The sequence below is a fragment of the Bacillus sp. PSXD-155 genome (assembly GCF_049310765.1).
GTDB classification, from domain to species: domain Bacteria; phylum Bacillota; class Bacilli; order Bacillales; family Bacillaceae_G; genus Bacillus_A; species Bacillus_A cereus.
In genome coordinates this window covers 1-57,671 of sequence record NZ_JBMOWC010000003.1, presented here as the reverse complement: position 1 = coordinate 57,671, position 57,671 = coordinate 1, and the positions used below count along the sequence as shown (strand labels likewise).

The following is a 57,671-nucleotide window of genomic DNA, read 5'->3' as shown; positions in this document are numbered from 1 at the left end:
CTTGACGTTTTAATCCAATGTAACCGAATAATTTCGTTACGCGGAATTGTTTTACACTTCCGTCAACTTTCATTAAAGCAACTTGTTGTCCAACCTTCATTGTACCGCGGAATACGCGTCCAACTCCAATACGTCCAACGTAGTCGTTGTAATCAAGAAGTGCTACTTGGAATTGAAGTGGCTCTTCGCTGTTATCAACTGGTGCTGGAATATGTTCGATAATTGTATCGAATAATGATTTCATATTCTCTTCTTGATTTGCCGGATTTGAATCCAAGCTTGCTGTTCCGTTCATTGCTGATGCAAATACAACTGGGAACTCTAATTGATCTTCGTTTGCACCAAGTTCGATGAATAAGTCAACTACTTCATCAACTACTTCATCAGGGCGAGCGAAGTCACGGTCAATTTTGTTTACAACAACGATTGGAGTTAAGTTTTGCTCAAGAGCTTTCTTTAAAACAAATCGTGTTTGTGGCATACAACCTTCATATGCATCAACAACAAGTAGAACACCATCAACCATTTTCATGATACGTTCTACTTCTCCACCGAAGTCAGCGTGACCTGGTGTATCTAAAATGTTAATTCTTTTATCTTCATAGTGAATCGCTGTATTCTTCGCTAAAATTGTAATACCGCGTTCTCTTTCTAGATCATTTGAATCCATTGCGCGTTCTTCAATATGTTCATTCGCACGGAATGTCCCCGCTTGACGTAATAACTGGTCAACAAGTGTTGTTTTACCATGGTCAACGTGGGCAATAATTGCTATATTACGTAAATCTTGTCGTTTTTTCAACATGTCCAACTCCTAATGTCTTTTTAATCCTTCTCTATTATAAGAGCGAAGGGGATACAATAGCAATTAAAATAAAAGCAAGAATGAAAATATAGTTGTATTCTCACTTTTGTGAAAGTAAAATGAGATTGGAGGGTGAAGAAATGGAACACATTCAATATCGCTTTTTATTAACCGCAATTATCGGTGTTATTTTCTTAATCGGTATCGGCATTATGATTGCTGAAAATAGTCCAATCGGTATTATTATTTGCATTATCGGTACATTTGTTGCAGTTGGATACGGTTTTGTAACAAAAAGAAAAATGCGCAAATCACAATAACGCTAAAAAGTAAGAAGCTTATACATAGCCTCTTACTTTTTTTGTGGCTCTGATATAAAAGATAACACTTCTTCATACACTCCTGGTTTTGCAACTAGCACACTGCTCTTCTCTATGATAGAAAGTGGCGCTCCAGAGAATGTCGTTACCTTCCCTCCAACTTCTTCTACAATTATCTGTCCTCCGCCAAAATCCCATGGTGATAATCTCGGCGTTACATATGCATCTATTCTTCCTGTTGCAACGTACACCATCTCTAACGCTGCACAGCCATACGATCTCGTGCCCCTTGCTTTCTTAACAAGTGCCATCATACTTTCCATATTAAGCAATGGATTATCTGTAAGCCATATCGCATTTAAAGCTACAATACCTTGCTCTACAGTTCCTTTTTCCAATGGAGGAATTGATATATCATTACAAAAAGCTCCAGATCCCTTGACTGCATGATATAGTTCATCATGTACTGGATCATAAATAAGTCCAATCTTTCCGATACCGTTCTCATAAATCCCAATTGAAATTGCAAAATTTCTTTTTTGATGAACAAAGTTCATCGTGCCGTCAATTGGATCAATTAACCAAACAACCCCGTCAGAAGACGTTATCTCGTCTCCATAACCTTCTTCTCCTAAAATATTATGATTCGGGAATGTTTCTTTAATTTTCCCAATTAAAAACTGTTCTATCTCTCGGTCCATATTTGTAACTAAGTCAGCTGCATTGGATTTTGTTTCTATAATAAGTGCTTTTTTCATGGATGCCATTAAATGCTCTCCTGCATCCCGAATCCACCGTTTGGCGTGTGCATCGATGTCTTTCCATACTTCTTGCATGTTTAAACACTCCGATCTTTACTGTTCACAGAAAAAACGAACCCTTTATAAGGTTCGCACCAACTAATTTTTTATACATATACTATTATTACGCTTCTAAACGAATCATTTCAAGTCTTAACACTTCTAACTTTTGTACACACTCTTCTTTTTTCTGTTTATCATCTTCCATCATCGCATCATATAAAGTTGCTAATTCATAATCTAGCTCCAAACGTAGCACCGGTATTCTCTTTTCGGCATCTGTTCTCTTTAACGCATTAATCACCTGTCTCATATTATTTGCCTCCTCCCAATATTCGTCTGCCCTCGGACTAGAATTAATTAAATTTTCTGATTTTTTGTTTTATACTATACTATGTTGGATAAATCATCTATGCAACAAAATTATATTTTTTTATTTAAATTTTTTTGTGCTGTTTTTTTTATGAATAGTACAAGCTATGCTAAAATAAAAGCAAAATAGGAGTTGGAGGAACAATCATGACAATACAAACATTCAAGTCAACTGATTTTGATGTCTTTACAGTTGATGGTCTCGAAGAACGAATGAGTGCAATTAAAACGAACATTCATCCTAAGCTAGAAGCTTTAGGGGAACAATTTGCAGAATACTTATCCCAACACACTGATGAGAACTTTTTTTATCATGTTGCAAAACACGCACGTCGCAAAGTCAATCCACCAAACGATACTTGGGTTGCTTTTTCAACAAATAAACGAGGATATAAAATGCTACCGCATTTCCAAATCGGCTTATGGGGTACTCATGCCTTCATATACTTTGGTTTAATCTATGAGTGTCCACAAAAAGTTGAGACGGCTCATGCCTTCTTAGAACATTTAAATGATTTAAAAACAAATATTCCAAATGACTTCGTTTGGTCCATTGACCATACTAAACCAAGTGTGAAATTACATAAAACACTTGAAACCGAAGACTTACAAAAGATGATTGAACGACTAGCTACTGTAAAAAAAGCAGAATTATTAGTTGGTATTCATATATCACCAGAGGAGTTTTCAGCAATGACCAACGAACAATTCCTTGCTAAGATTGAATCTACGATGCAATCACTCCTTCCTTTATATGCACTTTGTAATCGATAGTAGAAAACGGACAATTTATATTGTCCGTTTTTAGTTGTTATCACATTATATCACTTCAGTTTTTATTTTTCAAAATATTTTTTACATTTTTACAAGCTTTTGTTCTTCGACTTCCTTTGCTCTTTGAATAGCACGATATATAGAGTATCCACTTACTTCTTGAAACTCTTTATCAATTTTCTTTTCTTCTGCTTTCGATGGAACAATCTCTTTAAAACGACGATATAAACCCATTAATTCTTCTCTTATAATTCCTTTTTCATAAGCTTTCTCAATTGCTTCATAAAACTTCACAATTATAACCATTTCCTCATTTGACCAATCATAATCTAACGGATATTGATATTCCATTTCGCACCTCATTTATCATTTCTTCTTGTTTCATTATGCTATCTTAAAGAGAATGTTTTATTCTTCATTATAGCCACTCTGCATTATACACTATTTATTCATTTTAATGGAATTGTCTTCCTCCATTCATTAGTTGAGGCTAACTATTAAACATACTCACCTTAAAAATATTTTTTTCTATACATCTATAATTATTGGTGATATAATGCTTTTGTTTTATAGAAAATAAAGTGAAGCTACCATCTCAAAACCGATTTTTTGAATGGCAGAAAAACAAGCCTCATTCTAAAAAAAGGACTTACCTTTTTTAGAGCAGGATTATATAAAACAAATTAAATATTATGAAGAAGAAGGGGTGTATAGATTGTCCCAATACGAAACACCATTGTTTACCGCTTTAGTTGAGCACAGTAAGCGAAATCCAATTCAATTCCATATTCCTGGTCATAAAAAAGGGCAAGGCATGGATCCTACATTTCGCGAATTTATTGGGCATAATGCATTAGCAATTGATTTAATTAATATTGCGCCACTCGATGATTTACATCATCCAAAAGGTATGATTAAAGAAGCACAGGATTTAGCAGCCGCTGCATTCGGTGCAGATCATACTTTCTTTTCTATTCAAGGTACAAGTGGCGCTATTATGACAATGGTGATGAGCGTTTGCGGTCCTGGTGACAAAATCCTAGTACCACGAAACGTGCATAAATCAGTAATGTCAGCTATTATTTTCTCAGGTGCAAAACCGATTTTCATGCATCCTGAAATCGATCCGAAACTCGGTATTTCTCATGGAATCACAATTCAATCTGTCAAAAAAGCACTTGAAGAGCACTCAGATGCAAAGGGCTTACTTGTTATTAATCCAACGTACTTTGGATTTGCTGCAGACTTAGAACAGATTGTACAATTAGCACATTCTTATGACATCCCTGTACTAGTCGACGAGGCTCATGGTGTTCATATTCATTTTCACGATGAATTGCCAATGTCAGCGATGCAAGCTGGTGCAGACATGGCAGCAACAAGTGTTCACAAATTAGGAGGCTCTTTAACTCAAAGTTCTATTCTTAATGTGAAAGAAGGCTTGGTGAATGTAAAACATGTCCAATCTATTATTAGCATGCTTACAACTACATCAACTTCTTACATCTTGTTAGCATCACTTGATGTTGCGAGAAAACGTCTTGCTACAGAAGGAACAGCACTCATAGAACAAACAATACAATTAGCTGAACATGTTCGTGATGCTATAAATTCTATTGAGCATCTTTACTGTCCTGGAAAAGAAATGTTAGGTACAGATGCTACCTTTAACTATGATCCTACAAAGATAATTGTATCTGTAAAAGATTTAGGTATTACCGGCCACCAAGCTGAAGTATGGCTTAGAGAGCAATATAACATTGAAGTAGAACTCTCAGATCTATACAACATACTATGTCTTATCACTTTAGGAGACACAGAAAGTGATACAAATACACTTATTGCAGCATTACAAGATTTAGCAGCAACATTTAGAAATAGGGCAGATAAAGGTGTTCAAGTACAAGTAGAGATTCCAGAAATTCCAGTGCTAGCACTTTCTCCTCGAGATGCTTTTTATTCGGAAACAGAAGTCATTCCATTTGAAAATGCAGCGGGTCGTATTATAGCTGATTTTGTTATGGTTTATCCGCCAGGGATTCCAATCTTTACTCCGGGGGAAATTATTACACAAGAAAACTTAGAGTATATTCGTAAAAACTTAGAAGCAGGTTTACCTGTACAAGGTCCTGAAGATATGACATTACAAACATTACGTGTTATTAAAGAGTACAAGCCTATCAGTTGATAGGCTTTTTTTCACCTTTTTTCCTTTTCTTCATACGATACTAAAGAATGTAACGTATAGGTGGGGATACTATTATGATTGTAATAGGCCGTTCTATTGTACATCCTTATATTACAAATGAATATGAGCCATTTGCAGCAGAGAAACAACAAATTTTATCAATAATGGCAGGAAATCAAGAAGTTTATTCCTTCCGAACAGCTGATGAACTCAGCTTTGATCTCAATTTACGAGTTAATATTATTATCTCTGCACTAGAACTTTTTCAAAGTGGATTTCAGTTTCGCACATTTCAACAATCCTTTTGCAACCCCCAGTATTGGAAAAGAACATCCCTTGGAGGATTCGAGCTTCTTCCAAACATACCACCTTCCATTGCCATACAAGATATTTTCAAAAACGGAAAACTATATGGAACTGAATGCGCAACCGCTATGATCATTATTTTTTATAAAGCTTTATTATCATTGTATGAGGAAGAAACTTTCAATCGTCTATTTGCAAACCTTTTACTTTATACATGGGACTACGATCAAGATCTAAGGCTCATAACAAAAAACGGTGGCGATCTTGTTCCAGGTGACCTCGTTTACTTTAAAAACCCACAAGTGAATCCAGCTACGATTGAGTGGCAAGGAGAAAACACAATCTATTTAGGAAATTTCTTTTTTTACGGACATGGCGTAGGTGTAAAAACAAAAGAAGAAATTATTTATTCATTAAATGAACGACGAGTCCCTTACGCTTTTATTTCAGCTTTCTTGACCGATACTATTACCCGTATAGATAGCCGTATAATGAGCCAATACGCTTCTTCTAGTACACCACAGACATCCATAAGCTTTATTCCAATTAGAGATGATGCAATCGTTGCAACAGTTGGCCATACAACTACAATTTATTAAAAAAGCGCCTACACATGTAGGCGCTTTTTCTTATTATTAAGCTTTTGTATGTTCTTTATGGTCACATTCGCAATGAGATCCACATTTCCCGTATAGTACTGTTGATTTTTCATCTTCAAAATGTCCAATTGTTCCTTCACATACTTGGCATACGATTGTTCCCATTTTCATTTCCCCCTGAGTTTTAATAGTAATCTATTTATCTATCATTAAGCTTTCGCATTATCTTTTCTAGCACAGTCACAATTTGTTCCACATTTTCCGTAAAGTACTGTCGTTTTCTCATCTTCAAAATGTCCGATTGTTCCTTCACATACTTGGCATACGATTGTTCCCATTTTTCATTTCCCCCTAAGTTTATGGTCCTAAAAACTTTTAGCTGTCCATTTCCTATCAATTATTGGGCTTTTGTATGCTCTGTGTGATCACATCCGCAAGATCCACATTTCCCGTAAAGTACCGTTACTTTCTCATCTTCGAAGTGTGCAATTGTACCTTCACAATCTTGACATACGATTGTTCCCATTTTTCATTTCCCCCTAAGTTTATAATCCCAAAAACTTTTTGTAACCGCTTAACTTTCTGTCTTTATTTTAATATGTTATACTTTTTACGTCAATAGGTTTTTAGTATAACACATTAAATATTTTAAATTTTAATTAGTATGCGATATTCAAATAAAAAACAGCCATATTTATAAGTACGACTGTTTCACATTAATTATTCTTCATATTCCGCATGTAAAGAAGTTGACGGAACTAGAAATTTGAAAAACTGAGCTAACTCCTTCGCTTCCTCTTCTGATCCTAATTTAAAAATCTCCTGTATATATTGAACATTCTCTACATCATCTCTTCCGAGTAAAGTAGACCTTCCTGTTTGCATACAAACAATGAGCGGTTTTCCAAAAAACATATTTGTATAAATAACACCAAAATCATAACGTGTATCATGTGTCATAAACCCTAAAAATCGTACCTTCACACTTTCATGCTCATCATACAATTTTTCAAACATTGGTTTCCACCTTTCTACATCACGTTTCATTAATAGTATATTAAACAAAACATGTAATACTCCTTTTAATTGTCAAAAAATTCAGCAGGATGTAGAATGATAGTATTCTACTAAGTTAGGGGGAACTTATATGCAACACGCCTTTATTACGCTTGTACCTAAATCCAACCAACAATCTGTTTCAATAGATGATATAAAACAACTTTTTCATTATTATAAAACAGTTACTTCTAAAACTGGGGCCCAAATTAATTACACGTATACAAATACCGCTTTTCCTTATGAAATTTTAGATACATCTACAACGACATTAAAACTTCAATCCAATCATGACCGGTATGACTCAATTTATATTGGTGTTGGTATAGAAAATGAACAATTTTTCATCCAAGTTTCTTTACCACCTAATGCAACATATGGTGACAAAGGGAAAGCAAATGAATTTTGCCGTTTTTTAGCGAAGAAATTAGAAGGAGAGTTACAATTATTTAATGGAAGAACAATGTATTTTTATAAACGTTAATTTAAAAAATAAATAATACGATTAAAAATAGTATACAATTCGAACATGTAAGAAATAACGCTTGCTTTCTTACGTGTAATACAAAATACGCTATTACATAGGCTAAATACAGGAATACGAAAAAAAGAATAACTTTATAATGAAACTTATCACCATTCGATAATGTTAATACAGTGGAAAAGCCACTCCATAGTAGTAAATGATAAAATATAACATGTAATATTTTCATGTAACCTTCTCCTTTGACATGCTCTATTTTATTAATATATGGGGTTAAGTTTGAATCAATTACATATTATAGGATGATATATATTACCTTTGAAGTAAGTTACGCCTAAATCATTTGTTAAAGTATTATATATTCATTCGACAAGTACGTTTAAAGACCTTGCAAGTCATTTGATGAAAATAAAAATAGCCCCTCTCTTACAATAAGAGAGGGGCTATTTTTATTACTTAAATTATTTTACAATGTGAATTGGCATTCCAAGAGCAACTTCAGCTGCTTCCATTGTGATTTCACCTAATGTTGGGTGAGCATGGATTGTTTGAGCGATATCTTCAGCTGTCATTCCAGCTTCGATAGCTAAACCAATCTCAGAGATAATATCAGAAGCACCTGCACCTGCAACTTGAGCACCTACAAGAAGACCATCTTCTTTACGTGTTACAAGTTGTAGGAAACCGTCAGTGCTGTTTAATGATAATGCACGACCGTTAGCAGCGAATGGGAACTTAGATACAGTTACAGTCATTCCAGCTTCTTCAGCTTGTTTTTTAGTGTAACCAACAGATGCTAATTCTGGATCAGTGAAGCATACTGCAGGAATTCCGATGTAATCGATAGCTGATGCATGGCCACTAATTGCTTCTACAGCTACTTTACCTTCGTAAGAAGCTTTGTGAGCTAATGGTGGTCCAGGAACGATATCACCGATTGCATAGATGTTTGGTACATTTGTACGACATTGCTCATCGATTTCGATGATGCCGCGGTCAGTCATTTTAACTCCAACTTGCTCAAGACCGATTTCTTGAGTGTTTGGACGACGACCTACAGTTACTAATACGTAATCTGCTTCTACAGTTTGGATTTCACCTTTAACTTCAAAGCTAACTTTTACGCCAGTTTCTGTTTCTTCAACGCCTTTAGCCATAGCTTTTGTATGGATATTTACGTTACCTTTTTTCTGTAGAGCACGTTTAACAACAGAGCTCATAGCTTTTTCGAAACCAGCTAAGATTTCGTCGCCAGCTTCTACTACAGTAACTTCTGTACCGAAGTTAGCATATGCAGTACCTAATTCCATACCGATGTAACCGCCGCCGATTACAACAAGTTTTTTAGGAATTTCAGGTAAGCTTAAAGCACCTGTAGAGTTGATAACACGTTTAGAGTATTTGAATCCTGGAATTTCGATTGGTGTAGAACCAGTTGCAAGAACAGCATTTTTAAACGTATAAGTTTGAGCTGCATCTTCAGTCATAACGCGTAATGTATTAGCATCTACGAAGTAAGCTTCACCGCGAATGATTTCAACTTTGTTACCTTTAAGAAGGCCTTCAACACCGCCAGTTAATTTCTTAACTACGCCGTTTTTCCATTCTTGAACTTTTGTAAAGTCAACTTTTACGTTCTCTGCAGTGATACCCATGTCATCAGAATGCATTGCATTCTCATAACGATGACCTGCATTGATTAACGCTTTTGAAGGAATACATCCAACGTTTAAGCATACGCCACCAAGGTTAGCTTTTTCAATGATTGCTACCTTTTGACCTAATTGTGCTGCACGAATTGCCGCAACGTATCCACCAGGACCTGCACCAACAACGACTGTATCTAATTCAATTGGGAAATCTCCTACTACCATTGTTATTACGCCTCCATTACTAATAATTGTGGGTCATTCAATAGACGTTTAATTTGGTTTAACGCTTTTTGAGCAGTTGCGCCGTCAATTAAACGATGGTCAAAGCTTAGAGATAATGCTAATACTGGAGCTGCAACGATCTCACCATTTTTCACAACTGGTTTTTCAGCGATACGGCCGATACCAAGGATTGCTACTTCTGGGTGATTGATAACTGGAGTGAACCATTGTCCACCTGCAGAACCAATGTTTGTAATTGTGCAAGAAGCACCTTTCATTTCAGTTGGAGCTAGACGACCTTCACGTGCTTTACCAGCAAGATCATTGATCTCGTTAGAAATAGTGAAGATAGACTTGCGATCTGTATCTTTAACAACTGGTACTAATAGACCTTTGTCTGTATCAGCTGCGATACCAATGTTGAAGTAATGTTTATGAACTACTTCTTGAGATGCATCGTCTAAAGAAGTGTTTAACATTGGGTATTCACGTAATGCAGATGTTAAAGCTTTAACAACGTATGGAAGGTAAGTTAATTTAATACCTTTGTCAGCTGCTACTGCTTTGAACTTCTTACGGTGAGCAACAAGCTCAGTTACATCAACTTCATCCATTAATGTTACGTGAGGAGCTGTATGCTTAGAGTTAACCATTGCTTTCGCAATCGCTTTACGGATACCACTCATTTTCTCACGAGTTTCTGGATATTCACCAGCTGGAATTGGTTGTGCTTTTGGTGCTTCTTCTTTCGCTGCTGCTGGAGTAGCTTCTACTGCTGCTGGAGCCTCAGTTGCTGCTACAGTTTGTCCACCATTTGCAAATGCATCGATGTCAGCTTTTACGATACGGCCGTTCTTACCAGTACCAGCTACTTTATGAATGTCTACACCTTTTTCACGAGCGTATTTACGAACAGATGGCATAGCGATTACGCGCTCATTTACTACTTCTGCAGTTGCTGCTGGAGTAGCTTCCGCTGCTGGAGCTTCTACTGCTGCTTCTTCAGCTTTTGGAGCTTCATCATGATCGTCACCTTTAAATTTAAGGTTTTCGTATCCAGGAGCATCAAATTTAATTAATGTATCTCCTACGATTGCAACTGTTCCTTCTTCTACAAGTACTTCAAGTACTTTACCTTTAACAGGAGAAGGGATTTCTACTACTGCTTTATCATTTTGCACTTCAAGAAGTACATCGTCTTCATTTACTTCATCGCCTGGTTTAATAAACCATTTTACGATTTCACCTTCGTGGATACCTTCACCGATATCTGGTAGTTTAAATTCAAATGCCACGGAATTCAGCCCCCTGATTCATTTCATTATTATGGAATATGTACAAAAGAAACCAGCATGTGCTGATTTCTTTTGCACATGAAAAACTAAAAATTAGAAGTTCATTACTTTGTTTACAGCTTCAACAATATCCTTGTGGTTTGGTAACCATACGCTCTCTGCTTGAGAGAATGGGAATACTGTATCAGCAGCTGCAACACGTACAACTGGAGCTTCTAAGTTTAAGATTGCACGGTCGTTAATTTCCGCTACAACGTTAGCTGCAATACCAGCTTGTTTTTGAGCTTCTTGAACTACAACTACGCGACCTGTTTTTTCAACAGAAGCGATGATTGTTTCGATATCTAATGGTTGAACTGTACGTAAGTCAACAACCTCTAAAGAGATACCTTCTTTTTCAAGTTCTTCAGCAGCTTTTAATGCAGCGTGAACCATAGCACCGTAAGCGATAACAGATACATCTGTACCTTCACGTTTGATATCAGCTTTACCTAAATCAATTGTGTATTCGCCTTCTGGTACATCTTGACGGAATGAACGGTACAATTTCATATGCTCTAAGTAGATAACTGGATCGTTGTCACGAATCGCAGAGATTAAAAGACCTTTAGCATCGTATGGAGTAGATGGAATAACAACTTTTAGACCAGGTTGTTGAGCCACTAATCCTTCTAAGCTATCAGCATGTAGTTCAGGAGTATGAACACCACCACCGAATGGAGAACGAACTGTTACTGGAGCAGTCCAACGTCCACCAGAACGGTAACGCATACGAGCCAATTGACCAGAAATTGAATCCATTACTTCAAAAACGAAACCGAAGAATTGGATTTCTGGAACTGGACGGAATCCTTCAAGTGCAAGACCAACTGCAAGTCCACCAATACCAGACTCTGCAAGTGGAGTATCCATTACACGATCTTCACCAAATTCAGCTTGTAAACCTTCAGTAGCACGGAATACACCACCGTTTACACCAACGTCTTCACCAAATACAAGTACGTTAGGATCATTTTTCATTTCAACGCGTAAAGCATCAGTGATTGCTTGAATCATTGTCATTTGAGCCATGGCTTACTTCGACTCCTTTTCTTTGTAAATTTCATATTGTTCAGCTAAGTTGTAAGGCATTTTTTCGTACATGATTTCCATTAAATCAGTTACTTTTTGTTTTGGAGCTTGGTCAGCCTTAGCAATTGCTTGTTTGATATCTTCTTTTGCTTCTTCGATTACTGTCTCTTCAACTTCTTGAGACCATAGGCCTTTAGCTTCTAAGAACTTACGGAAGCGTACGATTGGGTCTTTTTGTTCCCATTCGTTTTCGATATCTTTTGTACGGTAACGAGTTGGGTCATCACCAGCCATTGTATGTGGACCGTAACGGAATGTTAAAGTCTCGATTAAAGTAGGGCCTTCGCCATTTACTGCGCGCTCACGAGCGAAAGCAGTTGCTGCGTATACAGCTAATGGATCCATACCGTCTACTTGAATTCCGTAAATACCTGCTGCTACTGCTTTTTGTGCTACAGTTTTAGCTGCAGATTGCTTTTCTACTGGAGTAGAAATTGCATAACGGTTGTTTTGAACAACGAAGATTGCTGGAGCTTTGAATGCACCTGCAAAGTTCATACCTTCGTAGAAGTCACCTTGTGAAGCACCACCGTCACCAGTGTAAGTAATTGCAACAGATTTTTTACCACGTAGTTTCATACCTAACGCAACACCAGCAGTTTGGATGATTTGCGCACCGATAATGATTTGTGGAGCTAATGCATTTACATTCTCAGGCATTTGGTTACCCATGAAGTGTCCACGAGAGAATAAGAATGCTTGGTATAATGGTAATCCGTGCCATACTAATTGTGGTACATCACGGTATCCTGGTAAGATGAAGTCTTCTGCTTCAAGTGCGAAATGACTCGCTAATTGAGAAGCTTCTTGTCCAGCTGTAGGTGCGTAGAAACCTAAACGTCCTTGACGGTTTAAAGAAATAGAACGTTGATCTAATACGCGTGTATACACCATACGACGCATTAATTCTTTTAATTGATCATCAGATAATTCAGGCATAGCTGCTTCATTCACAACTTCACCGTTTTCATTTAAAATTTGTAATGTTTCAAATTGAGCTGCGATAGCTTTCATTTGCTCATCAACATTAAATAGGGTCTTTTTTGTTTTAGTACCCATTCCGTTCACCTCTTCCTCTCTTGAACCATATTCTGAAACGCTTTCACTGGCTATTTTCCAGTTTAAAAAGCGCAACGATGTAAACCAACATGTTTGTCTGTCGGTTGAGAATAATTTTGTGTACCTAACAATCTGTACTAATGTTTTTTCAGAAACATATTAATACAATCTTGATCACGTTTTTTAGTTTACAACTATTCTAATTACGATGTCAATTACTTTGAATACGTTTTTTTATAAATAATATGCAGGTTTCTACTACACAAACGTGTTTTTATTTTTTACATCTGTATTAGTAAGCATTGACCTACTGTTATATTATTCCCTTTTTCACTTATTTTTTCTCTTAGAATAATATGTAAACGATTTAATTCTCTTTAGTTTTTCTCTCTTCGTAACAAAAATATACAACCTACTCTTCCTTTTTTAGGTAAATACCTATACATTTCCACCCTCTCTTCCATACATTATAGTAACCGCAGTATTAGCGGGAAATGATAAAGGAGGTCATCTCATGTACGGATACTCATATTGCTATCCAACTTGTTCATATCCTTCCTACGGTTATGGCGGTTCTTGTGGCGGGTCTGGACGCGGCTTCGCCTTAATCGTTGTGTTGTTTATTCTTTTAATTATCGTTGGTGCTGCTTGCATTCGCTAATGTAAAACGAAACAACTATGGAAAGAAAAAGACGGCTTTGCCGTCTTTTTCTGTTTATCACATACATAACTACTCTATAATAGAACGATTTCCAAAATGCCTACCTTTTCTTGCCGATGACTTTTTCCATCTCCTTTGGTAGACTAAAGAGGAAAGGAGAGATTACATATGCTTACAATGAAAGATGTTATTCGCGAAGGAGATCCTATTTTGCGCAACGTTGCAGAAGAGGTGTCATTACCAGCAAGCGAAGAAGATACAACTACCTTAAAAGAAATGATTGAATTCGTAATAAATAGCCAAGATCCTGAAATGGCTGAAAAATATAGTTTACGCCCTGGAATCGGATTAGCAGCTCCGCAAATCGGTGTTTCAAAAAAAATGATTGCAGTTCATGTAACCGATGCGGATGGTACATTATATAGCCATGCATTATTCAATCCAAAAATCATTAGCCATTCTGTTGAACGTACATATTTACAGGGTGGTGAAGGCTGTCTATCTGTAGACCGCGAAGTACCTGGTTATGTTCCTCGTTATACAAGAATTACAGTAAAAGCAACTTCTATTAACGGCGAAGAAGTAAAATTGCGTTTAAAAGGTTTACCAGCAATCGTATTCCAACACGAGATTGACCATTTAAATGGCGTTATGTTCTATGACCATATCAATAAAGAAAATCCTTTTGCCGCTCCTGATGATTCCAAACCTCTAGAGCGATAATAATAAAAGAAGCGGAAGTTAATCTTCCGCCTCTTTATTATGAAATGGGTTCCATATTCACTTATAGCAATCCAGCCCACTTTAGTCCATGATATATACCGTCTTCACTAACATCTTTTGTCACATGATTTGCAAGTTTTTTCAAGTCTTCATGGCCATTTCCCATCACAATACCTGTGCCAACGGCTTCGATCATTTCTAAATCATTTAAACCATCTCCAAATGCATACACTTGATCACGATTAAAACCTAACTTTTCAATGTATTTCTCAATTCCTTTTGCCTTAGAACCACCATTCGGAACGATATCCATTGAATATGCATGCCAACGAATAAAATGAAAATCTGGATAATGATTAATAAACTTTTCCTCTTCATTTACTTCACAAAAAAGTAGTGTTTGATAAATATTACGTTCCTCATAAAAATTAGGCTCATATGGTGGATGCTCAAAGTTTAAGCTTCCAAAGCCTTCTTTCACATAATCATGATATTCCACTGATGCTCTCATATCTTGATGGTCAAGATATACAAGTGGATATCCTTCTTGTTTTGCAAACTGAGTAAACTTATGTAAAGCATCTGGATGTAACGGATTATTAAATATTACCTCATCTTCAAAGACAACGTATTGTCCATTAAAACTAACATAATTATGTATATCAAGTTCCTTACGAATATCTTCGAACATAAATGGCGCGCGCCCTGTCGCAATTGCTACATGTACACCTTTTTCTTGTAACTGTTTTACTGCATCTCGTGTAGATTGTGGAATTTTTTTATCATGATCTAATAATGTTCCATCAATATCAAAAAAGACAATTTTATCATTCATTTGTCAAAATCCTTTCTGGCACTCTATATTCCTATTTTGAATATCACTTTTCAAATTCTAAAAAAAAGTATAACATATTAAACATCTGTGAAGAAAGCGTTCCCTTTCTGACCTTATTTGTAAACTTTGCATATATATATTAGTAAAACATGTGGATACTTGTTCGGATGAATTTTCTTTTCCATTCTTCCTCATACTATACCTATAACTAACGGCTACTAATCGTTACTATAGAATAACTTTCACTGTATGGGAAAGGACAAGACTCACCATTCACTTTTGTCCTATCTCTTATATCAGAGATAGAATTTTCACTAGTAATATGCATGTTTAAAATAAGGAAAGGAAGGAGTAATCATGCTGAAGAAGCTGAAGAAAAAGCTCAAGCGTTATTTAAACGGTCTAGTCCGTAAAAAGACAATCGCTTAAATTGTGCCCATTTCGGGCTTTTTCTTCATTCTCATTCGAAAAAACATGAAAATCGTGACTGTTTGCTTTATAATAAGTAACAGATAATGCAAAACATAGACAAGGAGAGGTTTTCCAAATGATTTTTAAAGTATTTTATCAAGAAAAATTAACTGAGGTTCCAGTACGTGAAAATACAAAAGTTTTATATTTAGAGGCTACGTCTGAAAAGGATGTTCGTACAAAATTAAATAAGTTCGCATATAATATCGAGTTTGTTCAGTCTGTTACTGGCGCTCATCTTGAATATGAAAAAGAAAACGCTGATTTAACATTAGCGGAAATCGTATAGCGATATGAAATTTCTAAAAAACGACCAAGTTGCTGTATTTGCTCTCGGTGGGCTTGGTGAAATCGGTAAAAATACATACGCTGTTCAATTTCAAGATGAAATTATTATAATTGATGCTGGAATTAAATTTCCAGAGGACGAACTTCTCGGAATCGATTATGTAATACCAGACTACACTTATTTTGTGCGAAACGAAGATAAAATTAAAGGGTTATTCATTACACATGGTCACGAAGATCATATCGGCGGAATCCCTTACCTATTACGTCAAGTGAACATCCCGATTTACGGCGGAAAATTAGCAATTGCACTCATCAAAAACAAATTAGAAGAACACGGCTTACTTCGTAAAGCAAAACTTTACGAAATTCAAGAAGATGACGTTATTAAATTCAAAAAAACGTCTGTATCCTTCTTCCGTACAACTCACAGTATTCCAGATTCGTACGGCGTTGTTGTGAAAACACCTCAAGGTCAAGTTGTTCATACAGGTGATTTCAAATTTGATTTCACACCAGTTGGTGAACCAGCTGATTTAACAAAAATGGCTGAAATCGGTAAAGATGGCGTGCTATGTCTATTATCTGATAGTACGAACAGTGAAGTTCCAAACTTTACTATGTCTGAGCGTCGCGTTGGTGATAGCATTCAAGACATTTTCCGTAAAGTAGACGGACGGATTATATTCGCAACCTTTGCATCAAATATTCACCGCTTACAACAAGTTATTGAAGCTGCTGTTGAAAACAACCGTAAAGTAGCTGTGTTTGGTCGAAGTATGGAAGCAGCGATTGAAATCGGACAAAACCTTGGTTATATTCGTTGCCCGAAAGATACATTCATAGATGCATCTCAACTAAACCGCTTACCAGCTAATAAAGTTGTTATTTTATGTACAGGTAGTCAAGGTGAACCGATGGCAGCACTTTCACGTATTGCAAACGGTACACACCGCCAAATTCAAATTATTCCTGGAGATACAGTTGTTTTCTCTTCTTCACCAATTCCAGGAAATACAATTAGCGTAAGTCGTACAATTAACATGTTGTACCGCGCTGGCGCTGATGTAATTCACGGGAAACTTTCAAATATCCATACAAGTGGACACGGTGGACAAGAAGAACAAAAGTTAATGTTACGTCTAATTAAACCGAAGTACTTCATGCCAATTCATGGTGAATATCGTATGCAGCGTATGCACATGAACATAGCAAATGATTGTGGTATCCCTGAAGAAAATTGCTTCATTATGGATAATGGCGATGTTCTTGCTTTACGTTCTGATGAAGCTAGCGTAGCTGGAAAAATCCCATCTGGTTCGGTCTACATTGATGGAAACGGTATTGGGGATATCGGCAATATCGTATTACGAGATCGTCGTATCCTTTCTGAAGAAGGACTTGTAATTGTAGTTGTAAGCATTGATATGAAAGAATTTAAAGTTGCAGCAGGACCTGATATCATCTCACGCGGTTTCGTTTACATGCGTGAAAGCAGCGATTTAATCAATGATGCACAAACATTAATTACAACTCATTTAGAAAAAGTAATGGAGCGTAAAACAACACAATGGTCTGAAATTAAAAATGAAATTACAGACACATTAGCTCCATTCCTATATGAGAAAACGAAACGCCGTCCAATGATTTTACCAATCATTATGGAAATATAAGAAAAAGGACAATGCTATGAAGGCATTGTCCTTTTCTTTTCTCTTATCTTAAAAAGTGTTTAAATCGATCCACTTCATCGTCATGACCAATGACAATTAATATATCTCCTGCTTGAATATTCTCCGTAGCCCGAGGGGATACGATAACTTCTTTACCTCGTTTAATTGCTACAATATTCAATCCAAACTTCGCACGAATATCTAATTCAATTAAAGAGTGCCCATCAATTTTTTTATTCGCAATAATCTCTACAATACTATGCTCATCTGAAAGCTCAAGGTAGTCTAACACATTGCTTGATGCAATATTATTAGCAATCCTTTTTCCCATATCACGTTCTGGATGCACAATATGATCTGCACCTATTTTACTTAACACTTTTTCATGATAATCATTTTGAGCTTTTACAGTAATATTTTTTACACCCAATTCTTTCAAAATCAAAGTAGTTAGAATACTTGAATTTAAATTATCTCCAATAGCAACGACTACGTGATCAAAATTTCGAATACCAAGGCTTTTTAATACCATCTCATCTGTTGAATCTGCAATTACAGCATGCGAAGCTATATTTGCAAATTCATTAATTTTATCCTCATCTGAGTCGATTGCCATTACTTCCATACCTAATTGAGCTAGTTCTCGGCAAATACTTCCACCAAAGCGACCAAGTCCAATGACAGCAAATTCTTTTTCTTTCTCACCCACAGGAATTCCTCCAATAACTTCAAGTACTATTTATTTTCAGTGTAACACACTTTATATGCGTCACAAAAACTGTAATTAGCTCTTATTTTTGTTTTTGTATATAAAAATATTGTTGCAAGTAAAAAGCGATACCAACAAGTAACATAGCAAATACAAATATATTTCCAAACGAACTAAATGTTTCAAAAACGAATAATAATGTTTCTTGACCAAAAAAGGCAAATAGAAGCTGTATGAATGCAAATAACAACACCCATATGTAATGATGTTGATGGAATAAATAATGCGTTGCACCTAAAAAAGCAATAAACGAAAAGATAAAGATCCACCAATTTTCTAAAAATAGTTGCCAACTAGAAAATTGATATCCATTTACTAATATCGCAATAAGCGCGATAACTGCCATCGTCGGCACACTCCAAAATAATGCCCGTCCTCTAAAGAAACGAGTGCCTTTAACATCTCCTTTTTCATGTGCAATATAAGTTAGTACTACTGTGCTTATATACAAAACAGAAAGAATTGTTAAAACGATAATAAGCCAAAAATGTAATTGATAATATTCATGTTCTATATTTGTCACGATTGCAGCTAACATGCATGGAATTAACATTCCCGTCCAACCATCTACTTTTCTTTCATTCCAAAAGACCGTATTACCAATCCTTATTCCTAACAACATAAAAATAATGATACCCAATACAAATAACGTAGTTTTATTCCCTACTAAACTCGTTGAGAAAGCAATTAATCCAATAAATAAAAAGAGCACAAACCCATTCATAATTTCTAGTACAGGTGATAAATATCTCTTCACCCATTTGTATGTTTCGTCATATTCATTATTATCTACTAAACGATAGGCATAAAAACTTATCCCAAAATAAACCGCCGCAATAATAACATACGCATATAAGACGAAACATAAAATCGCACTGCTAATTTGCACGTAATTCCCCACCCTTTTTTCTATGTTTCACATTGATTTTACACACTTTTCATACTAAAAGTAAACATATATAAGTTAGTCAAATAATTAATAATGAGCAGTGGCTAAAAACCCCCCTGCTCATTATTAAAACAGTCCAATTAACTTTATTCTTTCATTTGTATGTAAATGTCTAAAATCACTCTATACGAGCGTTACTTACACCTCATAACAAAAAGTTTTTTGGAACCTTCAATAAAGCGGAAGTTTTATTTTCTATTCCCTTTCCACTTTACATATTGGCTTAAAAATGTAATTGCCTTTTCAATCACTTCTTCGTCTGGTTTTAATTTTGCATGATGTAAACCATATTCTGAATTTACTCCAAGCCAAAACATAAATCCAGGGATTTCTCGAAGCATATAACCAAAATCTTCACCTGTCATTGCCTCAGTACATGTAATAACATTCATATCTGTTTGTTTATGTACAAATTGCATAAACTCTCTTGTTAACTCTTCATGGTTATATACTTGATGATACATTGCTCCGTAATCTATAATTGCCTCACACTGGAAAGAAGCTTCGATACCTGCAACAATTGCCTCAATTCTGCTTTTCACACGCTTCATTGATTCCACTGATAATGTTCGAATCGTTCCTTCTAAACGAGATTTTTCTGCAATAATATTTTGAACCGTACCACCTGTAATTTTCCCGATTGTAATTACTGCACTATCAAGAGGATTTACATTGCGACTAATAACGGATTGAAGCTGTGTAACAAGATGACTCGCTGCGACAATCATATCATTTGCAGTATGCGGATAGGCAGCATGGCCACCTTTCCCTTTTAAATCAATATATAATTCTGAAGTATTAGCAAATAACAGTCCTTCTTTCGTTGCAATTGTCCCTACAGCGTATTCTGGTGCAATATGAAGACCAAGAATTATATTTGGTTTCCATTCTTTTAACTCTTCACTTTCTAACATAGGAAGAGCACCGCCTGGTCCTTCTTCTGCTGGCTGGAATAGAAATACAAGGTCATCATCTATTCTTTCGCTCACAGCTTTCGTTAGAAGGCCTAAACCGATTGTTGTATGTACATCGTGGCCACATGCATGCATCATTCCTTCATGAATAGAAGCAAACTCATATCCAGTTTCCTCTGTAATTGGCAGACCATCTATATCTGCACGATAACCTATTATTTTTTCTGGATTTTTTCCATTTACTTTAACGATTACACCCGTTTTCCATGTCTTCACTTCCACAAATTCATGAGAAAGTGTTCCTATATAATCTAAAATATACTGTTGTGTTTTCCATTCCTTAAATCCGATTTCTGGAATTCTATGTAGATCTCTACGAATTTGGACAAATTTGCTTACTGTCATTTTTGCACCTCTATCTATAAAAAGCGTAAGAGCCCATTTACGCTCTTACGCTTTTTTTACTTTTTATTTCTCTGGGTTTAATTGACGAAGCTCTTGTTTAATTTCTGTTTTTGCTTTTGTCTTCTCATCAATTTCTTTAATTACACGTGCTGGAGTACCTGCAACAACTGTGTATGGAGGCACATCTTCTGTTACAACAGCTCCTGCTGCTACAACTGCACCTTTACCTACTGTAACACCCTCTAAAACAACTACGTTTGCACCGATTACTACATCATCTTCAACGATAACTGGTTTTGCAGAAGGTGGCTCAATAACACCTGCAAGTACAGCACCTGCACCTACGTGACAGTTTTTACCGACTGTTGCACGTCCACCAAGTACTGCGTTCATGTCGATCATAGAACCTTCACCAATTACAGCACCAATGTTAATTGTTGCATTCATCATAATTACAGCGTTGTCACCAATTTCAACATGGTCACGAATAATAGCACCTGGCTCGATGCGAGCTTTAATACCTTTTAAATCAAGCATTGGAATTGCAGAATTACGACGATCGTTTTCTACAACGTAGTCAACGATGTGCTTATTATTCTCATCAAGAATTGTCTTAATTTCAGACCATTCTCCGAATAATACACCTGATTTTTTATTCACAAATGCTTGTACTGTTTCAGGGAATGTTACTTCTTTTAAATCCCCTTTTATGTATACCTTTACAGGAGTTTTCTTTTCACTTTTTTGAATAAACGAAATAATTTCGTTAGCGTCCATCATTTTCATTCTTGTTGCCTCCTAAATCCATTTATAATGTTACTCTACCAAACGAAAGAGCGAGTAGCAAGATAATAATCTTATTTTTCCCTTTGAATTTCTTCTATAATTTCTAAAAATGCTTGTACTTGCTTCAACTGCCTTGCCGAGTCACTTGTTAACAACCATGTTTCTCTCGTCAGTTGAACAGGTGTTTTATACATATTTTCCTGTACTTCCTTTAAAACAGTAGAAGGTAAAAGGGCGTAACCTATACCATTTAAAACAAGTTGTTTGCATGTTTCAATTTGGTCAACTACAATCGTTCGCTTAGGCGGATTAGAAAATAAACCATACCACCAATTTTGTATTTGTCCATAATAAGTTGAGTCACTTTTAAATTGAATGAACGGTCTATTTGTTTCTTTTAGCATCGAAATATCTTTTATTTCTTTATCAACTAAATACAGTTCATCTTCAAATAATTGTTGCTTTTGACCTTTATATTCTTGTGTTCCCCTCAGTATAGCAACATGAACGTCTCCTTCATAAAACTGCTTTTGCACTTCACTACTCCATCCAGTAAACAGCGATATCTTTACAGAAGGATATTTATGCACAAACTTTTTCAAAACAGGAGGGAGCCAATATTGACCAATAACTGATGCAACAGCTATTTTTAAAGTTCCATGAGTTTCCGTTCTAAAAACAGCTAGCTCACTTTTTATATCCTCTTCCTTTTGCAACATTTCTTTGGCATAATTTGCAACTTTTTCCCCTTCAGGTGTAATTGTCAATCCTTTTTGTGAGCGAATAAAAAACTTCATTCCCCATTGTTTCTCCATAGATTGTAATCGTTGACTCAGCGCAGGTTGTGAAACAAATAAACGTTCCGCCGCTTTTCTCATATTTGATTCCTGAGCTAACACAACCATCATTTGAAAATCATCAATTTGCAACTTTCTCCCTCTTTCCTTAGCTTCCATACACCTTATTCCATTAAGCTTTCATTCAGAAAATACAATTTTTCAGCGCAAACTCCCCTTATGTTTTATGTCTTTTTTAATATAATACATACACAAGTGATATGCACGAAAAAAAAGTGACTTCTTCGTTTCTATGAAGTCACTTTTCTCACGTTATCGATTATGTTGCCTTACTTTCTTATTCAACAATTTTAAAATAGCCCGACGTGTTAAAATCCCCTCAAAATAGCCATCTTCATTAACAGCGCAAATAAAAGGATGATCAATTGTCATTTCTAAAGCTTTTGCAAATGAATCTTCTAATTTAAGAAAAGGTATATCTTCCTTCATCACCTGCTCTACTTTCATATCATCAAGTCTTTCAAACTCAATACGCTCTAATCCTAACATACCATCTAATATCATGGCAGTACTAATCAAACCATGTAATTTATACATTGGATCTAAGACAGGTATCGCCGAATATCCAGATTTCACAAGAACGAGTAAAGCATGTTCTAAACCATTTCCAATTTGGACATGAGCTACTTTTTCCGATGAGATCATTAAATCCTTCACAAGAATTTGTTGAAATTCGTCTTTCGGAATACTAATCATATTACATCCCCCATTTTCCCTTTTTCCTGCTTATGTTCATAACTCTATTCACATTTTATGACAGCGTTTTCATATTATTATTTTGTCCTAAATTTATTTCAATAAAAATACAATCACACAGCTATTTTAGCATACAGCACAAAAAAAAGACTACCATTCCGGTAGCGCTTAATACCCTTTATTTTTTAATCTGTAAAATAACCTTGTGATTTTTTTATATTGCATCACATCTGTCTGTTTCAAACCATTCTCAATGTCCGTAAGTTCCACAGCTAAAATTTCACTTGCATAATTTTGCTGAAATAAAATATCTAGTAGTAAACTTTCTTCTTCCTTCGTTAAAACAACTTCCCTTTGCATATACCCCTCTCCTTACACTCGCATCGTTACTCACTCTTATTATATAAAAAATTTAACCTATTTAATAGATGTAATATTCAGTTTTTACCAAAAGATATGTAGCAATTATAAACATACAAAAAATCATTTCGTATATCGATTTGCATAACTAAACGCCGCATAAGCATCCGGCTTAATTTTTGCAGTTAATCCCATCGCTCGAATTTTTTCTGTCATATCTAAAATAAATTCTCTTGTTAAACCATCATTCCCAATGTCTAAATGAATTTCCATTATGAATCCAGCCCCATCTTGAGCATAAGGATGCAATAACTCCCATATTGTTTGTATATGAGTAGGCGTAAATAGACATGCGATTTCTTGACTAAACTGCGTTTCTAAATATATTTTCTCACGTAAGGTCGCTGGCTTATCTTTTACTGATCTATGGTGTAAACAACCCCAGGCACCTTTTCCAACACGATGAATATGGATTGCTGTAATAAACCTCGTATCCTTTTGATGCGCTTGCGAGTCTGTCCCAATGGATAATCGATACAAATTTCGTGGATCCTTTTCAATGAAACTACAAATACGGTTAAAGACCATATCAAAATTTAAATGTCTCTCTGAAACATTGTAAAATTTATGTGCACCGTCCACAGAGTCACGTCCTTTCAATTAGACAGACTTTTCGTATTCTCATTGTATGGGACAAAAACTAAAATTATAACTTCCTATCCTTTATTCGTTTCAATATTTCGAATTACAAAGTGACAAACTTGACACGTATAAATTACATTTTGATTAGATTGAGCCGTTAATACATGAATAATCTCAGCAGAACTTTGACAATTAGGACAAATCACAACTGGTAAACGTTCCATACGATAACCTCCTAGTTATATTTCTCCCGCTATTTGCAGAACCCAGCAATTGTGAGAAGTTTAGCTTCACATATTCACCCGGTTGACGGGACTACTTATCCACATGGATAAGCAAACTTGCACGGATTAAATTTTCATTTTAATACCATTGTAGGAAAAATAAAAAACTTCTATACATTACGCTGGAAAGTAATAGAACTAAAAAAGGTACTGCCATGTGGCAGTACCTTTTTTATATGTATCAAGAAATGATATCGTAAATCTCAATTGCAACCATGTCGATATTATCGAATTGGTACACTTGAGGTTTTTCACCTTGTTGATACACTTCTAACTCATACATTTCACTTTTATCGAAAAATTTCACGCTACATTTGCGCTCACCGTTCACTTCAAAATAGCGTTGTGCTACTTCACCGCTTTCAGCTTGTTCTTGTAGACTAACAAGTCGAGTTAAAATTCCTTGGAGTAGAGACATGAAATCTCTCCTTTCTCTGATCTTCCTACCAATAGGTTTTACAGCTATACTCATTCTATCCGTCATAACAGAAAAAATGTTCCACACTCTAGGATAAAGGTTATTGACCAGAAACTCAACTAAAAATTTGTCGAAATGCGAAGGAAAAAACAGAAAGAACATATTTCCCCTTCTTTATTGCGGTTTTTATACTGGAAGAATATAATAAAAAACAGAAAAAAGGAGGAATTACAATGAAAAAAATTGAGGTTTATACACAACCTGATTGTCCGCCATGTGTTATTGTGAAAGAATTTTTGAAGCATAATAACGTTGCATATGAAGAATTCGACGTAAAAAAAGACGCCGCTGCTCGCAATCGTCTTTTAAACGACTATGATTCTTATTCAACTCCAACAGTCGTAATTGATGGCGAAGTAGTTGCAGGTTTTCAAATTGAAAAGTTACAGCAACTACTCAATATAGAATAGGAATAGGTAAATACCTATTCCTATTCTAATCCCGCTATTTGTAGGTAGTAAAATTCCCCACATGTAGCTAAAGCAAAGAAGTTAGATGGGCGAGTAATCCCCCCACTGATTAAAAGTTTCACTTTATAATTGTTGCAACCTTTTTATTTCAGTTAAAAGTTCCTGACTTTCATGATATCCTGCTAACTTCCATTTATCTTGATCCCTTTTTAATGTTACAATTTGATATTGTCCACTTTTTGTCCGCTCATATACATATAAATTTTTATGCTCTTGATCATACGACATTTTCGTTTCTGAATTAAAAGAAAACGGTGCTTCTTTTGCCGGAAGTAAATATTCACCACTTTGTTTATCACTTCTGCTATTTTCATCTGTAAATACTTGAAGGAAATTATCTGTAAAATACGGTGATAACGTCTCTATCATCTTATTCATCGGCAAATGCTTCCCACGAATTGAAAACTGGGTTTCATAGCCTTTTTGTATCGTTGTAAATACTTCTTTCCGATCAACTTCCACTTCCTCTTTCCCTAAAACAGTCGTAACACTATAACCAACTAGAAAGGCAACACATACAAATAGAACAAGCCATATTCCATATTTCCTCATTTTTTCACCTTCCTTTTAAAAGAACTTTTCTTTGTAGTATTCATTGTAACAATGATTATGCAAAGAAAGCACAGATTTCGTTCGTAAAATCTTTACAACGATAGACAGCATTTTCATCACCATTTTCACTATTACCAATTTATGATAAAAACAAACAAAAAATGCACGAATCTCTTCGTGCATTAAAATAAAACATCTTCTTCATATAAATACTCATATGATAAATCTATAAATAAAAAGTTGTCATCATCTATTGGGAAAGAAAATGTTCGTACCATTTCGCCCGTTTCGATATCTGCATATAAATCTGAAAGCCTTGCCTTATTCTCAAAACGCATTTTCATGATATTCTCGAGAAAATACGGGCGCCAACTCCAGTTCTTCATATAATAATCCGGCATCACAATCCATTCTCCATCTTTTTTCATAACATTTCCTGATTGTTGGAAACCATCTTCATTACAAATAAATATGCGAAAACTATACTGTGATACACTTTGACTAAATTGTAATAACCAATCATTGATATCTTCATTCTTTTTTTGTTTTGATAAAACATCGCCAATTCGATCGCGTAACATCTCTGTTAAATTATAAATTTTTTGTAACTTCTTCTTTTCATGCTGAATAAACTGATGACATTCATTACCAAGTCGCTCTTTCAAAACATTCGTTTCAATAAAATCAGGTAAACATTCTTTCAAATAATTACCTTGATAATATCTTCCACCGTTTTTCCAAGCATATTGCAGTTGATAAAAAGCATCTATTTCTTCATATAACAAGGTTGCACCAATTCTTCTAGCAAGTAATGATAAAGAATATAAAATATCTTGATAAGATTGTAAAAGTGCTGTTTGCCTTAAGTTCGTTAAATCTACTTTTAAAATATCAGGTGCTAACACGCTAATACGCTCTAAATTACTTGTGCCCGTTCCGACCTTATTAATCGAAATTTGAATACCATATGTACGATAATACATAAGCAAATGATTAAATTGCTCTATATCTTCTTTACATTCATGCTCTGTAATCTCTAAAACAATTTGTTTTAAATTTAAACCTTGTTCTTCATACCTCAATAAAAGTTGAAGCAAGCTTTCATCATCATCATTCATTAATACATTAGCATTCCGATGTATAAATAATAATAATTTTTGATCGCTTTCTAAATAACGATTTAAAGCTTTTTCTACTATAATATTATCCGCTTCCAGTTGAAATTCACTTGGAATCGAATCATCGTGAAAGAAAGAAGCTAAACTTTGTATGCCCTCTTCTGTTTGAATACGTCCTACTACTTCATATCCAATTACAGTATGCTCATCAGCACTAAAAATAGCTTGATAATAAGGAAGGACTTTATCCAAGTTACTCATTACATCTAATGCATCTATCAACGTGCTTCCCTCCCTTTACTTTTCAAAAATTATAACATGATATTTACGGAAAAATAATAAAAAATCCCTTCAGTTTTCCTGAAGGGATTAGAGGGGTAAAATGCTAAGGGGAATTAGCAATTCTACTATGAAGAAAAAAGAGGTCTTAAATATAACGTATATATGACCTCTTGTAAACACTTTTCTTTCATATGTCACAATTCCGTCACATTTAACCGTAAAAAAATGAATCAAACATTCATTTTTTTTATCCCTTTTAAAATGGATATTGATGTAAATGTTGTCCTCCATCCATTGTCATGCAAGTTCCATTTATGTACGCAGCTTCATCTGAGCATAAATAATAAGCTAGACCAGCGATTTCTTCTGGCGTACCCAGCCTTCCAAGCGGAACACTTTGTATCGTACGCTTAGCCATTTCTTCTGAAATCCATAATTTATCAGCACCGCCCGTACGTTCAATTGGTCCTGGCGCGATAGCGTTAACTCGTATTCCATATTTACGCCCCCACTCAACAGCGAGCGTCTTCGTCATCGCTAATACCCCTGCCTTCGCTGCAGCCGAATGAATCACTCCTGGACCTGCATCCCATGCATACGTTGCTACCATGTTAATGATATTCCCTTTTATACCTTTTTCAATCCAATATTTTCCGACAGCATGGCTACAGTAAAATGTACCGTTTAATACAATATTAATGACCGAATTCCAGCCATTCACGGATAAATCTTCTGCTGGACAAATAAAGTTTCCAGCTGCATTATTTATTAAAACATCAATTCGACCAAACTTCTCATCAATCTGTTCAATCATTTTCTGAATGTCATCCGTATTTCTTACATCCATTTGTACAGGTAATACTTGGCCTGGAAATTGTTCAATTTCCAACTTTGTTTCCTCTAGTTTTTCTTTTGTACGTCCTGTAATAACAACTCGTGCCCCTTCTTTTGCAAAGCGAGTCGCCATTCCTTTTCCCATTCCACTCGATCCACCTGTTATAATAACTACCTTTTCTTTCACATACATCCCCTCCAAAAAATGAATACACATTCATTTTATCACTTTATTTAATAGAAATCTTTATATTTTTAAACTTTTCTGATATTTTAACGTAAAGAACTTTCTTTTCATTTATTTTTTTCGTAATCTATACTAATTTTTTATTATGTAAAGTATATTTTTAAATAAACTGAAAGGAGATTTGAGTAGCCTGTAAATGGAATAAAAACATTGAGGTATACTCATATTTTTATGAAGCACATTACAAGAAGAAATTTTTTGAAAATTGGTATGCGTACTTGTCTCTATTCATTTATAACCAGTGGCATCGGATACTACTATGCTAAATATATAGAACCCCATTTCATTTCTTTTACACAGCACACATTAAAATCACAACTCATCCCAAAAAGTTTTCATGGTATGAAAATTCTGCAATTCAGCGATTTACATCTCGGATACTATTTCTCGCTTCAACATTTATCTCAAGTTGTTTCTAAAATTAATGCTGTAAATCCAGATATTGTCCTTTTTACTGGAGATCTCATTGATAATTATCAAACGTATACTGACACTCCTTTCGTCGCATCCATTTTAAAAAATATACAAGCCCCCTTCGGTAAATTCGCTATTTATGGTAACCATGATCACGGTGGATATGGAACTGAATACTATGAGCACATCATGCGTGAATCAGGATTTGAACTATTGCTAAATAGTGAAAAAAGAATTCGTCTAATGGATAATAGTGAAATTTCTATTTTCGGTCTCGATGATATACTACTAGGCAAACCAAAAATAGAGAAAACATTACAACATGCACGGCAAAATACTTATAACATCGTTCTTGTTCACGAGCCAGATATCGCGCCGCAAATTTCCAAATATCCAATCAACTTGCAACTTTCTGGTCATAGCCATGGCGGACAAGTACAAATTCCTTTTTTAGGACCTATTATTACACCATCACTCGCCAAAGACTATATTGAAGGCTTCTATACAATTCAGGATTTATCTCTCTATGTCAATCGAGGCCTCGGAAGAACACGTGTCCCATTCCGTTTTATGTCAAAACCTGAAATTACACTTTTTATACTTCAACATTCGTAATAATTCGCCTATTTTCTTGCATATCCTTTCTTGTACGCGCTCATCCATGTTTCATTTACCATATGATGAAAGTGAGTCCAATAAAGGAGGTATGTTCATGTATCCATATTATCAACCAATCCCAGTCCGTTCAGCACCTATTGGTCCAGTAGGCGACTCACGCTTCTTTCCGTTTTTTGGCGTTCCCTTTCTAGCTGGAATTGCTGGTGGATTGCTCGGCGGAGCATTAGCTTTCGGCCCTCGACCGTTTTATCCACCTTATCCACCACCTTTCCCGCCGCCAGCACCTTATCCTTGTTACGGTGGACCCTGTCAACAACCATACTATTACTAAGTTAAAATAACAATTCTTTCAAATGTTATTCTCTCAACGAACCACCTTATTACACGCTTATAATAAAACTATTGTTTCTACTCATCCTTCCATTTTGGGAGCATATGAGTAGAAAAAAGTAAAAACCTCTTATGGACATAAGAGGTTTTTACTTTTTTAATTATTCAGCGTCTGTATTTTGATACGCCATCTTAAACAACTTCACTTGGCTATCAATTTCTTCTGTACTACCATTAATAACATAATAGTAATCACCATCTTTATTTTGTTCACGTGTTTTCACATTATCAGCTAATGTAAGCTGTAAAATCGCCTTAATTCGTGCCTTCATTTCAATATCTAATATCGGGAAAGATATTTCCACTCGCTTCTCCATATTTCGCGTCATCAAATCAGCTGAAGATAAATATATTTTCTCCTCCCCATTATGATGGAAATAATAAATACGGCTATGTTCTAAATATCTTCCAACAACACTAACTACACGAATATTTTCACTTACATTTGGAATACCAGGTCGTAGGCAGCATGTTCCTCGAACAATGAGCTCTACCTTTACTCCAGCTTGTGATGCTTCGTACATTTTTTTTATTAACGGTTTATCTGTTAATGAATTCATCTTAGCGATAATATATCCATTTCCATATTGTCTATGATAACGGATTTCTTCATCTATTAAATCCATAAATTGCTCTCTTATATCAAATGGAGCAACCGATAAATGGTGAAAATGTGGCTTTGTTGTATAACCACTTAAATAATTAAAGAAATTGGTTGCATCAACCCCAAAGTCTTTTCTTGATGTAATATATCCAAAATCAGTATATAACTTCGCTGTTGCATCATTATAGTTTCCAGTTCCAAGATGTACGAACCTTTCGATTTTTCCGTTTTTTCTTCTTACAACTAACGTAATTTTACTATGAGTTTTCAAGTGACTTACACCGTAAATAACATGACAGCCTGCCTGTTCCAATTCTTTAGCCCAATGAACATTGTTTTCTTCATCAAACCTTGCCTTTAATTCAACTAATACCGTCACTTGTTTTCCCTTTTCAGCCGCTATTTTTAACGCCTGAATAATCGGTGAATCACCACTTACACGATATAACGTTTGTTTAATCGCAAGTACATTCGGATCGTCTGCCGCATCACGGACAAAATCAATTACCGGCTGAAATGATTCAAAAGGATGATGTAATAAAATATCATGCTCAATTGCTTTTTCAAATACATCTTCTTCATCACCTAAATCTTGAGGCGGTTGCGGAATAAGAGCCGGATATACAAGATGTTCATATAAAGGAGCTAGTTTTTTATATAAAGAAAACAAACATGTTAAATCTAATGGACCATCCATTATATATACATCTTCATCTTTTACTTCCAGAACCTCATATAATAACGCTAATACTCTTTCATCAATGTGTTCTTTCCCAACTTCTAAACGAACAGCAGCCCCCCACTTACGCTTTTTTAATTCTTTTTCAATTACCTTTAATAAATCTCTCGCACCTTCTTCATGAATCGTTAAATCTGCATTGCGTGTAATACGGAAACGAGTAACAGATGATACTGTATATCCCGTAAATAATTTATGAGTAAAGCTACTAATTACGTCTTCTAATAAAATAAATTTATGCTTTTGCCCTTCGCTCGGTAAAATTATGAAGCGCTCAAGTAATGAAGGAACTTGTACAATCCCTAACTTCGTCCTGTTTTCTTCTTCCGCTTGCTTCTCATCATATAAAAGAGTAGCCAAATTCAAACTTTTGTTTAATAACATTGGAAATGGACGATATGCATCAATAGCTACAGGAGTTAACACCGGGAAAATTTGCTCGTCAAAATACTCTTCTATAAATTCTCGCTGCTCTTTCGTCAAATCATTGAATGTTAAACGTTCAATCCCCTCTAACTCAAGCGCTGGTAATATATAATTTTTAAATGTATCATATTGTACTGTCATTAGTGCATGGGCTTTTATCGCAATTTTATTTAATTGCTTTTTTGGTGTTAAGCCAGCTTTATTTTCTGGCTGATTAAATCCAGCACTCACTTGATCCTTCAATCCCGCTACACGTACCATAAAGAATTCATCTAAATTCGAACTAAAAATACTAATGAATTTCAATCTTTCCAAAAGTGGGTTATTTCCATCTTGCGCTTCTTGTAGTACACGTTCATTAAATGCTAGCCAGCTTAACTCTCGATTATTGTAATAAGCTGTATCATTTAAATCTACTGCATTCCCCTTCGATAATTCCATTCTCTTCACACTTCCCCTTGAAACTTTTTTACTATAATTTAGTTAATTTCATTTTATCAAATTACAATATTACAAAGTGTAAATTTTTCGTAAAGACATCCGTACAACCTAATGTTTTAGTTCAAATAATAAATTAATATTCGTTTTTAATACTCTTTCTAACTGTTTTTTTTGTTTTTCAGCTTGCACTTTTTCTGCTAAGGCAGACTGTTCACATAAAACTTTAAACGTTAATCTCTCTTCGCTTTCTGTTATAGATATCGTATCAACAAGCGATCGTTGCCTTACATTTAAAGCAGCTGAAAATTGTAAAACAGCTCCTAATAGGCGGATTTTTTTTTGTTCACTTTTATCAAACCAACCTTCAAATGGAGATAAATATTGTTTAAATAGCATTTTTGATTTATAAGATGCAATAAGTGCTAACCTCACTCTATCTTTATGCATCATGCCATCAATTGTCTTATTCGCTAATAAATAAAACGTATGTAAACGGCTCGCTTCTTCGTCTATATATTTGCCTATATTAAATACTTTCGCTGCTTGATGGAACACTTCCCAGTCTTTTACTGACATAGAAATAAGCCCTATTTCCTCAAGTTGTTTGCAAATTAGTCTTCCATGTTTAATAAGTTGAATAACAAATTCCATATCCATTTCGTATTCATGTGATAGTAAATGCAAACTTTCTTCAACTACGTTCGGATAATATGAAATCCCCAAATCTTTTGTCAACTCTTCATAGAAAACACCTTCTCTTAATCCTTTTCTACTTAATACAAAGGCCGGTGCCTCTATAACATTAACAAGTGTATGAAATACTTCAACCGCTGGAATAATCGTATCCGCTCGATCTTTTGCCAAGCCTTCCAATTTCTGAAGTTCTATGAACGACAATTTTTCCAATTCATCTTTTACATTTTCAATATCTTCTTCTTTCATCTTGTATAAATGTAATCCTGCTATAGGATAACATATTAAATTTTGATGGATTTTTACTAAGTTCCTCGCACTACCACCAATTGCAATAAGAGGCAATTTCTTATTGATTAACCATGGTAACGTTCGAAATTGAAACTCTAAATACTGTTGCATTCCCTCTAACTCATCTGTAGTAGGAATATCGCCTTTAATAAATTGTTGCTTTAAAGAAAGTGCCCCAAAAGGAAAACTATGGTACTCTAAAATCTCTCTATTTCTAAAGTATGTAACTTCCGTACTTCCCCCACCAATATCTACCGTTATTCCTTCTGGAAACGATGTAGAATTCATAACCGCCAAGTATCCGTAACGCGCTTCCTCATATTCTGATAATACTCTAAGAGTAAAATCCGTTTGTCCTTCAATAAGCTTTTTAATTTCCTCTTGATTCTCAGACTGTCTAATTGTTGCTGTTGCAACACAAAGTACATGATGCAACTGATGGAACCTTGTACTTTCTTGAAATTGAAATAATGTCTGTAATAATACTTCTAGTCCCTCTTCATTCAACACACCATCAATTAAGTAATTCCTTAACCTAGCAACCACTTTCGTATTTTCAATCTCTTTATAAAAACCTCCATTTTGCTTTTCATAAATAACTAAACGCATTGTATTAGATCCAATATCTATAATGGCATACTGTTGTTTTAATATTTCTTTCAAACTTCTCACTCTTTCATTATCAAATTTCAAAAACATATTCTATTACTATTATACAAAATAGTTGTTTTTTGTAACAATATTGCTTTAATATTGAAAATATATACAATCACTTTTTGCATATAATAAAAACCTCTTTTATTTATGGTATAATAATGAAAAATTGAAAGGAGATTCAATATGAAACCTTCACAACCACAATCTCAATTACAAAACCAACATTCTATTAATCGACTAGCTCAATCTATTTTCGTTGTGAATCGTCATGCTAAAGCAGCTACTAATCCTAAATATTTATACTGGTTAAAAAAGACAGCTTTAGAACGTTTGATTGCTGAAAAAAAAGCAATTAAAGAAGGATTACATTTTTCTAGAAACCCACGTTTTAGCCAACAACAATCTGATGTCCTTATACGTTTAGGCGATTATTTTTTCCACATCCCTCCTACGAAAGAAGATTTTCGAATTCTACCGCATCTTGGTCATCTTGAATCCTCCTATCGAAATCCGAAAACAACCTTATCTTTAACAGTAGCAAAAAAAACACTTCAAGATTATATTGGTCCTGAAGCATTGAAACAAGAAAAAAAATTAAGTGAACCTGTTCCATGGTATAGTCGTACTTATACAAAAAAATAAAACAGTTTGGCCAAGTCTAGGCCAAACTGTTTTATTTTTTCTCTTCTTTAATTTTAATATTTGCTTGTTTATAAAAAGCTACTTTTTCTGTATTATAAGACTTTGTGAATTCATTAAATTTATCTTTTTCTGACTCAATATCCTTATAAGATTGATTTACTACTTTTACTTTTTCACTAATATCTTTTAATTTAGTACCTTTATCTTGTAACATTGTGTATAACTCTTTTTCTTGTTTTAAAGATTTATTATAGCTGTCATACATTTTATTAAATGAATCGTGTCGTTTCTCATAGGTGCTTTTCACTTTATCAGCTTGATTTTTCAACTTATTATCTTCAATTTTCTTCACATACTTATCAGCTGAGTTCACTTCTTCTTGCGCTTTATTTAAAGCCTTTTTTTCTTTTGTAAGTACTTTTTCTCGTTCAGTTGTATTCTTTGCTGCTTGATTCAATTTTTCTTTAACAGTTTGATTATTATCTTTTCCTTCTTGCACAATCTGGTTATATAATTCTTGTCCTTCTTTCTCTAAAGCCTCAAGTTTTTTTGCATCTTCAAACATTGTTTTTTCTTGTTTAGCAGCGTTTTCAAACGCTACATATAATTCTTCTTCTGGTTTCGGTCCAAAACAACCGGCTAATAAAGTCATTGATAATGCAGTTATAATTGCTAATTTACTATATTTCAACATCTCTTCCTCCTATTTATAAACGACCATCGTGTAATATAAAAAAGTTATAAAATATGTAATTGTTCTATACACTCGCATCTTTTTTACGAAGATCATTAATATTGTTTGTACGAATTATTACTTAATATTACATTATTCTTTTTGAAGTATTTAGCAGTTCCATATCCATCTTTAAGTATAGTTCTTCGTGTTTTTTAAAACCTGTTCACACTATGTATTACCTTAATGGCCACAGAATTTCACCTCAGTCTTAATAAGACTATAATAGTTCACCTGATAAAAGGTGATCGTTCCGCTCTCACGTCTATCATTCCCTTTCCAGCTTTCTATCAAATAATCTCTTTGTTCATTTTACACAGTACAATCGATATCTCGCAACAACTTACAAATATTCTTTTCATTTCCTAAAAAGGAAAAGTGTAGAGCTTGCTTTCCTCTACACTTTTAAAATAAAACACATTGTGCAAATTGCATTGGCACTACCATCATAATTATATGCTTATTTCATATATTTTTAAAGACTTTTATTACAAACGCAACGTTTTTTGTAATAAAAGTCAAAAAAATGTTACAAATAAAACTTCTTCCTATCATATATCTTCAAATCGAAGCTTCACTCATTTTCTTGCAAATTTCTATACTGATACAATTGATTTTGCGACTTTCTCAACAGTTCTTCAAACGTTTTTCCTTCTACTGGATAGCTAGCTGCTCCAAATAAAAGAGTGACACTGAGTAAATCACCTTCTATTTCACTTTCAATATTTTTCATTAATCTGTTTGTTATTGTTGATGTTTCATGACCATTATCAATTGCTACAATAACATACTTATTTTCATCCCACTTTGTAACAACATCTCCCTTCCGAATTGTCTTTACAATGGTACTCTCTAATTTTTGTACTAACACTCCCAATTTTTTTTCTTGCAACGTGTCTTTTAATCCTTCCCATTCTTTTACAGAAAGAATGTAAACTGTAATATTACGGGAATCTCTTTCAGATAAAGCGGCTACTTTCCCAAAAAAATCAACAACAAAATCGTTGCTTGCCATTCCTCCTACTTCCACATTCATACGCTTGTTCGTTCTTTTATCGTACCAATGTCCAAAATAATAACTTAGTATCATTTGCAATATATAAATAATAAAGACGGTATAAAATGATCGTGAATCCAGTTTTGCAATTACATCCTGAAGTGCAATCCATTCTGTAACTGCCACTGTATTTCCAAGTAATAATCCACTAATTTTCCCTTTATGTTTCATACTTCTCCCCCTTTTATACCAATATATGTTTCTATATCAATAATGTTTTTCTACAAAATAAAAAATGTACATATGCAATGTACATTTCTGCTTAAGCTTGTATACCTTTCCTACTCTATTTCATATATATAATATATAACTTTTATAGAAAGGAGTAATCTATATGCTACAAAAAGAGAATCTATCAGATGCTATGCGTTTACTAGCGGGTTTTCTATTATCATTAAAATTATTATTTACCTCTTTCGGCATACACTTTATTACAAACGATCAAATCGACGCTATTGTTAATGTTGTTTCATTTTTATTTATTCTATACTTTGGCTACAAAAATAACTATGTAGGAAAAAAAGGAATAGAGCAAAAGAAAATACTCAAAAAACACAACCTTCACTAAAAAAGGAACCTTTTGTACAGGTTCCTTTTTATCATTGCCGCACAACAACTTCATTTGTTTGCAGTGGACCATATGATATCTCTTTATCTTGAAATGTATATGTAGCCTGAAAGAATGCTTGTTTAAGAGCTTTATCTTTATTAGCTTTTATTTTGCAACGTAGTTCCACCTTTTCATTTGGTAACAAATCATCAATTCGCCACCTTACAAGCTGGAATAAAAACTCACTTATCCCCTTATCAACTTTTAAAGAATTAGGAATATAAGCAAAGTAATCTCGAATCATATGACTTACAACAACTCTCGAAATCATTTCTACCCCTTTATTTTCCACTTCAATTCGCATAATAAGTATGTCGTTTACATCGTAGGTCAATTCATACGAAAATTGTTCTGTATACATACTACCAATTTGCAATGTAACGGCTACTTGAGGAAATTCATTTTCCTTTTTCGATCCGTCAATCCACAATACTGGTTGTAGCGGTATTGAATACTTTCCTGTATCCGAAATTCGTCCCCATATTTTCATAATATATATTCACCTCATTTCAGATGTACCATACACACAATGAATTCCCCAACTTACTAAAGCTTGCTACAAGTAATGTTTAATATTTCTCTTCCTTTTATCCTATTCGACAATATGAAGAAAAAACCATTTTTCATCTATTAACAGAAGGTGTTCTTTATGAAATTTTTTTACAATTTACTTCATTTCCTTTATAGCAATATTCGTATCGCTCACTCGTTCTCTACTTATATGAAAGAATATTTTGACGGAAGAAAAAATTTGCCTTATAGTCAAATTTGACTATAATATTCTTTATGGCATATTAGTGCACTTATGGAAAAGAAATTAAAATCAACTATACATTTAAATTTTTTATCCACTGCACTCAAAACTTAATATAGTTTACTTATTTCTAAAGGAGGGTTATATTTGGAAACTCAACCATTAAAAAAAGACACCAACAAGACAAAATTTGTTGTTGCTGGTTTGCTGCTTGGTATATTAATGGCCGCAATGGATAATACAATCGTTGCAACCGCAATGGCAACAATCGTTGGAGACCTAGGAGGCTTTGATAAGTTTGTTTGGGTCACATCAGCTTATATGGTAGCAACAATGGCAGGGATGCCTATCTTTGGGAAACTTTCTGATATGTACGGGCGGAAACGTTTTTATATTGGGGGCCTCATTCTTTTCTTATTCGGTTCTGCGCTTTGCGGAACAGCTTCAAGTATTGAGCAATTAAGTATTTATAGAGCTATTCAAGGTATCGGTGGTGGTGCCCTTATGCCTATCGCCTTTACAATTATGTATGATATCTTCCCACCAGAAAAACGCGGGAAGATGACAGGGCTATTCGGTGCTGTTTTCGGGACATCTAGTGTATTCGGTCCTTTATTAGGTGCTTATATTACAGACTATATAAGTTGGCATTGGGTCTTCTATATCAATATTCCATTAGGACTTATCTCCTTTTTCTTCATTACTAAATACTACAGTGAGTCTCTAGAATTTAGAAAACAAAAAATTGATTGGGCTGGTGCTATTACACTTGTCATAAGTATCGTTTGCTTAATGTTCGCATTAGAACTTGGTGGTAAGGAATATGCCTGGAATTCCACTGTAATTATTGGCTTATTTACAACAGTAGTTATTGCGCTTATTATTTTCTTCTTTGTAGAAAGAAAAGCAACCGAGCCTATTATTTCGTTCCATCTATTTAAAAAACCTTTATTCGCAGCTAGTCAAGGAGTTGCCTTTTTCTATGGTGCTGCTTTTATTATCTGTACAGTTTATATTCCAATCTTCATTCAAGGCGTTCTTGGAGGTTCGGCCTCTAATGCTGGATTAATTTTAACACCAATGATGGTTGGTTCTGTAATTGGAAGTCAAACAGGAGGACAATTAGCTTCTCGAACAAGCTATCGTAACATTATGATGGTATCTGGTGTCTTCTTCGTTCTTGGTATTTATTCATTAAGTACTTTAACAATGGACACACCTCGTTTACTCGTAACACTATTTATGATTCTCGCTGGGCTTGGTGTTGGCTTCTCATTCTCAGTATTAAGTATGTCTTCTATTCACAAGTTAGAAATGCGAGACCGCGGTTCGGCGACATCAACAAACTCATTCTTCCGATCACTCGGTATGACTCTTGGTGTAACGATTTTCGGTACAATTCAAAATCATATTTTTACAGATAAACTAAACTCTGTGTTCCCCCCTGAACTAGCAAAATTAGCTCCAAAAGGCGGAGACACAAGTTTCTTATTATCACCAGGCGCTACCGCAAAAATTCCTGTTGAAATATTAGCGGGTATTAAAGAAGCTCTCGCTACATCTATTGCGAACACATTCTTCTGGGCACTCATCCCGGCTGTACTAAGTGTTATTTGTATTTTACTAATGGGAAATGAACGCCTCTTTACAGGCCCTAAAAAGAAAGAAAAACAAAAGCAAGTCAGTTAATATAAAAAAGAAGCGGCATATCCCTTTATGAAAAAGGATATGCCGTTTATAATATGTATAAAGTTTTTATATACAGGAGTTGAGACAGCATGAGCATGAAATTAGTCATTCTCGGCTTGCTACTCGAAGGAGATAAACATCCATATGAAGTGCAGCATATTATGAAAGAACGACAAATGGATTGTTATATTAAATATGCTAAAGGATCACTTTATTACGCTTTCGAGCAATTAGAAAAGCAAGGCGCAATTCACATTACAAATGTAATTAGAGACACAAACCGACCTGACAAAACGATTTTTCATATAACAGAAGAAGGCAAAAAACTATTCCACACTTTACTATTAAAACAATTCGAAGCAAAAAACCAAATATATAAACCTATTTATTCAGCCCTATCTTTCGCTCACTTTAGCAATGATCACGAATTAGTTCCTATTTTAGAAAAAAAGAAAAACGATACTCTTCAATATTTACATACTATGCAAACGATATATGATTGTAATAAAGGAAAGGTTCCACGTGCACAACTATATATTTTGCAAAGTGTAATTGAGCATATTACAGTTGAATTACAATGGCTAAACACCCTCCTTAAAGATGCTATAGCAGGCCGACTTTCAGAAGTTGCTATAGATGAAAATTGAGCTATGAAAGAAGACATCCCTACTTCTTTCATAGCTCAATTTCTCTTTTTATACTGTAATATTATTAGTTACTTCAGAATAAAAAGTCAGAATAATAAGAAATAAAAACTTTGGAATTTTCTTATTTTAAAACAGTAGACAAAATTCCAAAAATTATGTTAAAATTTGTTTCAATATCATATCGCTTGTTAAATTCCTTTCAAAAGGAAAATAGGTACACGAACATTTCGTTTCGTGTTTAAAAGGGAAGCTTGGTGAAACTCCAACACGGTCCCGCCACTGTAAATGCTGAGATTTCTTTTTGGTGCCACTGTGAAAACGGGAAGGTGAAAGAAATTATATGAAGCATAAGTCAGGAGACCTGCCTGTTTTAACAACACTGATAGATTCACGGATGATGATGAGGTGTTAAAACAAAAAGGAAGGCTTATTTTCTATGTCTTTGCACTTTTTGTTATAGGTATTTCCTAGTAAACGGAAATGCTTACTTTCAATTAGGGAGGAATTTAAAATGGCAATTCAAACAAGTAACTTAGGTTATCCACGTATCGGACTACAACGAGAGTGGAAAAAAACATTGGAAGCTTTTTGGTCCAATAAAATTGATGAAGAACAATTTTTAACAACAATGAAAGAAATTCGCCTTCAACACGTAAAAGTACAGCAAGAAAAAGGGATTGAACTCATTCCAATTGGCGACTTTACATATTATGATCACGTTTTGGATACTGCCTATATGCTAGGATTTATCCCATCACGTTTTTCTGAGTTTACATCTTACCTTGATGTATATTTCGCAATGGCGCGTGGCTCTAAAAATCACGTAGCTTCCGAAATGACAAAATGGTTTAACACAAACTATCACTATATCGTTCCTGAATATGAAGAGGGATTACAAATCTCTTTAAAAGATAATCGTCCACTTCGCTTATACGAAGAGGCAAAACAAGAATTAGGAGTAGATGGAAAGCCTGTTATTTTAGGTCCATATACTTTCTTAAAATTAGCTAAAGGCTATACAAAAGAACAATTCCCTTCCATTTTAAAACAGTTAGTTGCACCTTACGTACAACTGCTTTCAGAACTACATGCAGCTGGTGCACAAGCCATTCAAGTTGATGAACCAATTTTCGCTTCTTTAACTAAAGAAGAAATTCAACAAGCAAAAGAAATTTATGAAGCTATTCGTAAAGAAGTTCCAAATGCGACTCTTCTTTTACAAACGTATTTTGATAGCGTGGAAGAAAACTATGAAGAAATTATTACATTCCCGGTATCCGGTATTGGATTAGATTTCATTCATGGTAAAGAAGGTAATTTAAATGCTATTTCAAAATATGGATTCCCAGCTGATAAAACTTTAGCTGTCGGTTGTATAGATGGCCGTAACATTTGGAGAGCTGACCTTGATGAAGTTCTTGAGTTATTTACAACGTTACAAAAACAAGTCCAAACAAAAGATTTCATCGTTCAGCCTTCTTGTAGCTTATTGCATACACCGATCGATAAAACAGAAGAAACTCACTTATCGACTGAGCTATTTGATGCATTAGCATTTGCAAATCAAAAATTAGAAGAGTTAGTTCTTATTCATTCCGCTCTCACTCAAGGTACAGAAAGCATTAGTACTGAGCTGGAAACATATCGAAACGTACATCATACAATTCGCTCATCTGCTGCACGTAACCGAGAAGATGTCAAAGCAGCACGAACAGCACTAAAAGAAGAAGATTTTTCACGCCCTCTTCCATTTGAAAAACGATACGAATTACAACAAGTTGCCCTGGAGTTACCGCTATTACCAACAACGACCATTGGTAGCTTCCCGCAAACAACTGAAGTTCGTCAAACGCGAAAAGAATGGCGTAACGGTGTTATTTCAAATGAACAATATGAACAATTTATTGAAAAAGAGACAGAAAAATGGATTCGTTACCAAGAAGAAATTGGGCTTGATGTCCTTGTACATGGTGAATTTGAAAGAACTGACATGGTCGAATATTTTGGTGAGCGCCTTGCTGGTTTCTCATTCACTAAAAACGGTTGGGTACAATCATACGGTTCCCGCTGCGTAAAACCACCTGTTATTTATGGTGATGTAGCCTTTATTAACGGCATGACTATTAAGGAAACAGTTTATGCACAAAGCTTAACGGAGAAAGTTGTAAAAGGAATGTTAACTGGACCTGTTACGATTTTAAATTGGTCCTTCGTTCGAAATGACATTCCAAGAAAAGAAGTTTCGTATCAAATTGCACTAGCTCTTCGTCACGAAATTGAACTACTTGAATCTTCCGGAATTAGAGTAATCCAAGTCGATGAGCCAGCACTTCGTGAAGGAATGCCACTAAAAGAAAAAGATTGGGATGCTTATATTACATGGGCAGTACAATCCTTCCTTTTAGCAACTTCTTCTGTAGCAAATGAAACACAAATTCATACTCATATGTGTTACAGTAACTTCGAAGATATTGTTGACGCGATTCGCGCATTAGATGCAGATGTAATTTCTATCGAAACATCAAGAAGTCACGGAGAATTTATTGATACGTTAAAACATACAACATATGAAAAAGGCATCGGTCTAGGTGTATATGATATTCATAGCCCACGTGTACCGAGTAAAGATGAAATGTATAAAATCGTAGAACAATCTTTAGAAGTATGCGATCCTAAATATTTCTGGATTAATCCTGATTGTGGTTTAAAAACGAGAAGAACAGAAGAAGTTATTCCAGCTTTAGAACATATGGTTCAAGCAGCGAAAGATGCTCGTTCCCTTTTAAAAACAAACGCATAACAAAAATGGGTTATCCTTTTCTCAGGATAACCCATTTTTTATTCTTTACTTTCAAAGAAGAATTCGTATTGTATTTTATATAATTCATCATCCGTTGGCTCTTCAAGAGGAATTGCTTGTAAGACAACTGTATACTCACCATTTGGAATAGATATTTGAAATTTGTTTGAAAGAATACTCGTTATAACGATACTTTCATTTTCAACCGTAAAAGGAACCGTAATCGTTCTAACCACTTCTTCTTTTTCAATATGTTTCCCTGGGGTCACTTTCACTTCACAAGTATAATCAGAAAGTGCTTCAAAAATAACAGTTCCCTCTGCCTCAGCATAGCCTCTTTCAAAATCTTCATCCGTCCAGTCTACATAAGGCTGCTCACCGTCATAGTTCATCAACATTAATTGCGAATAAGAAATTGTTAACTCCATAGTTCCCCTTCTCCTTCATTATGAAATGTACAAATACTACTTCACTTCAAACTTCACACGCGTACCATCTGGATATTTATCTAACTTATTCCCTACCCAAGAGCCTGCTCCGCGGTTATCCGCCGGACTTATATATTCAATATGTGCTCCTTTTCCGCCTTCCTTGCACATCGCCATTGGCCATTCATCACGATCATACCCTTTTTTTGATGGATATGGTGCTAACGACAATTTCCTTCTATCTGCAGCACCACCACGATCGATTGTACAAACTTCTGAATGCCCTTCTTTTATAGCATCCGTAATATGTTTTCCTGTCTCTGGATAACGTTCTTTCGGAAATTCTAACACTTGATCATACGTATTCGTTTTCTTTACACTTGTTTCCTCTGGCACAAGTACTTCATAAACTGCTACTAAAATAGACAGAATTGCAATAATTGAAATGATAATACCTTTTAATTGCTTCATGTATACCTCCATGTTTCTACCAGTTTCTTTTCCTCAGTTATTATAACAAACTTCTCCTGTATATGTTTTCAGACATTATTTTAGTTATTCCTTGCCATTCCGCCAAAAAATTTCATTTTTTCACTAATGCTGTAGAAAACTAATAGCCTTCCGACATTCTTTTTCAAAGGAAGTCCTCATAAAAGATTGAAATGATATATACGATACTTTTTGGGGAGGAAATATCATGGAAGCTACCTATAAAACGAAAGATGTCACGAATAAAACAGGCATCCCAAAACATATAGTCCGCAAATATAGTCAACTGTTAGAGGAACATGGTTATATGATTTCTAAAACAGCTGATGCTCGTATTTATAAACTTGATGATTTAAAACTATTGAAATCTATACATGAAAGAGCTGCCACATTACAAGAAGATATTTCAGAAACGATACCGATTATTTTAAAAGAAAAAGAGGCCCCACCTGTACCAGTTATACAAGATAAGCAAGAGATACAACCGAAAGAAAAAGAAGATGGGCGTAACTTTGAGGAGTTCATGTTGAAACTTGAAATGCTAGCTCAATTAAATGAAGCAATTATTCATCAAAATTCTACTCTAATTACACAAAATCGTTTAAAGGATGAGAAACTAGATGAATTGATGCAACAAGTGTATGTAAAAGAAGGCTCTCAAGAAAAAATGCTTCAAGAGTTAGTCGAGCACGCCGCTCAAACAGATGCATTGCAAAAAGAAAAAATGGACTTATTAATGAATCATATGTATAAACGAGAATCCAAACAAGAAGAAAAAATGAATAAACTTGTTAGTCAAATTTATAACAAGGACAGTAATCGTGATGCACAGCTTATGCAAGTTATTCGAGAAATTCAAGAAACAAAAAGAATGGTCGCTGCCTCAAAAGAGCAAAGCTTCTTTCAATCATTTAAAAGTTTATTTAGCCGAGCAAAACAAGAAAAAACAAATGAATAAACAATATAAAATAAAAAGTTACCTTCCATCGGTAACTTTTATTCCTTATTTTGTACAGCTGGTAATATAATAATTGCTTCAGTGCCTTTTCCACTTTCACTCTTATATTCCAATGTACCATTATGCGCTTGTAAAATACTAAATGTTACCATAAGCCCTAATCCTGTCCCTTTTTCTTTTAAAGAATAATATGGTTGCCCCAGCCTTGCTAACTGTTCTTTCGTCATACCAACACCACTATCTTTAACTCTTATTATGATTGTTTCGTCTTTTTGAATAGCTGTTACTTTTAAATATCCTTTATTTCCTTGAATTGCTTCAATACCATTTTTAACAACATTCATAATAGCTTGCTTCAATTTTGTCTTATCACCAATCGTATAAAGACTTTCTGAAATTTCAACTTGTAAATATACACCTTGCATCGCTGCAAATGACGACATAAGAGTGGTCATTTCTATTAATTGGGCTGATAAACAAATGTGTTCTTTTTTCTCAATTTGCGGCCTTGCTAAATTCAAGTAATCTGAAATAATTTGTTCCGCCCGATCCAATTCAGCTAATACGAGACGCATATAATCCTTATTCTTCACATCTTCCGTACTTTCTAGCAATTGGATAAATCCACGAACAACAGTAAGTGGATTTCGAACTTCATGTGCCACACTTGCTGCTAACTCACTTACAATATTAAGCTTTTCTGATTTTTGCATCTCTTTACGTAGCAATGCATTTTCATTTAAATATTCAGTTAAATACACCTGAAATACCATTGTCATGACCATGATAAGCGAGGCAAATATAAATCCGCTATATATTTGCGAAATATACGGTGTAAATCCTGTTTCCAAAAGAACATTAATCATGCCTAATACTAAAGAAACAAGCACATAAAATGATGAAATCATAAATGCTAAAATTAATTTCTTATCTCTTGAAAAAAGAGACCATTTCTTTGATAAAAATAGCGGAACTATCAATAGAAATGTTACTTCTAAAACTGGAAGAAAGCTCATTCCCTTTAGTAACCATTCATATGCAACAAAAATAACCGCTGGGATTAAACCAACAATCCCACCATATAAAAAACCACTGACAATTGGAATTGGGTGAAAGTTATACCCACACACATTGCCAAAACAAATAGAGTATGTCATGGAGAGAACGAGCGTAACGCTAGATAAAAACATAATAAAGTAACGATTTGGCTTCGGAGGCATTTCTTGATAGCGATTTAAACGAATCGCTTCATATAAAAATAGTGGTAAAATTATGATGGCAATTTGAATCAACAAATCACGGATAAGCTCCATAACCTCTCATCCCCTATATGTATTTTGATATGATTATATCATTTTATAGGTTTATTTGTTTTAAAATTTTGATTTTTCTTAACATATTTGTTAATTCTTTGTTAACAACTCATAATAATTGTTACAGATTTTCGAAATGATTGTAAACCCTGTACCAAATTTCCTTCGTGCAGTATACAATGAATACGGATTACAAAGAAAATGTAAAAATACTTTTTTAGACGGACAACTATAGCAAAATACAGCATATAATCCATACTATCTATGTTTACAAATAAGTGATCATTACTTTAGTAGGAGGAAGATAAATATGGCGGGTACTACGCTTGTTTTAAAAGAAGAAAATTTGGTTGTTCTAGAAAATGTTGAAAAATCAGTATATGAAGAGTTACAGCATAAAGCAGGAGATGAAGATTGCACATGTGCTGTGAACGAATCAGTTGTTCACCTTGGCAAGGTATCCTCTGTACTCTGGAATGAAGATGAAATAGATTGGGAATACGGATATTAAAAAGTCGCTTATAGCGGCTTTTTTTCTCTTTTCTCTCTCTTTCTAAATTACATATACAAAGCGCAATCATAGAAAATATGATAAAATGAACTTAATTTTCAAACGGAAGAAAGGGAGATACAATGGAACAATTCATTAACCCTAGAGTGAAGGATATCCAAATTTCTGGAATCCGTCAATTCTCTAACATGATTCAAAACTATGATAATTTGATTTCTTTAACAATCGGACAACCCGATTTCCCTACACCTTCTCTCGTAAAAGAAGCGGCAAAACGGGCTATTACAGAAAACTATACAAGCTATACACATAACGCTGGTTTACTAGAATTACGTAAGGCAGCTTGTAACTTCGTAAAAGATAACTACGATTTACATTACTCACCTGAAAACGAAACCATCGTTACAATTGGTGCTAGCGAAGCAATTGATGTTGCATTCCGAACGATTTTAGAGCCAGGAACAGAAGTAATTTTACCTGCTCCTATTTATCCAGGTTACGAACCTATTATTCGATTATGCGGTGCAACGCCCATTTTTGTAGATGTTCGTGAAACTGGATTCCGTTTAACAGCTGACGCGCTAAAAAATGCTATTACAGAAAAAACAAGATGTATCGTACTACCATATCCTTCTAACCCAACTGGTGTAACTTTATCCACAGAAGAATTAAAAGATATTGTAGATGTTTTAAAAGATAAAAATATTTTCGTCCTTTCAGATGAAATTTATAGCGAGCTTGTGTATGAACAAAAGCATACATCTATCGCTCATTTCCCAGAAATGCGTGAAAAGACAATTGTCATTAACGGTTTATCTAAATCACATTCTATGACTGGCTGGCGTGTTGGACTTTTATTCGCACCAAGCTATTTAGCAGGACACATATTAAAAGTTCATCAATACAATGTAACGTGTGCTACTTCAATCGCTCAATACGCTGCGATTGAAGCATTAACAGCTGCTAAAGACGCACCCAAAATGATGCGCCACCAATATAAAAAACGCCGTGATTACGTATATAATAGACTCACTCAAATGGGATTAGCAGTTGAAAAGCCAACAGGTGCATTTTACTTATTCCCATATGTTGGTCATTTGACATCTTCATCATTTGATTTTGCACTTGATCTTGTCAAAGAAGCTGGACTAGCTGTAGTTCCTGGAACAGCATTCTCTGAATACGGTGAAGGCTACCTTCGCTTGTCCTATGCATATAGTATCGAAACTTTAAAAGAAGGCTGCGACCGATTAGAAGCCTTTCTAAAGAAAAAAGCTAAGAGTTAAACTCTTAGCTTTTTTCTGCATAATGATCACAAGTTTGACGTTTTAGTAATTTATGAGGAATAATGATACACTTTGCAGTGGATTCTGCATTCTCTACTTTATCAACTAAAGCTTTCGCTGCCTCATATCCTAGCTGATAAATATTCACATCAACTGTCGAAAGTGGAGGGCTCGCAATTTCTGATAATAAAGCATTATTAAAGCTTACAATAGAAACATCCTTCGGTACAACGAATCCTTTTTTAGAAAGAGCACTTAACACACCAAGTCCAATTAAGTCATCCGTTGCCATAATTGCCGTCGGCGGTTGCTGCAGTCCCATTAATTCCTCAACGGCTTGTTGACCACTTTCCCTCGAAAAATCAAAATGTAAAATATATTCTTTTGGTAATACAATGTCTGCTAATTTCAAGGCATCACTCATACCAGCTAAACGATCTCTCGTTACAAGTAAATCTGATCCACCACCAATGAACGCGATTTGCTTATGCCCTAATGAAATTAAATATTCTGCCACTTCTCTTGCAGCTGTATAATTGTCATTATCTACATATGTAATTTCATCTTTTCGATCATATGGTTTTCCTATTAAAACAAACGGGAAATTCTGTTCATGTAAATATTGAATAATCCGATCATTCTCCCTTGAATATAAAAGAATAATGCCACCAATTTGGCGTCCCTGTACCATCTTTACGACACCATTAAAAATTTCTTCTTCCGTTTCACCTGTCGACATGTAAAGCGCATAACCTTCTACGTGTGCAAATGAACTAATCCCTCTTATAACTTCTGGGAAAAATGGATTTTGAAAAGCTTTACTTGCAGAACTTGGCATAACAAGACCAAGTGTTTTCGTCGTTTGGTTCGCAAGATTTCTCGCATTTAAATTGGGATGATACCCTAATTCACTCATCACTTTCCTAACACGGCGCTTTGTCTTTTCACTTATACTTGGATTATCAGCAATTACACGAGAAACTGTTGATGGTGCAACATTCGCTTGCTTCGCCACATCTTTAATTGTAACTGTCATAAAAATCCCCCTCCTCTCATTTCTCTGTCATTTTTCATATATTTTATCTCGCATTCATTGCAAGTCATAAACTTTCATTTCTTATATCTTGCAAAACTAATCCTATTCTCCCTCTTCATGTATTGTAAGGGATATAGCTATTTTTTCCTATACTATAATATACTATTTATTTCACTTCTTTTCACATGTGATGTCAAATCTCTTTTCATCTCCCTATAAAGTTATTTATAGGGAGATGAAAAGAAAAATGGGACGTAATGTCCCATTTTTCATCCTTTTGTACCTCCAGCTGTTAAACCGGAAACAAAATATTTTTGTAGTGATAGGAATAAAATTGAAATCGGGATCGCAATTAACACTGAACCCGCTGCAAACGTTGTAAATTCATTACCGAATTTTTTCGCAACCATTTCATATAATCCAACTGCTAAAGTATAATTTTCTGGTGTTCGCAAAATAATACTCGCTAAAATGAAATCTGTAAATGGACCAATGAAAGTAAATAATGCTACAACCGCTACGATTGGCTTTGCAAGTGGCATAATGATTTGCCAGAAAATACGGAAATGCCCTGCTCCATCCATTCGAGCTGATTCATCCAACTCTTTCGGAATCGTATCAAAATACCCTTTCATAAGCCATGTATTCATCGGAATTGCTCCGCCCACATAAATTAAAATTAATGCAAGGTGTGTATCAAGTAATCCTGTTAACTGAGCTAATATATATAGTGCGATTAACGCTGCAAAATTCGGGATCATTTGCAGAATTAAAAATGTTAATAAACCATTCTTTCTTCCAACAAAACGATATCTCGAAAATGCATAAGCAGTAAAACTAATGGCTAGTACAGAGAAAATCATCGTCATTACGCTAACTTTCAAAGTATTTTTATACCAAAGTAAGTAATTACTTGAATCGAGATCAAGTAGCTTGCGATAATGATCTAATGTGGCATTTTTCGGAATAATACTTGACCCAGATAAACTATCACCTGGATTAAACGATGAGCCAATTATCCATAGTAATGGATAGAAAACAATCGCACACATTATGAAGATAACTAAATAACTTAATGAAAGACGTAGCATCTTTTGTCGTTTAATATTCATTTACATCATATCCTCTTCTTGGAATGATTTTGTTCTCTTAAATTGCCATAACGCAACTGTAATAACGATTAACGATAAAATCATTGTAAGAGCTGCTGCTTTGCCGTATTGAGCCGAAGTCATCGTTAACTTATAGATCCATGAAATTAAAATATCCGTTCCACCTGCATTTTGTCCAGACACAGCAGGTCCCCCGTTATTAAATAGATAAATAATACTAAAATTATTAAAGTTAAACGTATATTGCGTAATTAATATTGGCGCTGTTGCATATAACACAAGTGGCAATGTAATTTTGCGGAACTGTTGCCAAGCAGTTGCTCCGTCTACTGTAGCCGCTTCATATAATTCTCCTGGAATCGATTGCAGTATACCTGTTGTCATCGCAAAGACGAACGGGAAACCAAGCCACGTTTGAATCATAATTAAAGCAATCTTTGACCAAAACGGGTCTGTCATCCAAGCAATCTTTTCAATCCCGAATAAAGCTAATACTTGGTTATTAATTGCTCCAAATGTTTCATTAAACATACCAGCAAATACAAGAATAGATACGAATGCTGGAACAGCCCACGGTAAAATAAAGATTGTTCGAATAATTGCCTTACCTTTAATACCAGGCTGATTTACGATAATCGCTAAAAAAATACCAAGTGCAACTTGTAATGTTGTTGCAACGAATGTCCAAATGACAGTCCAAGAAAATACACTTAAAAATGTATCTCTCCACATCGGTAATGTGAAAATATCAATAAAGTTTTTAAAGCCCACCCAATCTACTAATTTAGCTGGAGGAGAATGATATAAATCATAGTTTGTAAATCCAATTAAAATTACGAAGATGATTGGAAATACGACAACAAAGATAAGTAGTAGAAAACCTGGTGAAACCATTAAATAAGGAAAGCCTTGATCTAACAAATTACGGTATTGCTCTTTTACAGAATTTAACGGTGTTCCAATATCACGTTTCTTCCCATTTTGATATGCATCATATAAGTTAAATGCATATATGCCAAGCCCAAAAGCGATAACGATAAGTGCCAAGATCCCTTCTACTAATAGAAAGACGGAATGGTCACGTGGAACTTCTGTACCGAGCGTTACAATGCCCCATAATCCCATATTTAATAAATCAGCAAAGGCTACAATAAATGAACCTGTTAATACTAGAAAAATAAGACCTTTTACAAATTGTTTATTATACATTTGGCCCACGCCTGGAATGATTGATAACATGGTTGCCACTTTCCTATGCTTTGAATCATTTAACCCCTTTGCAGGTTCCATAGATGTTTGCATGTTCCTTCCCCCTTTTTTCTTCCTACATGGAAGGGAGAGAATTCGTGCCCCTCATATTAGAGGCACGAATTTCACCTTATTTTTTCTTACTATGATTTGCCTCAATATTACCTTTAATTTGTTTCACTGCACTATCAAGTGCGGATTTTGGTGCTTCTTTATCTGATACAACTAATTGAAGCGCATCTCCAGCTGGTTTCCAAACTTCTTGCATTTCTGGAATATTTGGCATTGGAATTCCATTTTCAGATTGTGTCGCAACCGCTTTTGCAGCCTCATTTTCTTTAATGATTGGATCTTCCATTACTGATTTTACTGGTGGAATTTCTTTCGTTTTCTCAAAGCGAATTTTAGCATTTTCTTCATTTGTAACCCACTCAGTAAATTTTGTAGCTAAATCATTTTGTTTAGAGAAGCTTGTTACATGCCATCCTTTTACGCCAACGAACGTTTTCATCGGTTGACCATTTGGTAATTTCGGCATTGGAGCAACACCATAGTCTATTCCAGCCTTTTCCATCGCTTGGAATGCCCATGGACCATTCATAATAGATGCTGCTTTTCCTTCATTAAATAATCCATCTGCAGCTGAACCACCAGATTCACCGATAATACCTTTCGGGAATAACTTTTCTTTATACCATTTTTGAATATATTCAGCACCTTGTACCGCACCGCTATTATTTAATCCAATATCATTTGCATTTGGCTTTCCATCTTTTTCACCAAATACATAACCACCCATACCTGCCATAAATGCATTAGCAAAGTAGAAGTTATCTCCTAGTGCTAAAAATCCGTATTTTCCATCTTTCGTAAAGTCTTTTGAGAAGTTAAACAGTTCATCCATCGTTTCCGGCGCTTTTTGCATCATTTTTTTATTATAAATAAAGATTGGTGTTTCAATCGCTTTTGGTAAACCATATATTTTTCCGTTATATGTTTGTGCTTCTATTGATAAATCTGTAAATTTACTTTTTACTGTATCATCTACTTTCACTTCTGAAAGTAGCCCTTCTGTTACCGCATTACCAATATGATCATGTGGCAATGTTACAACATCTGGCCCTGTGCCAGCTGGACCGTCGAGACGAAGTTTTTCTATTTGTTTCGTCATCTGAACCTCTTCAACTTTTACTTTCACATTATATTTCTTTTCAAAACTTTTCACCGCTGGCTCTAGACCCACACCTTTTTTCTCATCTTCCCAAACAAGAAGATCATAGTCTTTTTTCGCTTTACTTTCCTCTTTTTTCCCTGAATCTTTCGGTCCACATGCAGATAACATACCAATAGATAATGCTGAAACCGTTAATAATGATAATGCTTTCTTCATCCCAAAAACCTCCCTAAATTGTCTATGTACCTCAGTAACTGAAAACGTTTGCATTTAATAGTTTAATTGAAGCGCAAACAATATCTCAAGTCTATGAAAACGTTTGCGCTATTTGTCTATCATTATACATTCTTTTATTCATTTTGCAAATATTAATTTAAAAATTATGTCATTATACTCTTTATACATTGACTTTATATGAAATGAATACTACTCTTATAAGCAATATTAAAGCTATAAGAAAGGCAATCGTTTGCAATCTAGGCTTTATTATTACACTTCAGGGAATACTATGTATAGAGATATTGAAGGGGGATTTTCTATATGTTTAAAGAAGCCATTTATCATAGGCCGAAAGATAATTATGCATACGCTTACGATGAACAAACTATTCACATCCGAATACGTACTAAGAGAGATGATGTTCAAAGCGCCGATCTTATTTACGGTGATCCTTACGAATGGAAAGACGGGAAATGGATATCAGCAAGTACACCAATGAAAAAAACGGGTTCTACTGCATTATTTGATTATTGGTCCATTGCAATCGAACCAAAATTTAAGCGCTTACGTTATGGTTTTGAATTAAAATCTGAAACAGACACTCTTATTTATACAGAGCGAGGATTCTTTTCTAACATTCCAAATGATGATGTTGGTAACTTTTTTTGTTTTCCATTTATTCATGCAGATGATGTATTCAAAGCACCATCTTGGATTAAAGACACCATTTGGTATCAGATTTTCCCTGAACGATTCGCTAATGGCGATAGTACGCTGAATCCAGAAAACACCCTTCCTTGGGGAAGTGCGAATCCTACGCCAACTAATTTTTTCGGCGGGGATTTTGCTGGTGTTATTCAAAACCTTGATTACCTTGTTAAGCTTGGCATTTCCGGAATATATTTCACACCTATTTTCAAAGCTCATTCAAACCATAAATATGACACAATTGACTATATGGAAATTGATCCACAATTTGGGACGAAAGAAACTTTTAAAGAGCTCATTGAAGAATGTCATAAGCACGGTATAAAAGTCATGCTCGATGCTGTGTTTAATCATAGTGGATACTTTTTCGAGAAATTTCAAGACGTACTAGAGAATGGTGAGAAGTCCGCATATAAAGAGTGGTTCCACATTCATGATTTCCCGATTATAACCGGACCACTTCCAAATTATGATACTTTCGCCTTTACACCGTATATGCCTAAATTAAATACAGCTCATCCAGATGTAAAAGAGTACTTACTTGAAGTAGGACGTTATTGGGTACGAGAATTCAATATAGATGGCTGGCGCCTTGATGTCGCAAATGAAGTCGATCACAACTTTTGGAGAGAATTCCGAACTGAAATAAAAACATTAAATCCTGAAGTATATATTTTGGGAGAAATTTGGCACGATGCCCTTCCGTGGCTACAAGGCGATCAATTTGATGCTGTCATGAGCTATCCTGTTACAAACGCTCTACTTTCTTACTTTGCTAACGATTCCATTAAAGCAAGTGAATTCATGAAGCAAATTACAGAATCTCTACATTCCTACTCTATGAATGTAAATGAAGCAGCCTTTCATTTATTAGATAGCCATGATACTCCAAGAATTTTAACAACATGCAATGGAGATAAAAATAAGTTGAAATTGCTCTATGTATTCCATCTTTCTTTCATCGGCTCTCCATGTATTTATTACGGAGATGAAATCGGCATGGATGGTGGTATGGACCCCGATTGCCGTAAATGTATGATTTGGGATACTAAAGAACAAGATCATGCATTATTTACACATATACAAACATTGATTTCATTACGAAAACAACATGCAGCTTTTGGAGGACATGGTACTTTTCAATTCATCGAAGCAAATGATGAACATAATTATATTTCTTATACGAAAATATATGAGGATGAAACTATCTTTTTCGTTTTAAACCCCACTAATAGTGAAGTTACAGTTTCACTCCCTCTTCATGTTACTGGTAAGAAAATAATTAACATTTATACAAATGAAGAATTTTCAGCAGAAGCAAGTGTATTACAAGTTACACTTCCTCCATATGGATTCTCCATATTAAAATGGTAACCCAAAAAATCCTTATGCCAAGGTGGCATAAGGATTTTTCTTATTTCAATTTGAATACCATCGCTTCATACGGACGTAATGTAATGTTATCTATCGATCCGATTTCTACATCGTAATTGTGTATGAATAATTCTGATTCACTATAACTAATATCCTCAGGCATTTCAAATACACTTTCATCCGCAGTAAAGTTTGCAATAACAATTAGTTTTTCGTCTCCATATGTTCTTACATAAGCAAAAATAGAAGGATTATTCTCTAATATTAAATCATATGATCCATATACAACTATTTCATTATTTTTGCGTAGCTCAATTAATTTCTTATAGTAATAAAAAATTGAACCTTCATCTTGGATTGCTTGTTTCACATTAATCTCTTTATAGTTAGGATTTACAGTAATCCAAGGTTCACCTGTTGTAAATCCAGCGTGATTCTGATCATCCCACTGCATCGGAGTTCTAGCATTATCACGACCCTTTATATAAATAGATTCCATTACTTTTTCTATATCTTCACCATGGTCTATCACTTTTTCTTTATACATATTTAACGTTTCAATATCTCGATATTCATCAATTGATTGAAATCGAACGTTCGTCATTCCGATTTCTTCACCTTGATAAATATATGGCGTTCCTTTCATCATATGAAGAACAGTCGCCAACATTTTTGCAGATTCGATGCGATACATTCCATCGTTACCAAAACGAGATACAACGCGAGGCTGATCATGGTTATTCCAATAAAGGCTATTCCATCCGGTATGCTCTAATGCTTTTTGCCACTTTGTTAAATTCTCTTTTAAAGTAAGAAGTGAGCATGGTTTTACATCCCACTTTCCACCTTCTCCTGAATCTAAATCCATATGTTCAAATTGGAATACCATTTGCAACTCTTTTCGTTCTTCTCCAGTATACAATTTGGCTTCTTCTGTCGTTACACCTGGCATTTCACCAACCGTCATAATATCATAATTCGATAATACTTCCTCATTCATTTCATGCAAATATTTATGAATGTTTGGACCATTCATAAAATGTTTATGACCTGAAACATAACCATCTTCATCTGTTTCAACTGTTGGTAACCCTTCTTCTTTAGAAATAAAATTGATAACATCCATGCGGAATCCATCAATTCCTTTTTCTAACCAAAACTTCATCATCTCATAAACATCTTGTCTTACCTTTTCATTATCCCAGTTTAAATCCGGTTGTTTTTTAGAAAACAGATGTAAATAATATTCATCCGTCATTTCATCATACTTCCATGCAGATCCACTAAAAGCAGCTCCCCAGTTGTTCGGTTCTTTCCCTTCTTTTCCAGGACGCCATATATAGTAATCTCGATATTTATTATCTTTTGATTTACGTGATTCAATAAACCAATTATGTTCATCAGATGTATGATTAACAACTAAATCCATCATCAATTTCATATTACGTTCATGCATTTCATGTAATAGTTCATCCCAATCTTCCATTGTTCCGAACTCGTTCATAATTTTACAATAATCACTTATATCGTAACCATTATCATCATTTGGAGATTCATAGACAGGTGATAACCAAATCACATCAATCCCTAACTCTTTTAAGTAATCTAGCTTTGAAATAATCCCTTGAAGATCTCCTATACCATCACTGTTACTATCCATAAAGCTACGAGGATAAATTTGATATACTACGCTTTCTTTCCACCATTGTTTTTCCATTATGCTACCCCATTTCATTCATAATTCATTTTTCTTTTTTAAGGCGCAAACGTTTTCATTAATGAATGATAACAGATTCTATCTCAATTTAAAATAGCGCTTACAATTTTTATTGTTCTTTTTCTAAGAAAACATGCGAAAATCACTAATAACTCTCCAATATATGAAAACGTTTTATTTTTTTATTTATTTTTTGAATCTATTCGTTTATAATGAACTCAAAGAAAACGTTTGCATAATTATTTCTAGGGGGAAATACCATGGCAGAACTTAAATTAGAAAACATTTATAAGATATATGATAATAACGTAACAGCTGTAACTGATTTTAATTTACACATTCAAGATAAAGAATTTATCGTATTTGTCGGTCCTTCTGGATGCGGAAAATCTACAACATTACGAATGGTAGCTGGACTCGAAGATATTTCAAAAGGCGAGTTTTCAATTGATGGTAAACTAATGAATGATGTTCCTCCAAAAGATCGAGATATCGCAATGGTCTTCCAAAACTACGCTCTTTATCCACATATGAGTGTATATGATAATATGGCATTTGGATTAAAACTTCGAAAAATACCAAAAGATGAAATCGATCGTCGTGTAAAAGATGCAGCAAAAATTTTAGGACTTGAACAATATTTAGATAGAAAACCGAAAGCATTATCAGGGGGACAGCGCCAACGTGTTGCGTTAGGTAGAGCAATCGTTCGAGATGCAAAAGTTTTCTTAATGGACGAGCCATTATCAAACTTAGATGCTAAACTCCGTGTTGCAATGCGCTCAGAAATTTCTAAGCTACATCATCGCCTTGGAACAACAACAATTTATGTAACACATGACCAAACAGAAGCAATGACTATGGCTTCGCGTCTTGTCGTTATGAAGGATGGAAAGATTCAACAAATTGGAACACCAAAAGAAGTATATGAAACACCAGAAAACATTTTCGTGGGTGGATTTATCGGGTCACCAGCGATGAACTTCTTCCGTGGTAAATTGACTGAAACCGATTTCGTTATAGACAATACTATAAAAATCAAAGTATCTGAAGGAAAAATGAAGATGCTACGTGAACAAGGCTATGTAAATAAGGAAATTGTTTTAGGTATTCGCCCGGAGGACATTCATGATGAACTACTATTTTTAGAAGCTTCACAATCTACTACTTTCACAACAAAAATTGAAGTTGCTGAATTGTTAGGTGCTGAATCTATTTTATATATGAAACTTGGAAATCAAGATTTTGCAGCACGTGTTGATGCAAGACATATATTCTCACCTGGAGACCAAATTAAATTGGCATTTGATTTAAATAAAGCGCATTTCTTTGACAGCCAAACAGAACAACGTATTCGCTAAAAAAATTTCCTTCTATATAACATACAAAAAAACCGTCCACATATATTGTGAAGGGAACCCGAATAGTGGTACATGAAAAAAACACCTCCTGAATTCGCATACTAAGTATGCAAATTCAATGGAGGTGTTTTTGGTTTGAAGACAAGAGTTCATTACCCAGAAGAAATAAAGTGGA

The 57,671-nt window shown here is 34.7% G+C and carries 62 protein-coding genes and 1 riboswitch (1 of these 63 running past the window's edge); of the genes, 22 read left to right on the top strand and 40 right to left on the bottom strand.

The window, feature by feature from the left end; all coding sequences use genetic code 11:
* Positions 1-805: the start of a translational GTPase TypA gene (gene typA, locus ACO6VI_RS03040; protein ID WP_000914752.1), read on the bottom strand. 1,040 nt of this gene lie to the left of the window's left edge; the window shows 805 of its 1,845 coding nt (coding positions 1-805); the start codon lies at positions 803-805; its stop codon lies beyond the left edge, outside the window.
* A gap of 140 nt (positions 806-945) precedes the next feature.
* Between typA and ACO6VI_RS03035 the strand changes: the two genes are divergently transcribed.
* The gene (locus tag ACO6VI_RS03035) at positions 946-1,125 is read left to right on the top strand and encodes a DUF5325 family protein (RefSeq protein WP_000400123.1); all 180 of its coding nucleotides are present in this window, start codon (positions 946-948) and stop codon (positions 1,123-1,125) included.
* A 32-nt stretch (positions 1,126-1,157) separates the two neighbouring features.
* Here ACO6VI_RS03035 and ACO6VI_RS03030 read toward each other — a convergent pair whose 3' ends face one another.
* Positions 1,158-1,961 (bottom strand): inositol monophosphatase family protein, encoded by an 804-nt coding sequence (locus tag ACO6VI_RS03030; protein WP_053563733.1) that lies wholly within the window; start codon positions 1,959-1,961, stop codon positions 1,158-1,160.
* 88 nt (positions 1,962-2,049) lie between these two features.
* Positions 2,050-2,238, bottom strand: coding sequence for a hypothetical protein (locus ACO6VI_RS03025; RefSeq protein WP_001250164.1), 189 nt, complete (start codon positions 2,236-2,238; stop codon positions 2,050-2,052).
* A 206-nt stretch (positions 2,239-2,444) separates the two neighbouring features.
* Here ACO6VI_RS03025 and ACO6VI_RS03020 point away from each other — a divergent pair, with 206 nt between their 5' ends.
* Positions 2,445-3,071 (top strand): YktB family protein, encoded by a 627-nt coding sequence (locus ACO6VI_RS03020; protein ID WP_000155318.1) that lies wholly within the window; start codon positions 2,445-2,447, stop codon positions 3,069-3,071.
* Between the two features lie 81 nt (positions 3,072-3,152).
* Here the strand turns inward: ACO6VI_RS03020 and ACO6VI_RS03015 are convergent, their stop codons facing one another.
* Positions 3,153-3,422 (bottom strand): UPF0223 family protein, encoded by a 270-nt coding sequence (locus ACO6VI_RS03015; protein ID WP_000456546.1) that lies wholly within the window; start codon positions 3,420-3,422, stop codon positions 3,153-3,155.
* Between the two features lie 364 nt (positions 3,423-3,786).
* On the opposite strand from ACO6VI_RS03015, the gene speA reads away from it, so the two are divergent.
* Complete coding sequence (speA, locus tag ACO6VI_RS03010) at positions 3,787-5,259, top strand: arginine decarboxylase (RefSeq protein ID WP_000084899.1); 1,473 nt, start codon at positions 3,787-3,789, stop codon at positions 5,257-5,259.
* Positions 5,260-5,333: 74 nt separating this feature from the next.
* Positions 5,334-6,164, top strand: coding sequence for a protein-glutamine gamma-glutamyltransferase (locus tag ACO6VI_RS03005; RefSeq protein WP_000635337.1), 831 nt, complete (start codon positions 5,334-5,336; stop codon positions 6,162-6,164).
* A 36-nt stretch (positions 6,165-6,200) separates the two neighbouring features.
* Here ACO6VI_RS03005 and ACO6VI_RS03000 read toward each other — a convergent pair whose 3' ends face one another.
* The 4 genes from ACO6VI_RS03000 to ACO6VI_RS02985 all read right to left on the bottom strand — a co-directional run bounded on the left by ACO6VI_RS03000 (position 6,201) and on the right by ACO6VI_RS02985 (position 7,181).
* Positions 6,201-6,329: a GapA-binding peptide SR1P gene (locus tag ACO6VI_RS03000; protein ID WP_000536796.1), complete on the bottom strand. Its 129-nt coding sequence runs from the start codon at positions 6,327-6,329 to the stop codon at positions 6,201-6,203.
* 44 nt (positions 6,330-6,373) lie between these two features.
* Complete coding sequence (locus ACO6VI_RS02995; RefSeq protein ID WP_000536803.1) at positions 6,374-6,502, bottom strand: GapA-binding peptide SR1P; 129 nt, start codon at positions 6,500-6,502, stop codon at positions 6,374-6,376.
* A 59-nt stretch (positions 6,503-6,561) separates the two neighbouring features.
* A complete protein-coding gene (locus tag ACO6VI_RS02990; protein WP_000536778.1) occupies positions 6,562-6,690 on the bottom strand; it encodes a GapA-binding peptide SR1P in 129 nt (42 codons plus the stop codon).
* A gap of 194 nt (positions 6,691-6,884) precedes the next feature.
* A complete protein-coding gene (locus ACO6VI_RS02985; RefSeq protein ID WP_000462038.1) occupies positions 6,885-7,181 on the bottom strand; it encodes a DUF3055 domain-containing protein in 297 nt (98 codons plus the stop codon).
* 130 nt (positions 7,182-7,311) lie between these two features.
* Here ACO6VI_RS02985 and ACO6VI_RS02980 point away from each other — a divergent pair, with 130 nt between their 5' ends.
* Entirely contained in the window at positions 7,312-7,704 is a 393-nt protein-coding gene (locus ACO6VI_RS02980; RefSeq protein ID WP_001163297.1) for a DUF1885 family protein, read from the top strand.
* Position 7,705: 1 nt separating this feature from the next.
* Here the strand turns inward: ACO6VI_RS02980 and ACO6VI_RS02975 are convergent, their stop codons facing one another.
* The 5 genes from ACO6VI_RS02975 to pdhA form a co-directional block, all read right to left on the bottom strand.
* Positions 7,706-7,933 (bottom strand): hypothetical protein, encoded by a 228-nt coding sequence (locus tag ACO6VI_RS02975; protein WP_000697470.1) that lies wholly within the window; start codon positions 7,931-7,933, stop codon positions 7,706-7,708.
* Positions 7,934-8,165: 232 nt separating this feature from the next.
* Complete coding sequence (lpdA, locus tag ACO6VI_RS02970; protein WP_000260104.1) at positions 8,166-9,578, bottom strand: dihydrolipoyl dehydrogenase; 1,413 nt, start codon at positions 9,576-9,578, stop codon at positions 8,166-8,168.
* Between the two features lie 5 nt (positions 9,579-9,583).
* Positions 9,584-10,873 (bottom strand): pyruvate dehydrogenase complex dihydrolipoyllysine-residue acetyltransferase, encoded by a 1,290-nt coding sequence (gene pdhC, locus ACO6VI_RS02965; protein ID WP_000863420.1) that lies wholly within the window; start codon positions 10,871-10,873, stop codon positions 9,584-9,586.
* 93 nt (positions 10,874-10,966) lie between these two features.
* A complete protein-coding gene (gene pdhB / locus ACO6VI_RS02960; protein WP_000068163.1) occupies positions 10,967-11,944 on the bottom strand; it encodes a pyruvate dehydrogenase complex E1 component subunit beta in 978 nt (325 codons plus the stop codon).
* Positions 11,945-11,947: 3 nt separating this feature from the next.
* Positions 11,948-13,063 carry a pyruvate dehydrogenase E1 component subunit alpha gene (gene pdhA, locus ACO6VI_RS02955; RefSeq protein ID WP_000536895.1) on the bottom strand — a complete coding sequence of 372 codons (1,116 nt, stop codon included), beginning with the start codon at positions 13,061-13,063 and terminating at the stop codon, positions 11,948-11,950.
* Positions 13,064-13,577: 514 nt separating this feature from the next.
* Between pdhA and ACO6VI_RS02950 the strand changes: the two genes are divergently transcribed.
* Together ACO6VI_RS02950 and def are read left to right on the top strand one after the other, a co-directional pair.
* On the top strand, positions 13,578-13,724 hold the full coding sequence (locus ACO6VI_RS02950) for a YjcZ family sporulation protein (RefSeq protein ID WP_000274562.1): 147 nt from the start codon (positions 13,578-13,580) through the stop codon (positions 13,722-13,724).
* Between the two features lie 168 nt (positions 13,725-13,892).
* Positions 13,893-14,447: a peptide deformylase gene (def, locus tag ACO6VI_RS02945; protein ID WP_000957048.1), complete on the top strand. Its 555-nt coding sequence runs from the start codon at positions 13,893-13,895 to the stop codon at positions 14,445-14,447.
* Between the two features lie 61 nt (positions 14,448-14,508).
* On the opposite strand, the gene ACO6VI_RS02940 is transcribed toward def, so the two are convergent.
* A complete protein-coding gene (locus ACO6VI_RS02940) occupies positions 14,509-15,282 on the bottom strand; it encodes a Cof-type HAD-IIB family hydrolase (RefSeq protein WP_161520099.1) in 774 nt (257 codons plus the stop codon).
* A 547-nt stretch (positions 15,283-15,829) separates the two neighbouring features.
* On the opposite strand from ACO6VI_RS02940, the gene ACO6VI_RS02935 reads away from it, so the two are divergent.
* Together ACO6VI_RS02935 and rnjA are read left to right on the top strand one after the other, a co-directional pair.
* Positions 15,830-16,042, top strand: a complete 213-nt coding sequence (locus tag ACO6VI_RS02935; RefSeq protein WP_000576435.1) for a DNA-dependent RNA polymerase subunit epsilon — start codon at positions 15,830-15,832, stop codon at positions 16,040-16,042.
* Positions 16,043-16,046: 4 nt separating this feature from the next.
* On the top strand, positions 16,047-17,714 hold the full coding sequence (gene rnjA, locus ACO6VI_RS02930) for a ribonuclease J1 (protein ID WP_000670375.1): 1,668 nt from the start codon (positions 16,047-16,049) through the stop codon (positions 17,712-17,714).
* 43 nt (positions 17,715-17,757) lie between these two features.
* Here rnjA and ACO6VI_RS02925 read toward each other — a convergent pair whose 3' ends face one another.
* The 10 genes from ACO6VI_RS02925 to ACO6VI_RS02880 form a co-directional block, all read right to left on the bottom strand.
* Positions 17,758-18,423: a potassium channel family protein gene (locus ACO6VI_RS02925; RefSeq protein ID WP_000504032.1), complete on the bottom strand. Its 666-nt coding sequence runs from the start codon at positions 18,421-18,423 to the stop codon at positions 17,758-17,760.
* 82 nt (positions 18,424-18,505) lie between these two features.
* A complete protein-coding gene (locus ACO6VI_RS02920; protein ID WP_088020440.1) occupies positions 18,506-19,372 on the bottom strand; it encodes a cytochrome C oxidase assembly protein in 867 nt (288 codons plus the stop codon).
* 248 nt (positions 19,373-19,620) lie between these two features.
* Entirely contained in the window at positions 19,621-20,751 is a 1,131-nt protein-coding gene (locus tag ACO6VI_RS02915) for an N-acetyldiaminopimelate deacetylase (protein ID WP_000218671.1), read from the bottom strand.
* A 63-nt stretch (positions 20,752-20,814) separates the two neighbouring features.
* Entirely contained in the window at positions 20,815-21,537 is a 723-nt protein-coding gene (gene dapD, locus ACO6VI_RS02910; RefSeq protein ID WP_000783241.1) for a 2,3,4,5-tetrahydropyridine-2,6-dicarboxylate N-acetyltransferase, read from the bottom strand.
* A 71-nt stretch (positions 21,538-21,608) separates the two neighbouring features.
* Positions 21,609-22,493, bottom strand: a complete 885-nt coding sequence (locus ACO6VI_RS02905) for a LysR family transcriptional regulator (RefSeq protein WP_002094125.1) — start codon at positions 22,491-22,493, stop codon at positions 21,609-21,611.
* A gap of 153 nt (positions 22,494-22,646) precedes the next feature.
* Positions 22,647-23,090: a cyclic-di-AMP-binding protein CbpB gene (gene cbpB / locus ACO6VI_RS02900; RefSeq protein ID WP_098033169.1), complete on the bottom strand. Its 444-nt coding sequence runs from the start codon at positions 23,088-23,090 to the stop codon at positions 22,647-22,649.
* 168 nt (positions 23,091-23,258) lie between these two features.
* On the bottom strand, positions 23,259-23,450 hold the full coding sequence (gene abbA / locus ACO6VI_RS02895; protein ID WP_001188692.1) for an antirepressor AbbA: 192 nt from the start codon (positions 23,448-23,450) through the stop codon (positions 23,259-23,261).
* Between the two features lie 123 nt (positions 23,451-23,573).
* A complete protein-coding gene (locus ACO6VI_RS02890) occupies positions 23,574-24,092 on the bottom strand; it encodes a ribonuclease H-like YkuK family protein (protein WP_000348490.1) in 519 nt (172 codons plus the stop codon).
* A gap of 74 nt (positions 24,093-24,166) precedes the next feature.
* The gene (locus tag ACO6VI_RS02885) at positions 24,167-24,316 is read right to left on the bottom strand and encodes a hypothetical protein (protein ID WP_000440540.1); all 150 of its coding nucleotides are present in this window, start codon (positions 24,314-24,316) and stop codon (positions 24,167-24,169) included.
* Positions 24,317-24,557: 241 nt separating this feature from the next.
* Positions 24,558-24,794, bottom strand: coding sequence for a YkuJ family protein (locus ACO6VI_RS02880; protein ID WP_000055151.1), 237 nt, complete (start codon positions 24,792-24,794; stop codon positions 24,558-24,560).
* 233 nt (positions 24,795-25,027) lie between these two features.
* Here ACO6VI_RS02880 and ACO6VI_RS02875 point away from each other — a divergent pair, with 233 nt between their 5' ends.
* A complete protein-coding gene (locus ACO6VI_RS02875; protein WP_000717873.1) occupies positions 25,028-25,264 on the top strand; it encodes a glutaredoxin family protein in 237 nt (78 codons plus the stop codon).
* Positions 25,265-25,387: 123 nt separating this feature from the next.
* Here ACO6VI_RS02875 and ACO6VI_RS02870 read toward each other — a convergent pair whose 3' ends face one another.
* The 3 genes from ACO6VI_RS02870 to fadH all read right to left on the bottom strand — a co-directional run bounded on the left by ACO6VI_RS02870 (position 25,388) and on the right by fadH (position 28,297).
* Positions 25,388-25,876 carry a DUF3993 domain-containing protein gene (locus ACO6VI_RS02870; RefSeq protein WP_001233805.1) on the bottom strand — a complete coding sequence of 163 codons (489 nt, stop codon included), beginning with the start codon at positions 25,874-25,876 and terminating at the stop codon, positions 25,388-25,390.
* 182 nt (positions 25,877-26,058) lie between these two features.
* Positions 26,059-27,276: an EAL domain-containing protein gene (locus ACO6VI_RS02865; protein WP_000564307.1), complete on the bottom strand. Its 1,218-nt coding sequence runs from the start codon at positions 27,274-27,276 to the stop codon at positions 26,059-26,061.
* A gap of 256 nt (positions 27,277-27,532) precedes the next feature.
* Entirely contained in the window at positions 27,533-28,297 is a 765-nt protein-coding gene (gene fadH, locus ACO6VI_RS02860; RefSeq protein ID WP_000660913.1) for a 2,4-dienoyl-CoA reductase, read from the bottom strand.
* Between the two features lie 231 nt (positions 28,298-28,528).
* Here fadH and ACO6VI_RS02855 point away from each other — a divergent pair, with 231 nt between their 5' ends.
* Both ACO6VI_RS02855 and ACO6VI_RS02850 read left to right on the top strand, forming a co-directional pair.
* The gene (locus ACO6VI_RS02855) at positions 28,529-29,386 is read left to right on the top strand and encodes a metallophosphoesterase (RefSeq protein ID WP_161520098.1); all 858 of its coding nucleotides are present in this window, start codon (positions 28,529-28,531) and stop codon (positions 29,384-29,386) included.
* 97 nt (positions 29,387-29,483) lie between these two features.
* Complete coding sequence (locus ACO6VI_RS02850) at positions 29,484-29,720, top strand: hypothetical protein (protein WP_000283738.1); 237 nt, start codon at positions 29,484-29,486, stop codon at positions 29,718-29,720.
* 160 nt (positions 29,721-29,880) lie between these two features.
* Here the strand turns inward: ACO6VI_RS02850 and ACO6VI_RS02845 are convergent, their stop codons facing one another.
* The gene (locus ACO6VI_RS02845; RefSeq protein ID WP_161520097.1) at positions 29,881-31,989 is read right to left on the bottom strand and encodes a polyphosphate kinase; all 2,109 of its coding nucleotides are present in this window, start codon (positions 31,987-31,989) and stop codon (positions 29,881-29,883) included.
* A 108-nt stretch (positions 31,990-32,097) separates the two neighbouring features.
* A complete protein-coding gene (locus tag ACO6VI_RS02840) occupies positions 32,098-33,672 on the bottom strand; it encodes a Ppx/GppA family phosphatase (protein ID WP_161520096.1) in 1,575 nt (524 codons plus the stop codon).
* 141 nt (positions 33,673-33,813) lie between these two features.
* On the opposite strand from ACO6VI_RS02840, the gene ACO6VI_RS02835 reads away from it, so the two are divergent.
* Positions 33,814-34,272, top strand: coding sequence for a YkyB family protein (locus ACO6VI_RS02835; protein WP_000804864.1), 459 nt, complete (start codon positions 33,814-33,816; stop codon positions 34,270-34,272).
* Positions 34,273-34,303: 31 nt separating this feature from the next.
* Here the strand turns inward: ACO6VI_RS02835 and ACO6VI_RS02830 are convergent, their stop codons facing one another.
* Positions 34,304-34,966, bottom strand: a complete 663-nt coding sequence (locus ACO6VI_RS02830; protein ID WP_422422980.1) for a YkyA family protein — start codon at positions 34,964-34,966, stop codon at positions 34,304-34,306.
* A gap of 613 nt (positions 34,967-35,579) precedes the next feature.
* Positions 35,580-36,233: a diguanylate cyclase domain-containing protein gene (locus ACO6VI_RS02825; RefSeq protein WP_422422979.1), complete on the bottom strand. Its 654-nt coding sequence runs from the start codon at positions 36,231-36,233 to the stop codon at positions 35,580-35,582.
* A gap of 163 nt (positions 36,234-36,396) precedes the next feature.
* Between ACO6VI_RS02825 and ACO6VI_RS02820 the strand changes: the two genes are divergently transcribed.
* Positions 36,397-36,630 (top strand): SPP1 phage holin family protein, encoded by a 234-nt coding sequence (locus tag ACO6VI_RS02820; RefSeq protein WP_000939446.1) that lies wholly within the window; start codon positions 36,397-36,399, stop codon positions 36,628-36,630.
* Positions 36,631-36,661: 31 nt separating this feature from the next.
* On the opposite strand, the gene ACO6VI_RS02815 is transcribed toward ACO6VI_RS02820, so the two are convergent.
* A complete protein-coding gene (locus ACO6VI_RS02815; protein ID WP_000708119.1) occupies positions 36,662-37,162 on the bottom strand; it encodes a hypothetical protein in 501 nt (166 codons plus the stop codon).
* 411 nt (positions 37,163-37,573) lie between these two features.
* Here ACO6VI_RS02815 and ACO6VI_RS02810 point away from each other — a divergent pair, with 411 nt between their 5' ends.
* From ACO6VI_RS02810 to metE, 3 genes are all read left to right on the top strand, one after another.
* A complete protein-coding gene (locus ACO6VI_RS02810) occupies positions 37,574-39,115 on the top strand; it encodes an MDR family MFS transporter (RefSeq protein WP_023522937.1) in 1,542 nt (513 codons plus the stop codon).
* A gap of 89 nt (positions 39,116-39,204) precedes the next feature.
* Entirely contained in the window at positions 39,205-39,762 is a 558-nt protein-coding gene (locus tag ACO6VI_RS02805; protein ID WP_000062063.1) for a PadR family transcriptional regulator, read from the top strand.
* Between the two features lie 195 nt (positions 39,763-39,957).
* A riboswitch (cobalamin riboswitch) is annotated at positions 39,958-40,145 on the top strand.
* A 128-nt stretch (positions 40,146-40,273) separates the two neighbouring features.
* Positions 40,274-42,562: a 5-methyltetrahydropteroyltriglutamate--homocysteine S-methyltransferase gene (metE, locus tag ACO6VI_RS02800; protein ID WP_088020445.1), complete on the top strand. Its 2,289-nt coding sequence runs from the start codon at positions 40,274-40,276 to the stop codon at positions 42,560-42,562.
* A 38-nt stretch (positions 42,563-42,600) separates the two neighbouring features.
* Here metE and ACO6VI_RS02795 read toward each other — a convergent pair whose 3' ends face one another.
* Together ACO6VI_RS02795 and nucA are read right to left on the bottom strand one after the other, a co-directional pair.
* Complete coding sequence (locus tag ACO6VI_RS02795; protein WP_000424024.1) at positions 42,601-42,990, bottom strand: competence protein ComJ; 390 nt, start codon at positions 42,988-42,990, stop codon at positions 42,601-42,603.
* Between the two features lie 36 nt (positions 42,991-43,026).
* Positions 43,027-43,461, bottom strand: coding sequence for a DNA-entry nuclease (gene nucA / locus ACO6VI_RS02790; protein ID WP_000811494.1), 435 nt, complete (start codon positions 43,459-43,461; stop codon positions 43,027-43,029).
* A 226-nt stretch (positions 43,462-43,687) separates the two neighbouring features.
* Between nucA and ACO6VI_RS02785 the strand changes: the two genes are divergently transcribed.
* A complete protein-coding gene (locus ACO6VI_RS02785) occupies positions 43,688-44,437 on the top strand; it encodes a DUF3967 domain-containing protein (protein ID WP_000388467.1) in 750 nt (249 codons plus the stop codon).
* A gap of 38 nt (positions 44,438-44,475) precedes the next feature.
* Here ACO6VI_RS02785 and kinB read toward each other — a convergent pair whose 3' ends face one another.
* A complete protein-coding gene (gene kinB / locus ACO6VI_RS02780) occupies positions 44,476-45,750 on the bottom strand; it encodes a sporulation sensor histidine kinase KinB (RefSeq protein WP_422422978.1) in 1,275 nt (424 codons plus the stop codon).
* Between the two features lie 310 nt (positions 45,751-46,060).
* Between kinB and ACO6VI_RS02775 the strand changes: the two genes are divergently transcribed.
* Both ACO6VI_RS02775 and ACO6VI_RS02770 read left to right on the top strand, forming a co-directional pair.
* Positions 46,061-46,261: a hypothetical protein gene (locus ACO6VI_RS02775; RefSeq protein ID WP_000929276.1), complete on the top strand. Its 201-nt coding sequence runs from the start codon at positions 46,061-46,063 to the stop codon at positions 46,259-46,261.
* A 122-nt stretch (positions 46,262-46,383) separates the two neighbouring features.
* Complete coding sequence (locus ACO6VI_RS02770) at positions 46,384-47,547, top strand: aminotransferase A (protein ID WP_023522939.1); 1,164 nt, start codon at positions 46,384-46,386, stop codon at positions 47,545-47,547.
* A 4-nt stretch (positions 47,548-47,551) separates the two neighbouring features.
* Here the strand turns inward: ACO6VI_RS02770 and malR are convergent, their stop codons facing one another.
* The 4 genes from malR to ACO6VI_RS02750 all read right to left on the bottom strand — a co-directional run bounded on the left by malR (position 47,552) and on the right by ACO6VI_RS02750 (position 52,333).
* A complete protein-coding gene (gene malR, locus ACO6VI_RS02765; RefSeq protein WP_016512354.1) occupies positions 47,552-48,583 on the bottom strand; it encodes a maltose operon transcriptional repressor MalR in 1,032 nt (343 codons plus the stop codon).
* 269 nt (positions 48,584-48,852) lie between these two features.
* Positions 48,853-49,695, bottom strand: coding sequence for a maltosaccharide ABC transporter permease MalD (malD, locus tag ACO6VI_RS02760; RefSeq protein ID WP_001022603.1), 843 nt, complete (start codon positions 49,693-49,695; stop codon positions 48,853-48,855).
* Positions 49,696-50,997, bottom strand: a complete 1,302-nt coding sequence (gene malC / locus ACO6VI_RS02755; RefSeq protein WP_001194982.1) for a maltosaccharide ABC transporter permease MalC — start codon at positions 50,995-50,997, stop codon at positions 49,696-49,698.
* A gap of 76 nt (positions 50,998-51,073) precedes the next feature.
* Positions 51,074-52,333, bottom strand: a complete 1,260-nt coding sequence (locus ACO6VI_RS02750) for an extracellular solute-binding protein (RefSeq protein WP_000709931.1) — start codon at positions 52,331-52,333, stop codon at positions 51,074-51,076.
* Between the two features lie 324 nt (positions 52,334-52,657).
* On the opposite strand from ACO6VI_RS02750, the gene ACO6VI_RS02745 reads away from it, so the two are divergent.
* The gene (locus ACO6VI_RS02745) at positions 52,658-54,418 is read left to right on the top strand and encodes an alpha-glycosidase (RefSeq protein ID WP_422422977.1); all 1,761 of its coding nucleotides are present in this window, start codon (positions 52,658-52,660) and stop codon (positions 54,416-54,418) included.
* Between the two features lie 40 nt (positions 54,419-54,458).
* Here the strand turns inward: ACO6VI_RS02745 and malL are convergent, their stop codons facing one another.
* Entirely contained in the window at positions 54,459-56,135 is a 1,677-nt protein-coding gene (gene malL / locus ACO6VI_RS02740) for an oligo-1,6-glucosidase (RefSeq protein ID WP_063548541.1), read from the bottom strand.
* Positions 56,136-56,395: 260 nt separating this feature from the next.
* Between malL and ACO6VI_RS02735 the strand changes: the two genes are divergently transcribed.
* Positions 56,396-57,496, top strand: coding sequence for an ABC transporter ATP-binding protein (locus ACO6VI_RS02735; protein ID WP_000818934.1), 1,101 nt, complete (start codon positions 56,396-56,398; stop codon positions 57,494-57,496).
* Positions 57,497-57,671 lie beyond the last annotated feature (175 nt).

Excerpts from the sequence above, each read along its gene's own strand:
- ACO6VI_RS03000 (WP_000536796.1), bottom strand. The coding sequence starts at position 6,329 with ATGGGAACAATCGTATGCCAAGTATGTGAAGGAACAATTGGACATTTT.
- ACO6VI_RS02795 (WP_000424024.1), bottom strand. The coding sequence starts at position 42,990 with ATGGAGTTAACAATTTCTTATTCGCAATTAATGTTGATGAACTATGAC.
- kinB (WP_422422978.1), bottom strand. The coding sequence starts at position 45,750 with ATGGAGCTTATCCGTGATTTGTTGATTCAAATTGCCATCATAATTTTA.
- ACO6VI_RS02975 (WP_000697470.1), bottom strand. The coding sequence starts at position 7,933 with ATGAAAATATTACATGTTATATTTTATCATTTACTACTATGGAGTGGC.
- ACO6VI_RS02905 (WP_002094125.1), bottom strand. The coding sequence starts at position 22,493 with ATGGAAGCTAAGGAAAGAGGGAGAAAGTTGCAAATTGATGATTTTCAA.
- ACO6VI_RS02985 (WP_000462038.1), bottom strand. The coding sequence starts at position 7,181 with ATGTTTGAAAAATTGTATGATGAGCATGAAAGTGTGAAGGTACGATTT.
- ACO6VI_RS02875 (WP_000717873.1), top strand. The coding sequence starts at position 25,028 with ATGAAAAAAATTGAGGTTTATACACAACCTGATTGTCCGCCATGTGTT.
- ACO6VI_RS02855 (WP_161520098.1), top strand. The coding sequence starts at position 28,529 with ATGAAGCACATTACAAGAAGAAATTTTTTGAAAATTGGTATGCGTACT.
- ACO6VI_RS02980 (WP_001163297.1), top strand. The coding sequence starts at position 7,312 with ATGCAACACGCCTTTATTACGCTTGTACCTAAATCCAACCAACAATCT.
- ACO6VI_RS02775 (WP_000929276.1), top strand. The coding sequence starts at position 46,061 with ATGGCGGGTACTACGCTTGTTTTAAAAGAAGAAAATTTGGTTGTTCTA.
- ACO6VI_RS02915 (WP_000218671.1), bottom strand. The coding sequence starts at position 20,751 with ATGACAGTAAGCAAATTTGTCCAAATTCGTAGAGATCTACATAGAATT.
- ACO6VI_RS02835 (WP_000804864.1), top strand. The coding sequence starts at position 33,814 with ATGAAACCTTCACAACCACAATCTCAATTACAAAACCAACATTCTATT.
- ACO6VI_RS02745 (WP_422422977.1), top strand. The coding sequence starts at position 52,658 with ATGTTTAAAGAAGCCATTTATCATAGGCCGAAAGATAATTATGCATAC.
- ACO6VI_RS02990 (WP_000536778.1), bottom strand. The coding sequence starts at position 6,690 with ATGGGAACAATCGTATGTCAAGATTGTGAAGGTACAATTGCACACTTC.
- ACO6VI_RS02820 (WP_000939446.1), top strand. The coding sequence starts at position 36,397 with ATGCTACAAAAAGAGAATCTATCAGATGCTATGCGTTTACTAGCGGGT.
- lpdA (WP_000260104.1), bottom strand. The coding sequence starts at position 9,578 with ATGGTAGTAGGAGATTTCCCAATTGAATTAGATACAGTCGTTGTTGGT.
- ACO6VI_RS03020 (WP_000155318.1), top strand. The coding sequence starts at position 2,445 with ATGACAATACAAACATTCAAGTCAACTGATTTTGATGTCTTTACAGTT.
- ACO6VI_RS02815 (WP_000708119.1), bottom strand. The coding sequence starts at position 37,162 with ATGAAAATATGGGGACGAATTTCGGATACAGGAAAGTATTCAATACCG.
- ACO6VI_RS02850 (WP_000283738.1), top strand. The coding sequence starts at position 29,484 with ATGTATCCATATTATCAACCAATCCCAGTCCGTTCAGCACCTATTGGT.
- metE (WP_088020445.1), top strand. The coding sequence starts at position 40,274 with ATGGCAATTCAAACAAGTAACTTAGGTTATCCACGTATCGGACTACAA.
- ACO6VI_RS02770 (WP_023522939.1), top strand. The coding sequence starts at position 46,384 with ATGGAACAATTCATTAACCCTAGAGTGAAGGATATCCAAATTTCTGGA.
- malD (WP_001022603.1), bottom strand. The coding sequence starts at position 49,695 with ATGAATATTAAACGACAAAAGATGCTACGTCTTTCATTAAGTTATTTA.
- ACO6VI_RS02845 (WP_161520097.1), bottom strand. The coding sequence starts at position 31,989 with ATGGAATTATCGAAGGGGAATGCAGTAGATTTAAATGATACAGCTTAT.
- dapD (WP_000783241.1), bottom strand. The coding sequence starts at position 21,537 with ATGAAAATGATGGACGCTAACGAAATTATTTCGTTTATTCAAAAAAGT.
- rnjA (WP_000670375.1), top strand. The coding sequence starts at position 16,047 with ATGAAATTTCTAAAAAACGACCAAGTTGCTGTATTTGCTCTCGGTGGG.
- pdhB (WP_000068163.1), bottom strand. The coding sequence starts at position 11,944 with ATGGCTCAAATGACAATGATTCAAGCAATCACTGATGCTTTACGCGTT.
- cbpB (WP_098033169.1), bottom strand. The coding sequence starts at position 23,090 with ATGATTAGTATTCCGAAAGACGAATTTCAACAAATTCTTGTGAAGGAT.
- ACO6VI_RS02785 (WP_000388467.1), top strand. The coding sequence starts at position 43,688 with ATGGAAGCTACCTATAAAACGAAAGATGTCACGAATAAAACAGGCATC.
- ACO6VI_RS03030 (WP_053563733.1), bottom strand. The coding sequence starts at position 1,961 with ATGCAAGAAGTATGGAAAGACATCGATGCACACGCCAAACGGTGGATT.
- malR (WP_016512354.1), bottom strand. The coding sequence starts at position 48,583 with ATGACAGTTACAATTAAAGATGTGGCGAAGCAAGCGAATGTTGCACCA.
- ACO6VI_RS02840 (WP_161520096.1), bottom strand. The coding sequence starts at position 33,672 with ATGTTTTTGAAATTTGATAATGAAAGAGTGAGAAGTTTGAAAGAAATA.
- ACO6VI_RS03005 (WP_000635337.1), top strand. The coding sequence starts at position 5,334 with ATGATTGTAATAGGCCGTTCTATTGTACATCCTTATATTACAAATGAA.
- ACO6VI_RS03015 (WP_000456546.1), bottom strand. The coding sequence starts at position 3,422 with ATGGAATATCAATATCCGTTAGATTATGATTGGTCAAATGAGGAAATG.
- ACO6VI_RS02870 (WP_001233805.1), bottom strand. The coding sequence starts at position 25,876 with ATGAGGAAATATGGAATATGGCTTGTTCTATTTGTATGTGTTGCCTTT.
- ACO6VI_RS03035 (WP_000400123.1), top strand. The coding sequence starts at position 946 with ATGGAACACATTCAATATCGCTTTTTATTAACCGCAATTATCGGTGTT.
- ACO6VI_RS02825 (WP_422422979.1), bottom strand. The coding sequence starts at position 36,233 with ATGAAACATAAAGGGAAAATTAGTGGATTATTACTTGGAAATACAGTG.
- ACO6VI_RS02735 (WP_000818934.1), top strand. The coding sequence starts at position 56,396 with ATGGCAGAACTTAAATTAGAAAACATTTATAAGATATATGATAATAAC.
- def (WP_000957048.1), top strand. The coding sequence starts at position 13,893 with ATGCTTACAATGAAAGATGTTATTCGCGAAGGAGATCCTATTTTGCGC.
- malC (WP_001194982.1), bottom strand. The coding sequence starts at position 50,997 with ATGCAAACATCTATGGAACCTGCAAAGGGGTTAAATGATTCAAAGCAT.
- ACO6VI_RS02805 (WP_000062063.1), top strand. The coding sequence starts at position 39,205 with ATGAGCATGAAATTAGTCATTCTCGGCTTGCTACTCGAAGGAGATAAA.
- ACO6VI_RS02940 (WP_161520099.1), bottom strand. The coding sequence starts at position 15,282 with ATGAATGATAAAATTGTCTTTTTTGATATTGATGGAACATTATTAGAT.
- ACO6VI_RS02830 (WP_422422980.1), bottom strand. The coding sequence starts at position 34,966 with ATGTTGAAATATAGTAAATTAGCAATTATAACTGCATTATCAATGACT.
- ACO6VI_RS02750 (WP_000709931.1), bottom strand. The coding sequence starts at position 52,333 with ATGAAGAAAGCATTATCATTATTAACGGTTTCAGCATTATCTATTGGT.
- pdhA (WP_000536895.1), bottom strand. The coding sequence starts at position 13,063 with ATGGGTACTAAAACAAAAAAGACCCTATTTAATGTTGATGAGCAAATG.
- malL (WP_063548541.1), bottom strand. The coding sequence starts at position 56,135 with ATGGAAAAACAATGGTGGAAAGAAAGCGTAGTATATCAAATTTATCCT.
- ACO6VI_RS02995 (WP_000536803.1), bottom strand. The coding sequence starts at position 6,502 with ATGGGAACAATCGTATGCCAAGTATGTGAAGGAACAATCGGACATTTT.
- ACO6VI_RS02885 (WP_000440540.1), bottom strand. The coding sequence starts at position 24,316 with ATGGAACGTTTACCAGTTGTGATTTGTCCTAATTGTCAAAGTTCTGCT.
- ACO6VI_RS03025 (WP_001250164.1), bottom strand. The coding sequence starts at position 2,238 with ATGAGACAGGTGATTAATGCGTTAAAGAGAACAGATGCCGAAAAGAGA.
- ACO6VI_RS02880 (WP_000055151.1), bottom strand. The coding sequence starts at position 24,794 with ATGTCTCTACTCCAAGGAATTTTAACTCGACTTGTTAGTCTACAAGAA.
- ACO6VI_RS02950 (WP_000274562.1), top strand. The coding sequence starts at position 13,578 with ATGTACGGATACTCATATTGCTATCCAACTTGTTCATATCCTTCCTAC.
- ACO6VI_RS02935 (WP_000576435.1), top strand. The coding sequence starts at position 15,830 with ATGATTTTTAAAGTATTTTATCAAGAAAAATTAACTGAGGTTCCAGTA.
- nucA (WP_000811494.1), bottom strand. The coding sequence starts at position 43,461 with ATGAAGCAATTAAAAGGTATTATCATTTCAATTATTGCAATTCTGTCT.
- abbA (WP_001188692.1), bottom strand. The coding sequence starts at position 23,450 with ATGCAAAGGGAAGTTGTTTTAACGAAGGAAGAAGAAAGTTTACTACTA.